The sequence below is a fragment of the Paraburkholderia sp. HC6.4b genome, assembly GCF_014200875.1.
In the GTDB taxonomy this organism is placed as follows: Bacteria; Pseudomonadota; Gammaproteobacteria; order Burkholderiales; family Burkholderiaceae; genus Paraburkholderia; species Paraburkholderia tuberum.
Window position 1 is genome coordinate 56,953 of record NZ_JACHDC010000028.1, and the last position, 56,541, is coordinate 113,493.

Sequence of the window (56,541 nt, forward strand, 5' to 3'; positions counted from 1 at the left end):
CAGAACACCGCCTCCTGGGCGATCGCGCCGACGACGCCCGGATCGAGCGACTGCGCGCCGAACAGCTGCGCCGCGGGTTCGTCGAATACCTCGGCGACTTTCTTGATCTGCGACAGCGTCCACGGACTATTGCCGCGCAGTTTGCGGTGCCCCTGAGAAAAACTCAGATCGAGGATGCGGCATAGCTCCGTGGTTTGCTGTCGCTTGCCGATTCCATGCCTGCTCATCAACTCGCGCACGCGCTCGGCAACCGCGATGGAGTCGGGTGAGTGTGTTTCGTTGGCCATGCTGGGTGAAAATCCGCCGGGTTAAAAGGTACATCTGGAGCGCGGTCGGCAGGCGCAAGCCGACCCTGCGCATGCTATGCGCATGAATCGGTCACGCGGGGACAGCAAATGTACCGTAAAAAAAATCACCATTTATGATTTTGTCAGACCGGCCGCCGAGTCCGCTGATGCAAGCGACGCCATGGCCGTGCCGGTGACTTTTGATGCATTGAGCATCAAAAGGCATTCTACCGGTGAAACGATGACGAAACCGTAGGGAATCCACGAATGAGTAGTGCGCAAGGCGACGGATCCGGCCGCTTGCCGCAAAGCCCGGCAGCTCCGCCCTTGCGGAAAAGCCAGGCGAGAGGCGCAATCAAACGTGTGTCCGGAGGGATCGGGTTTGCGCCGGCACACGCGCGGTCCGCGTTCAGCTTGCCGGCATCGTGTCGAGCCGGGCCGCCGAATTTTGAAGTCCTTTGAAAATCCGCTCGGCGACCTTGCCCGGAAAGCGCTCGGGCAACTCCGCCGAGACCCGCTCGATCACGCCAGGTGTCTGCTCGATCAGACGCTGGAGCAGCGGCTCGGCGTCGGCGCCGTACGAGCACTTCAACGCCATCGCGTTGAAGTGTCGCCGCTGCACGTCGCGAAACGCATCGTGCTTGCTGCGCGACCATAGACCCATCGCAAGCCGCGCCTTGTACCACGACCACTGGTTCGGGCCGTTGCCCTCGACCGGCCAGATCGACATCACGTCGTAAAGCGGCGTCAGACGGTACTGGCCACCGGCGAGCAGGCGGATGCTGAAGTTCTTCGCGTGGCCGTCCGGCGCGGCCAGCATCCAGAACAGGATCTGGCTCGCGAGCAGGGTCTCGATGTCCTGCCGCGCCTCGACCGATTGCTGCAGAATCCGCGCGAGGTCGAGCACGCCGGGGCCGCCCTCGTTTTCGTACTTGCGATGCGACGGCACGCCGTAGACCTGGCAGAAATCTTCCTGCGGCAGACGCAGCAGCCAGCGGCCGCTCGAATGCATCTGCCGGTCGAAGCGTTCGACGGCGAGCACGCGCTGCTTGCCGAACCTGAGCACCTCGGTGTTCGCGACCGGCAGGCCGAACGCGCGCAGAATCCGCAGACACAGCCACTCGTTTTCGACCGACGTGCTGAGATCGGCGAGCCGGTTGCCGACCAGCCCGAGCGGCAGCTTGAAGATATGCGTGGTCGGCGTCGCGCCGTGCGGCCGTTGCCATTGGCCGTCGTGCCACAGCAGCGCGGTTTTCTCCTGCGCGCCGGCGAGCGAGATGCGGAAGTCGTCAAATTCGTCGGGCGCGCCGAGCGTCGGTTTGCCGACCGTCTGCGCGAGCAGCGCCTCGATGTCGTCGTCGGAAAGCGGCGTGCCTTCGATGCGCTGGACCCCGGCCGGCGCGTCGTCTTCGGCGAGCAGCTGGACCGCGCCGACGCAGTCGCGGCCGATGGCCTGCAGCAGGTCGAATGCTTCGAGCGTTTCGGTCCGGTAGCGCTGCGCGATGCGTTTGCGGATCACGTCGCTGTCGGGCAGCAGGTTGTCGAAGTAGTTGAGCACCCGCGGCCCTTTGTGCGTCATGTTGCCGGGCGTGAACGGCAGCGACAGCGACAGCGGACGACCCGCGGGCGACGCGATCCAGGCGGCGTCGTAGGCGAACTCCATCGGGCCGCGCGCGGGCAGCCGCCAGAGCCCGACGCGCTCGCCGTTGGCCCACACCGACAATGCCTTCGAAGCGGTTTGCCGGGCCATCTCACCACTCGACGTTCGGTGCCGGCTCGGAGCTCGGCTGATTTTTGTCGCGCAACTGCAGTTGCAGGCCGTAGGCGCCGCACAGCGCGAGCAGCTGGGAGAGCGTGAGCCCGCTCGCATCGGTTTCGAGCGCGGAAATGCGGCTTTGGCTCACGCCGACGCGCGCGGCGGCCTCGGTCTGCGTGAGGCCGGCCTGGCGGCGGCTGGCCGCTAGCAACTGCGCGAGCTGGTCCGACGTGGCGATCAGGTGGAGCATGGCGGATTATCTGCGAGACGAATAAACGCAATTTATGCATGAGACGAATATTTGTCAAATATTTGCGTGACGCATAATCGACGAATATTCGTGTGACGGATAATCGGGCATTCCGGCAGGCGCCGGCTGCGCTGTCCCGGCTGCGACCAGCCGCGGTGCCGACGTCGCTCGTCATTGCGGACAATGGCTCCCACTGCGAAGATGACGCCCACATCGCCAATCCGCCCACCCATGACCACGACTTACCCGCTGCACTCGACCTTCACGCCCGCCGACCAACCGTTTCCCAGCCACGCCGACGTCGTGATCGCCGGTGCCGGCATCATGGGCTGCGCGGCCGCTTATTACCTGGCGCGGCGCGGCCTGTCGGTGGCGGTGCTCGACAAGTCGCGGATCGCCGGGCAGCAGTCATCGCGCGCGTGGGGCTTCGTGCGTCAGCAGGGTCGCGAAGCCGCGGAGGTGCCGCTGATGATGGCCAGCATTCCATTGTGGAAAGAACTCGAACGTGAGCTGAATTTCGATCTCGAATGGCGCCAGGGCGGTTGCCTGTATGTCGCCACCCATGACGAAGACTGGACATCGTTTCAGCAATGGACCGAGGTCGCGCGTCAGTATGGCCTCGATACCCGCACGCTCGACCGCAGGCAGATCGACGCCGTGGTGACCGGCATGCAGGGCCCCGCGCTCGGCGGCCTGTACACGCCAAGCGACGGTCAGGCCGAACCGCGCCGCGTCGCCGCGGCCTTCGCGGCACGGGCGGCCCAAGCCGGCGCGCTGTTTTTCGAGGGCTGCGGCGTGGTCGGCGTCGAACGCGCGGGCGGTGCGATCGCTGGTGTGGTCACCGAGCGCGGCACGATTCGTACCTCGCGTCTGATCTGCGTGGCCGGCGCGAGCAGCTGGCGGCTGTTCGGGACGCTCGGTCTCGAACTGCCGCAGCAGGCCGTGCGCGGTACCTGCATGCGCACCAATCCGTTGCCGCCGATCACGGCGTCGACCTTCTGGGGCCACGGTCTCGGCATCCGGCAGCGCGCGAACGGCGCGATCAATCTCGCCGACGACATGCAGGTCGACCTCGACATGACGCTCGGTCATTTCCGCGCGCTGAAATGGTTTTTGCCCGAACTGTGGACGCAGCGCGAGAAGTTCAGCTTCCATCTGAACGGCGCCTGTTTGCACGATCTGCGCGAACGTCTGCCGGGCGGCGTGCCCGACGCCGAACGCGTGCTCTATCCGCGCGACCCGCATCCGCAGCCGAACGCGCGCCACGCGCCGCGCGCGCTGAAAAAGCTGCGCGCACTGTTTCCGGCGTTGCGCGACGCCCAGGTGGTCGAGGCGTGGGCGGGGCTGATCGACGTGTTGCCCGACGGCATTCCGGTGATCGATGCGCCGCCGCAGGTCCCGGGCCTGACGATCGCGACCGGCTTCTGCGGTCACGGTTTCGCGATGGGGCCGATCGTCGGCAAGCTGCTGGCTGAACTCAACGATGGCGGCGAGCCGTCGCTCGATCTGTCGGCGTTCCGTTTGCAGCGTTTCTTCGACGGCACGATGAAGCGGCCGCGCAGCATGCTGTAACCCCGCGCGACCCGACCCGATACAACCCAACCCGACCGATACCACCGATGACCGAACCCGTTCTCCGCCACGCCGACGTCCCGTACTACACGCAATGGGGCAGCCCCGAGTGGGTGCGCGCCATCGTCGAACAGCAGCGCGACCCGTGCGACGATCCGCACTGGCAGCGCAGCGGTTTCGCCGACCCCGAGCGCTATCGCTTCTGGGCGCAACGCCTGTGCGGGCTGACGTGCCTCGAGTCGGCTCTCGACTACTGGAGCATCGATCACGCGCCGCGCGCCGCACTGCTCGACGACGCGCTGCGGCACGGCGTATACCGGTTGCGCGACGATGGTGGCGTCGACGGTCTGATCTACCGGCCGTTCGCCGACTGGGCGGGCCCGGCGTTCGGCCTCGATATCGAGGTGCTGCCGCAGGCGTCGCTCGAGGAGATCGCGGCGCGGCTCGACGACGATACGCTCGCGATCGTGTCGGTCAGTCCCGAGATCCGCTATCCGGAGCGGACGAACCAGCGGCGGGGCGGTCATCTGATCCTGCTGCACGGGCGGGATCGCGGCGGCGTGTGGTTTCACAACCCGTCGGGCGTCGCGCCGCACCAGTCCGACGTGTACCTGCCGTTCGCGACGATCTCGCGTTTCCATGCAGGGCGGGGGATGACGCTCAGCCGCGGCACGAGCTAGCCGGCGCGCTGGGCATGAAGCGGAGTTCGCGATTCGGCGGGCAGTAGACGTCCACACGACTGGTCAATTTTTTCGCGCTCGGTTACGGTGACGTCATGCCCACTCCATCCCCCATTGGATCGTTCCGCCCATGACCCGCCCGATCACGCAGATCTTCGACGCCGCCGCCACCGCGCGGCTGATGCCTTACGCAGCGCTTGTCGACGCGTTGAGGCGCGCTAGCATCGACTACGCGCAACGACGCATCGTGAGCCCCGAGCGGCTCGTCGTGCCGCTGAACGCCGGTGGCGTCATGCTGTCGATGCCCGCCACCGCGCCCGATCTCGCGATCCACAAGCTCGTCAATGTGTGCGCGAGCAACGGCGCGCGCCATCTGCCGACGATCCACGGTCAGGTCATGGCCTTCGATGCCGATACCGGCGAGACGCTGTTCATCCTCGATGGTCCGACAGTGACGGGGCGCCGGACCGCTGCGATGTCGATGCTCGGCATCGCGACGTTCGCCGCGGGCGCGCCGCGTGAATTCCTGCTGATCGGCACCGGCACGCAGGCGCTCAATCATCTGGAGGCGATCGGCGAACTGTTTGCCGACGCGCGCGTGTGGGTCAAGGGCAGCGCGCCCGCGCGCGCCGAAGCGTTCTGCGCGGCGCAGCGCGGCAAGGTGCGTGAGCTGCGGCCGCTCGCGGATGCGGGCGCGACGATTCCCGCTTCGGTCGACGTCGTGATCGCGTTGACCACGAGCAAACAGCCGGTCTACGACGAGACGGCGCGCGCCGAGCGGCTCGTGATCGGCGTCGGCGCTTTCACGCCGCAGATGGTCGAGATCGGCGCGACTACGATCGCGGGCAGCGCGCTGTTCGTCGACGATCAGGCTGGCGCAATGCACGAGGCCGGCGATTTCATCCAGGCCGGTGTCGATTGGGCGCGGGTGGGCGGGATCGCCGCGGTGCTCGAGCAGACGCAGCCCTTGCCGGCGGGGCCGGTGGTGTTCAAGAGCGTAGGCTGCGCGGCGTGGGATCTGGCCGCGTGCCGGGTCGCGCGTGACGCGCTGGCGCGCGGCTGACCGTCAGCGGCCCAACCGGCAAATAATCCCGCAAAATATCCCGAAAAAACGACTGTCTGGCACGCAAGGTTGGCAACTTGCGCTAACCTGCGGCAGATGCTGCCGTGCAAACTATCTCAAAACGTTGCACCATAGATGTTTGCCGGAAAAAGCGCCATAGCGGACGTGAGCCGTAGCCCGTCCGCCCGCCGCCGATTCCTGATCGACGCCTTCCCCCTAGACGCTGCGACCGTGCCATGACGACCCAACAAGCTCCTGCCACACCTGACCTGCCGCTCGACATGATCATCTTCGGCGGCACCGGCGACCTGTCGTTCCGCAAGCTGCTGCCCGCGCTGTACATGGCGCATCTGCACTGCAACCTGCCGCCCGACACCCGCATTCTGACGATCGGGCGCAAGCCCTGGTCGCGCGAGGAATACATCAGCGAATTCATGGAGCAGAAGGCCAAGCCCTTCATCGACGAAAAAGCGTTCGACGCGTCGGCGTGGGACAAATTCCTCGCGATTTTCGAATACGTGCGGATGGACGTCGATGCGGCCGAGGACTACCTGCGCCTGAAGGAAGCGTCGCGCGACGGCGTGAACCGCGTGTTCTATCTGGCGACGTCGCCGGATCTGTTCACCCATATCTGCGACAACCTGTCGTCGGCCGGGCTCGTCGATGGCAATTCGCGGGTGGTGCTCGAAAAGCCGCTCGGCCACGATCTCGCGTCCGCTCAGGAGATCAACAACGCGGTCGGCAAGCATTTCGAAGAAGCGCAGATCTACCGGATCGACCACTACCTCGGCAAGGAAACCGTGCAGAACCTGATGGTGCTGCGCTTCGGCAATCCGATTTTCGGGCCGCTGTGGCAGGCGCCGTACATCAAGAGCGTGCAGATCACAGTGGCCGAAACGGTCGGCGTGGGCAGCCGCGCGGGATTCTACGACAAGACCGGCGCGCTGCGCGACATGGTGCAGAACCACCTGCTGCAACTACTGTGCATCGTCGCGATGGAGCCGCCGGTGTCGCTCGATCCCGACGCGGTGCGCGACGAAAAGCTGAAGGTGCTGCGCTCGCTGCGGCCGATGACGCCCGAGGACATCGCGCGCGACACGGTGCGCGGCCAGTACACGGCGGGCGCGGTGGATGGCGAGGCGGTCAAGGGCTACCTCGAGGAAGACAACGTGCCGGCGGGCAGCCGCGCCGAAACCTTTGTCGCGTTGCGCGCGCGGATCAACAACTGGCGCTGGGCCAACGTGCCGTTCTTCCTGCGCACCGGCAAGCGGATGCAGAAGAAGCTGTCGGAGATCGTCATCGAATTCTCCGATCTGCCGTTCTCGATCATCCCGAGCGGCGGACGAACCTACGGCAATCGTCTGGTGATCCAGTTGCAACCCGAAGAGTCGATCCAGTTGCAGGTGCTCGCGAAAGAGCCGGGCAGCGGCATGCACATGCTGCCGGTGAGCCTGAACCTCGACCTGCAGCAGGCGTTCACCGAGCGTCGCGCGGAAGCCTATGAGCGGCTTCTGATCGACGTGATCCGCGGACGTCTGACGCACTTCATGCGCCGCGACGAACTCGAAGCGGCATGGGCGTGGGCCGAGCCGATTCTCGAAGGCTGGGCGAAGTCGGGCGAGCGGCCGCGCTCATACTCGGCGGGCACGTTCGGACCGGCGGCATCGACCGCGTTGATGACGCGGGAGAACGCCGTGTGGGCGGAGGAATCGCAGTAACGGGCTTTTGACAGCGCGCTATTCGAAGCGGCTCGCGACGTTGCAGTGGCGTCGCGAGCCGCTTTTGCGTGTGCTGTCGTTGCCGCGCTGATCATTCGTCATTCATACGGCTTGCGCCTATGATGGTTTCCTTGTCCGCGTCACTCAGCGGCATTCCAAACGGGGCATCGATGGGGCGAATTCTCGTGGCATTGATCTGGGCGGCAAGCGTGGCAATCACACTCGATCTCACGGCTTGCGCCAGCAGCAGTCTCGATGCCCGGAGCGATCCGCCGAAGGTGATCATCGACAGCGACTACAACACGCTCGGCGATGACGGCCAGCTCGGGGTGATGGCCGCGCAATTGCAGGCGCAGGGCTCGCTGAAAGTGCTCGGCATTACCGTGGTGTCGGGCAATCAGTGGCTGAAGCAAGGTGTTGCCGATGCGCTGAAATCGGTCGAACGACTCGGCGTCGAACAACAGATCGGCGTCTATGCGGGCGCCAACTACGCACTGACGCACGACTTCAAAACGATCCAGCGGGAACTGAAGGAATTCCCCGGCGGCGATGGCTATGTTGGCGCATGGAGCAAGCCCGAGCCGAACTCGGCTAGCGACCTCGTCGCGCCGCCGGACGGCTTCGCGACGCACACGAAGGTGCAGAGCCAGAGCGCGATCGACTTCATCGCCGAATCGGTCAAGCGGTACCCGGGCGAGGTGACGATCCTCGCGATCGGCCCGCTGACCAACATCGCGTTGGCCACGCGCGAGCATCCCGAGATCGTGCCGCTGATCAAGCAGATCATTTACATGGGCGGCGCGATCGACGTGCGGGGCAATACCACGCCCACCGCCGAATTCAACTGGTGGTTCGATCCCGCAGCGGCGAAAGCGGTGCTGCGTCTGCCGATCAAACAGACGGTGATTCCGCTCGACGTGACGGATACCGTGAAAATGGACAAGGCACTGTACGATCGCGTCGCGCACGATCCGGCGAAGCAGACCATCATCACGCAACTGTTCAGGACGCTGAACGGCTACGGATACGACGGCAAGAACGGCTTCGAGACCAATCCGAACTACACGACGAACATCTGGGACACGCTGACGCTCGCTTATCTGATGCATCCGTCGTTCGCGACGCAGACCGTCGAGGAGTGGGTGGAGGTGGATACGGGCTTCGGCGCCAACGATGGCAAGGCAAAGGGCTACACGAGTTCGCCGCCGCCGGGGTTGCAGAAGATGACGGTCGTCAAACGATTTGATAATCCGGCGTTTTTTAATTTCTATGTCGATCTGTTGACGCGGCCGGTGCCGGTGCGGCCGTTGGACTAGTCAACGCGCGAGCGCCGCGCGCCCGCACCCGCTTCACGCGGGATGCAGGCCGCGCAGCAACTGACGCACGCGCGACAGATCCTGCTCGACGTGCCCGGCTTTCTCGAACAGTTCCGCGAGCCAATCGACGAACGCGCGCACGCGCGGCGACACGCGGCGGTTCTTCACATACGCGACCGAGACCGGCATCGGCACGGGTTTCCATTGCGGCAGCACTTCATGCAGCAAGCCCGAATCGAGGTAAGGCTGCGCGGCGATGCGCGCGGGCTGGATCATGCCGAGGCCTTGCAGTCCGCAGGTCAGGTACGCCTGTTCGTCGCTGACTTGTACGAAGCCGTTGAGCTTGACCTTGCGCGCTTCACCGCTCACTTCGAAATCGAAGTCGCATTCGCGGCCGCTATGCGGCGACACGCAGTTGACCGCGACGTGCGCGCGCAGATCGTCGAGATCGGCGGGCGTGCCGTGGCGGGCCAGGTAGGCCGGACTCGCGCAGGTGACCTGATCGAGCGTGCCGAGTTGCCGCGCGACGAGATTGGAATCGGGCAATTCACCGAGCTGGATGCTGCAGTCGATTGCTTCGGAGACCAGATCGACGGTGCGGTTGCTGACGCCGATCGCGAGGTCGAGGTTCGGGTAACGGGTGTGGAAGTCGTCTAGCGACGGCAGCACGATTGCACTCGCTACCGCGCTGGGCATTTCGATGCGGAGGCGGCCGGTGAGGTTGTCGGTCGAATTACGGAGGCTGGCTTCCATTTCGTCGATGTCGGCCAGGATTTGCGCGCAGCGTTCGTAGTAGGCCGCGCCTTCTGGCGTGATGCTCAGGCGGCGCGTCGTACGGACTAACAGCGCTGTGCCCAGCAGGGCTTCCAGGTTCTGGACGATCGTCGTCGCCGTTGCACGCGGAATGTTTAATGACTCCGCTGCGCGGGTGAAACTGTTGGTGTCCACAATTCGGATGAATGTGCGCATTGCAGTTATTCTGTCGATCACTGGGATGCTCCAAATGGTTTTCTGTTTTTTTGCCTGCGGCGGATTTGTCTTTGTTCTTAGGGCGTTGGCCTTTCCTTGATTTCTTGTCGGTCTATTGGCGTTGCCCCTGTGCGGGGCGGCACCTACTTTCTTTGCTGCTGCAAAGAAAGTAGGCAAAGAAGACAGCTCAAACCGCTAATTCTTAAGCGGGCACCGTGCTCCACGAATGGCAGTGGTGCATCTGGAATCCGTGCCCCCGCACATTCCACGGCAGTGACAAAGCCGTCATCCATCCCGCTCCGCACTACGTGCGTCGCGGACGGGTATGCAAGGAAAACCAGACTGTTTTTTTAGGTTGGTGAGGCCATCGGCTGCGCCTCGGCGACGCGCCGAAACAACCAATGGTTTGAGAACAGCGCTTCGGCGCGCGCAGCGCCGCCGGAGGAATGACGGCCTTGTCACTAACGCGGAGTGTGCGGGAACACAGATTCCAGATGCACCACTACCCGCGGTATACAGAGGGACCCGCTTAAGAGTTAGCGGTTTAAAGCTGTCTTCTTTGCCTACTTTCTTTGCAGCAGCAAAGAAAGTAGGTGCCGCCCCGCACAGGGGCAACGCCAATAGACCGACAAGAAATCAAGGAAAGGCCAACGCCCTAAGAACACAGAAAAAAGTGCGAAGGCAAAAAAACACAACAACAAAACAGAACCCCGCGCCGCAGGCGCAAAAAAACCACCCGCTGCGCGGCCAAAAAAGTTGCTATTACTTCCGCATCGAATCCATATCAACCACAAACCGATACTTCACATCGCTCTTGAGCATGCGCTCATAAGCTTCATTAATCTTCTGCATCGGAATCATTTCAATATCAGAAGTAATGCCATGCTCGCCACAGAAATCGAGCATCTCCTGCGTCTCGGCAATACCGCCAATCAGCGAACCAGCAAGGCGCCGCCGCTTGAAGATCAGATTGAACACCTGCGGCGACGGATGATCGTGCTCCGGAGCACCCACCAACGTCATCGTCGCGTCACGCTTGAGCAGATTCAAAAACGGATTCAGATCATGCTGCGCAGCCACCGTATTGAGAATGAAATCGAAGCTATTCACATGCGCTTCCATCTCCTGCGGATTCTTCGAAACCACGACTTCATGCGCGCCAAGCCGCTTCGCATCCTCGATCTTCGACGGCGAAGTCGTAAACAGCACGACCTGCGCGCCCATCGCCCGAGCCAGCTTCACACCCATATGGCCGAGTCCACCGAGGCCGACAATCCCGACCTTCTTGCCCGGGCCCACGCCCCACGTGCGTAGCGGCGAATACGTGGTGATGCCCGCGCACAGCAGCGGCGCGACACCCGCGGCGTCGAGATTCCGCGGCACGCGCAGCGTGAAAGCCTCATCGACGACCAGTTGCGTCGAATAGCCACCGTAAGTGACCTGTCCGTCGACGCGATCGACACCGTTATACGTGCCCACCCAACCGTTCTCGCAATACTGCTCGAGACCTTCCGCGCAGCTCGAACAGGTGCGGCACGAATCGACCAGACAGCCGACCGCGACCAGTTCACCGACCTTGTACTTCGTCACGTTCGGACCAACCGCGGTCACACGGCCTACGATCTCGTGGCCCGGCACGACCGGGTAGATCGTGTTCTTCCATTCGTTGCGCGCCTGATGCAGGTCGGAATGGCACACGCCGCAGTACAGCACTTCCATCTGCACGTCATGGGCGCGCGGTGCGCGGCGCTGGATTTCAAATGGGGCGAGCGGCGCGGTGGCGTCGGTCGCTGCATAGGCATACGTCGTGCTCATGGATGGCTCCAGCAAAGAGGGTGATGGCGCAACATGCGACGCGCCGACGATGCGCAACACGGGGTTGCGGATGCGGCGGGCCGCAGCATGAACCGGGATCGGGGCGCGAGCGTTGGGGGCCGCCATTGGCAAGCAGTCGGCGCATGGCGGTCGATGACCGCGCACGCTGCGCGCGTCGAAAAAGGCGATCCGGCAGGGTTCCCATCTTAGGGACCCGGCGCCGCCCGGGGAATACCTGATCGTCTTGAAGGTTTGCCTAAAACTCTGGAGGGGCAGCGCGACAGGCTGTTTGATGCTAAATTTCAAGCATTATTCTCCTGGCCGTCGCCATATCGTCATGTCCACTCAAGCTGTCGGTTCCATTCCGGAAGACTCCGCGCAACGCCGCTTGCTCGAACTGTTCAACCTGCTCGCGCCGAATGCCGGCATGACGCGCTCGAGCCTCGAAGGCGTCAGCCTGCTGCGCGCGAATCGTCCTATGCCGCGCATGCCGGTCATGTACGAGCCGAGCATCGTGATCGTCTGTCAGGGGCGCAAGCGCGGCTATCTCGGCGATCAGGTGTTCCAGTACGACGCACAGCAGTACCTGGTGCTGTCGGTGCCGTTGCCGTTCGAATGCGAGACCGAGGCAAGCGAACAGGAGCCGTTTCTCGGCATGTCGGTGCGCGTCGATCTGACGATGGTCGCCGAACTGCTGATGGCGCTCAACGAAACCCAGGGCCTCGCGCAATACGAACCGGCCGGCATGTATTCGACGCCGCTCGATGCCGCACTGAGCAGCGCGGTGCAGCGTCTGCTGGAGGCGCTCGCGTCGCCGCTCGACGCGCAAATCCTGGCGCCTGGCATCGTCCGGGAAATCTGTTATCGCGTGTTGACCGGCGAGCAGGGCGGCGCGATTCGCGCGGCGCTCACGCATCAGAATCACTTTGGCCGCATCGCGAAAGCGCTGCGGCGCATTCATGCGGACTACCACGCGTCGCTCGATGTCGATACGCTCGCGGCCGAGGCCGGCATGAGCCTCGCGGTGTTTCATGCGCAATTCAAGGCGGTCACCGCGACCTCGCCGATGCAGTACGTGAAGACCACGCGTCTGCATCACGCGCGTCTGTTGATGGTGCAGGATGGCTTGAATGCGGGCGCGGCCGCCGTGCGGGTCGGTTACGAAAGCGCGTCGCAGTTCAGCCGCGAGTTCAAGCGGCTGTTCGGCCTGAGTCCCGTCGACGAGGTCAAGCGCATGCGCGTCGCTCACGATGCGCCGCCGCCGCGCGCGCACAAGCCGGTGCCGCGTTATGTGACCGCGGTCTAAAGCCCGCTGAACCAGTTGTAGCCCTGATCTTCCCAGTAGCCGCCCGGGTTCGTGTTGGTCACGAAGATCGCGGCGATGTGCTTCGGGTTCTTGAAGCCGAGCTTGGTCGGCACGCGCAGCTTCAGCGGATAGCCGTATCTGGCCGGCAGCGGCGCGTTGCGGAAATCGAGCGTCAATTGCGTTTGCGGATGCAGCGCGCTCGCCATGTCGAGGCTCGAGTAATAGCGGTCCGCGCATTTGAAACCGACGTAGCGCGCGCTCAGATCGGCACCGATCAGTTCGAGAAACGTGCGAAACGGCACGCCGCTCCATTGTCCGATCGCGCTCCATCCTTCGATGCACACGTGACGCGTGATCTGCGAGACCTGCGGCAACCTGCGCAGCTGCTCGAGACTCCAGCCGCGTTTATCCGCGACGAGCCCCGATACTTCGAGCCGATAGGTCGAGCCGTCGATATCGGGCGCGTCGAACTCGGGATAGAACGCGTTGAACGGAAACGGATCGGTGATATCGCGCGCCGAATAGGTCGGCGCGAGTTTGTTGCGATTGAACAGCCACGCCTGCACGCGGTCGTTCCAGCGCGACATCGCCCATAGCACCTTGTCGACGGAATCGTTGTCCTGCAGGTTGCAGCCGGACAGCATCGCGAGCGCGCCGATCGATAGCGAGGAGCGCAGAAACAAGCGGCGTTGCAACTGCTCGATCCGCGGCCGGTGCTCGGCAAGCACGATGCGTGAGCGGCGCGCGTCTTCTGTATTGGCGTGCGTATCGTTCGCCATGTCGGTTCGTTGCGGGGCGCTCATGCGCGAGTCCTCTGGGAGGCTTGATCGATGCGCTGCGCGTTGCGCCGGGCGCGTCCGGTGACCATCGGCGGCAACGTGCGCGGCACCAGCAGCACCAGCAGCAGATGCACGACGACAAAGCCGACCACGCCGGCCATCGCGACGAAATGCACGCGGCGCGCAAAATCGAAGCCGCCGAACAGCGCGGTTAGCCACGACAATTGCACCGGCTTCCAGATCGATAGTCCCGATGCGACCAGCAGCACGCCGAGCAGCAGTACCAGCAGATACAACGCGCGCTGCACGGCGTTGTATCTACCGGTCTCGTGCGGCAGTCTGAGGCGCAACGCCAGCGCCGCATCGCGCGCCAGCTCGCGGACACGCACCGGCACCAGCTTGCGACGCAAATGGCCGCTCGCGACGCCATGCGCGAGATACAGCAGGCCGTTCGCGCACAGCAGCCACATCGCCGCGAAGTGCCATGCGATCGAGCCGCCGAGCCATCCGCCGACCGTCGCCCACACGGGGAACCGGAACGGAAAGATCGGCGACGCGTTATAAATCGCCCAGCCGCTCATCACCATGCAGACCATCGCGAACGCATTGATCCAGTGCGTCACGCGAACGACGAGGGGATGAACGACCAGAAATGCTTGCGAGTCGGGCATAGTCTTCAAAGACGAGGGGGAGGAAGACGAACGACGCGCCGCTTTACATCGGCGGCGTCACGCCATGCTCGCCGGCCGAAATGAAATTCGCCGCCATCGCGCCGTCCGCTTCCTTGTGCGCGAACAGCACGACCTTCGTGCCGGGCGTGAGCAACGCGCGGCTGCCCGGCTCCAGACTGACGATGGGCACGTCCTGCGGAATCACGATCTTCTTCTCGCCATCCTTGTACTTGATGGTAATCGTGCGGCCGTTGCTGACCAAGAGCGAGCCGACCGTGCCGTTCGTCATCGTGCTGTTCGCGCCGAGATCCCACGGCCGATGACCTTCGCCCGAACCGCGCATGCTCGGCGGGAATACATGCACTTCGAGCGCCTTCAACGTGCCGTCGGGCTGCGGAATCGCGGCGGTGCCGACGTAGCTGTCCGGCTTGATGTCGCTGACGTTGGCGAGCGTGACGCCGCGAATCGGCGTGTCGGCGGCGAGCTTCACGTCGACGTCCTGACCATCGCGCGTGTGGACTTTGAGCAGATCGCCCGACAGCGACGTCACCGTGCCGCGCACGCCGGTCGGCGCGGCGGTCTGGGCCGAAGCCGCGAACGTCGTCGCGAGCAACACGGCGGCGAGTGCGGGGACGGCGAGGGCGCGCAGCGTTCGTGCGCGGGCGATCTTCATGCGGGTCTTCATGAGGCAACTCCAGGAAGGGATGCAGCGTGGTGGACGGTGCGTTCAGACTAGCCGTCGCATCGGCTCGTCAGAGTGACGGGAGGATGACAAAAACGTCATCAAGGGTCGATGGCGGCCACGTAGAATGGCCGCCGGGAGCGCTGCGGTTGTTCTCGAGCGCTGTCATCAGGCTTTTTTGCGCGTGCGAGCGCGGCCTTTACGGTCGAATCGCGCGAGAGGAGCAGCGAGCATCATGAGCATTCTGGTCATCGAAGACGATCCGAAAACCGGCGACTATCTGAAGAAGGGCCTGCGCGAGCATGGCTACGCGGTCGACCTCGCGCGCACCGGCACGGACGGCCTGCATCTGGCGCTCGAGCATGAATACGAACTGGTCGTTCTCGACGTGATGCTGCCCGGCATCGACGGTTGGGAAATCATGCGGGCGTTGCGTGCGCGGCGCGATCTGCGGGTGATTTTCCTGACCGCGCGCGATCAGGTCAGCGACCGCATTCGCGGTCTCGAACTCGGCGCCGACGACTACCTGGTCAAACCGTTTTCGTTTACCGAGCTGGTGCTGCGCGTTCGCACGCTGTTGCGCCGTGGCGTGATCCGCGAGAGCGACGTGTTCGAAGTCGCCGACCTCAAGCTCGACGTATTGCGCCGCCGGGTCACGCGCGAGGGCGTCGACATTGCGCTGACCAACAAGGAGTTCATGCTGCTGCATCTGCTGGTGCGCCGCGAGGGCGAAGCGCTGTCACGCTCGCAGATCGCATCGGAGGTGTGGGACATGAACTTCGATAGCGACACCAACGTGGTCGACGTGGCGATCAAGCGCTTGCGCGCGAAGGTCGATCACCCGTTCGGGAAGAAGCTGATTCACACGGTGCGCAGCATTGGCTACACGTTCGGCGACGGCGCATGAAACTCTGGAGCGAACGCTCGCTGATCGCGCGCACCACGTTGCTGTTCGCGCTGATCGCCTGCGCGGTGATCGGCTCGCTCGGCGCGTATTTCTATCATTCCGCCGAAGTCTCGCTGCAACGCCGCGCCGACGTCGTGCTGAGCGGCCGTGTCGAGCATTTCAGCCGCATCGTGCACGACCTTTATTCGGTCAGCGAATTAAAAAAGCGCCCGCTGCTGTTCGAGACGATGCTCGGCGCGGAAGAGGACGTGCTGATCTTCCGGCGGCCGGGCGAAGCGCCGTTCGTCGACGTGAATCCGGGCAGGTTCGCGGTGCCTGATCTACCGGCCGGCCCGGCGGGCAATCCGCCGGGTGCCGCCGACATGCGTCAGACGCGCCTCTCCGACGGCGTGCCGGTGCATTGGGCGTTTGCGACCGCGACAGCGCGCGAGGATGGCGCCGAAGTCGAGGTGATCGCAGGCCATCCGATGACGAACGAAATGCGCATGCTGGCCGAATACCGCAACCGCATCGTGCTGGCGACGCTGAGCGGCATGCTGGCCGCGACGCTGCTCGCTTACGGCGTGCTGCGCCGCGCGCTGCGACCGGTTCGCGAGATCGCCACGCGGGCCGCGCAAATCAGTCCGACGAACCTGGCGGTCCGGCTCGACGACGAAGCGGCGCCGGTGGAACTGCGTCAACTCACACACGCGTTCAACGCGATGCTCGATCGTCTCGCCGACGGCTATCAACGCCTGCAGCAGTTTTCCGCCGATCTCGCGCACGAGATTCGCACGCCGGTCGGCGCGCTGGTCGGCCAAACCCAGGTGGCGCTCGCCCAGCCGCGCGAAGCCGACGAATATCAGCAACTGCTCGAATCGAATCTCGAGGAGTTGAATCGCCTGAGCCATATCGCGGAGAACATCCTGTTTCTCGCGCATGCGGATCATGCGGCGTTGTCGATCGAGCGGCAGCCGGTCGATCTGCATGGCGAGCTCATCAGGATCGCCGACTATTTCGAAGGCCTGGCCGACGAACGCGGGATGCGTTTCGAAGTCGACGCGGCGGGCGTCGCGTCTGCCAATCCGATGCTGTGCCGCCGCGCCATTAACAATCTGGTCGTCAACGCGGTGCGTTACGGCGCGGGCGACACGATCGTGCGCCTGCGCGGCGCGCAGGACGAAGCAGGCGCGCTGGTGACGGTCGAAAACGAGGGCGAGCCGATTCCCGCCGTGCAACTCGACCGGCTGTTCGACCGCTTCTATCGCGGCGACGCGGCGCGCAGCGCGCTCACCGAATCGAACGGACTCGGGCTCGCGATCGTGAAGGCGATCATGCATCTGCATGGCGGCGGCGCGCGTGTGGTGTGTCCGCGACCGGGCGTCGTGCGCTTCGAGCTGCGCTTTCCGGGTGCGTGACTTGCTAGCGGGGTAGGTCCGGCGCAGCCTCAGCCGACGCCGCCTATACTTTTCAAAGCGCTTTGAAAGGACCGTTCGCTGCCGAACTCACCAGGAGTCGCATCATGGTCAAGCTCGCTTTGTATGTCCGTCTGGAAGCCAAGCCCGGTAAGGAAAAGGAAGTCGAGGCGTTTTTGCTCGGCGGCCTGCCGCTCGTCGAGCAGGAGCCGGCCACCGCCGCGTGGTTCGGTCTGAAGCTCGGTCCGTCGACGTACGCCATTTTCGACGCGTTCGACGACGAAGCCGGCCGCGACGCGCATCTGAACGGCAAGGTCGCGGCCGCGTTGATGGAGAAGGCGGGCGAGCTGTTCGCGTCGCCGCCGAGCATCGTCAAGCTGGATGTGCTCGCGGCCAAGCTGCCGGGCTGAGGTTGAGCGTTGCGTTGGCGTGGTGAACGCCTGACGCCGGCGAGCGTTACTTCGCCGCCGCGTCCGCCCCCGGCTGCGCCCCGTAGTGCGCGCGCTTTTCCTCGTACATCAGCAGGTCGGCGCGCTGCACGCCCGCTTCCAGCCGATCGCCGCGCTGGCAGGTTGCCGCGCCCATCGAGAAGCTCAGCGGCGAGCCCGGATAGAACTGGTTGTTCATCTCGACGAGCTGGCGGATCGCGTCGATCATCGCCGCGCCGCCGCGCTCGTCGGTATCGGGCATCAGGACCGCGAACTCGTCGCCGCCGATGCGGGCCGCGTGGAACGGCGATTCCATCGCCTTCGCGAGCACTTCGCCGGCACGCCGCAGCAGCGCGTCGCCGGCCGCGTGACCGAGCTGATCGTTCACGCGCTTCAGGCCGTTCAGGTCGGCCATGATGATCGTCACGGGCCACGGTCCCTTGCGTTCGAGCCGGTTCAGCTCGTCGACGTAGAACGAGCGGTTGCGCAGCTTGGTCAGCACGTCGTGCTTGCCGAGGAATTCGAGGTAGGCCTCGGCCTTCTTGCGCGCGGTGATGTCGGTCAGCGCGACGAGTACGAGGTCCCAGTCCGGTTCGTGGCCTGGCAGCACCGAGAATTGCAGGTGTACGTGCACCTCGTTGCCGTCGAGTGAATAGTTGAGCACCTCGCGCTGCTGGAACAGCTTGTTGTCCCACAGTTCGATCAACTGCTCGCGGAAATGCGGACGCATGTCGTCGCGGAACACGTCGGCGAGGCGCGCGAGCAGCGTTTTCTTGTCCTTCGCGCCGAACATCCCGAGCGTGTGATGGTTGACGTCGAGCACATGGATTTCAGCCATGCAGCGTTCGACGAACTCAGGATGGACGTCGGTAAACACGCGGAAATCGTTGATGCCGGCCGCGCGCGCGCCGTCGAGCAGGCGTTTGACAGCACTGAAATCCTCGACCCACAGCGATACCGGCGAATGCTCGAAGAGCCCGCGCGCGTATTCCTCCGCTTGCGCGACGCGGCGCCGCGCGCCTTCGAGCTCGGTGATGTCTTCGGTCGACACCAGCACGCGGTCCCAGCGTTCCTCGTGACCGGGCAGCACCGCGCCTTTCAGCAGTACGTCGAGGCGCCGTCCACCGAGCGTGTAGTTGACCGTGTGGCTCGTGAAGTTCGACTGTCCGGCCCACAGCTGGCACAGCTCTTCGAGGTGCGTTTTCAGCATGTCGTCGCGGAACACCGAGGCGAGATTGCTCGTCAGCGTGTCGAAATCGGCGGCCTCGAATTGCGTGAGCGTCTGGCGATTGACCTTGATCACGCGGATGCGATGAGCGCATTCGGCGACGCGGCGCGGGTCTTCGGCGAAATGGGCGCGCAGATCGGTCACGCCGGCGGCTCGCCACGCGTCGAACAATGCGCGCACGCCGCTGAAATCTTCGAGCCACAGCGACACGGGCGCGAGTTCGAACATCCCGGAGTCGTCGTTGATGGGCGCGGAGCCGCTCGTGAGGGTATCCAGCATGAGGTTCTCGGGGGCGGAAGTGCGGCTATTTTAGACAGGTTGGCGCCGGCCGAAAATGAAAGACGATTGGCCTGTCGTTTTTGCGCAGATGTGATATGAAGCGCAGGCGGCGACCGAGGTCCGCTATTTCTGATCGTCGCGCGCCGCGCGCGTGCCGATGTACTCGTACTCCTCGGTATTGAGCCGCGACATGCGCAGTTCGACCGCGCTGCGGCGATACGAGTACGCGATGCGCCGGATCTCGAGCAGCGGCGCGCCGACTTCGACGCCTAGTTGTGTGCTTTCGAGCTCATTGGCGAGCGCAACGCTCACATGCTCATCGGTCTCGACCACGTTGATGCCGAAACCGTCCTGATAGAAGTTGTACAGTGTGTTCGGCCGGTTGCGCAGCTTGCTTTCCGTCAAGCCGGGAAACAGCGCTTCGGGCACGGTGATATGTTCGATCAGCACGGTCTTGCCGTGCAGCGCGAGCCCGTTGACGAACTGCAGAACGCGCGCGCCGGTGTCGATGCCGAGCGCGGCGGCCGCCTCGCGCGAGGCACGCGCCTTCCTGAACCCGATCAGCGTGACGACCGGGTAGGCCTTGTCGCCGTCGCGCCGCACGATGCGAAAGAAGCGGAAGAAGTGCCGGTCGCGCTGATGCATCGCCACGAACGTGCCGAGCCCCTGATGACGGATCAGAATGTTCTCGGCGCACAGTTCGTCGATGGCTTTGCGCAGCGTGCCGATCGACACGCCGAAGCGTTCGGCGAGGCGCTTTTCCGAAGGAATGCATTCGCCGCCTTTCCATTCGCCGGCCGCGAGCGCCGCGAGAATCGCGCTCTTGACCTCCTTGTACCGTGTGCCTCCCACTGCGGGCGCATTGATCGCGAGCGTGCTCATGAAAACCTCTGGGATACGCGAGTCGTGCCGCTCGCCGGGGTTGAACCTGCCCTGATTCTAAACGACCAGATCATCTAATCCATCTGGATGAATCGTATGTTGTCGGTGAATCGCGACAACAGCCCGGTTCTCGCCCAGTCGTCTAACACATATATATGACCTAGTTGACATTGGGTAAGTCGCCGCCTAATATCGATTCACCGCGGCGCACCTGGCTGCGCTGCCCCGGCGGCACCCTCACCGCATTCAAACTACGAATGGAGACGCTCATGAGCAATCCCACGGCAGACATCAACGACACCGCAGCGGGCGCGTCGGCGCCGCGCAGAACGATCCACATCGTGCTGCACGAGGCGAAAGACACGGTCGGCGTGGCGGTGGTCGAGGGCATCAAGGCGGGCACGGTGCTCAACGCATGGATCATGGACGACGACGAAATCGTCACCGTGCCGGCGAAGCAGGACATTCCGATCGGTCACAAGATCGCGCTGAAGGACATGGCCGTTGGCGACACGGTGTTCAAGTACGGCGTCGACATCGGCAAGGTGGTCGCGCCGATCACGGCCGGCGAGCACGCCCACGTGCACAACATCAAGACGAAGCGCTGGTAGGCCGAGCAGCGCCGCGCGCACCGCGCTCGATGGCATGATGCTGCCGTTCGGCGGCGCGAAAGGCGCGATGCTCGCGCTCGTGGTCGAACTGCTGGCCGCCGCGCTGAGCGGCGCGAACTTCGGCTACGAAGCGGGCTCGTTCCTGACCGAGGAGGGCGAGCGCTCGCGCATCGGCCACCTGTTCTGGGTGATCGACCCGGGCGCGCTGGCCGGCGACGACGCGTATCTGTCGCGTGTCGAGGCGCTGATCGAGATGATGCTGATGGATGACGACGTGCGCCTGCCCGGTTATCGCCGGGAGCAGCTTGCGCAGGCGGCATACGAGGAGGGCGTCGAAATTCCGGATGCGCTGATCGCGCAACTGGAGGGCCGCGCTTAAACGAGCGTCCCAGCGCACCCAACCGATCTCACCTGGCTGGACACGCCGTCGAAAAAAGCGCATAGCTGAAAGCGAAACCGAAACTATCGGTGCGCCAGATAGTTTTGCTCGCAAATCGCGATTTCCCTTGTGAGGCAGGTGCGAATACGATGGTCGGTATCGTATGAGCAGCGCGTATGACGCGCGCTTCGGCCCACCAGAAGCAACGACGGAGATGGCCATGGAGCACCACGCCCGCACGCAGAACGAACGGCTCGATGTCAAGACCACCACCTGCTACATGTGCGCGTGCCGCTGCGGCATCCGGGTGCATCTGCGCGACGGCGAGGTGCGCTATATCGACGGCAATCCGGAGCATCCGCTCAATCAGGGCGTCATCTGCGCGAAGGGTGCCTCCGGCATCATGAAGCAGTACTCGCCCGCGCGCCTTACGCAGCCTTTGATGCGCAAGGCCGGCGCGCAGCGCGGCAGCGCGCAGTTCGAGCCGGTCTCGTGGGACACCGCGTTCGACGTGCTCGAAAAGCGTCTCGCCGCGATTCGCTCGAGCGATCCGAAGAAGTTCGCGCTGTTCACGGGCCGCGACCAGATGCAGGCGCTGACCGGCCTGTTCGCCAAACAGTTCGGTACGCCGAACTATGCGGCGCACGGCGGCTTTTGCTCGTCGAACATGGCGGCCGGCATGATCTATACGATCGGCGGTTCGTTCTGGGAATTCGGCGGACCGGATCTCGACAGCGCGAAGCTGTTCTTCATGATCGGCACCGCGGAAGATCATCATTCGAATCCGCTGAAGATCGCGATTGCGAAGTTCAAGCGCGCGGGTGGCCGCTTCATCGCGATCAATCCGATCCGCACCGGCTATGCGGCGATCGCCGACGAATGGGTGCCGATCAAGCCGGGCACCGACGGCGCGCTGTTCATGGCGTTCCTGCACGAACTGATCGCCGCCGACGCGTGGGATCACGAGTTCGTGCAGCGCTACACGAACGCGGCGGAGCTGATCGATCTCGACGAAGCGAGCGAAAACTTCGGTTTGTTCGTGCGCGATCCCGAACGGGCCGAAGGCAATCCGCTGTTTCCGCAGAATCATCTGTGGTGGGACCCGGCCACCCAGCGCGCGGTACCGCATCATGCGAGCGGCGTGAGGCCCGCGCTCGACGGCCGTTACACGCTCGACAACGGCAAGCCGGTCACGCCGTCGTTTGCATTGCTGCGCGAGCGCGTCGCCGAGTGCACGCCCGAATGGGCGGCGGCGATCACCGGCATCGCGGCCGAGACGATCCGGCGGCTCGCCGGCGAGATGATCGAGACGGGCCGCCGGCACCGCATCACGCTGCCGATCCGCTGGACCGACGCGTGGGGCGAAACGCACGAGACGGTCACGGGCAACCCGGTCGCTTTTCATGCGATGCGCGGGCTCGCCGCGCATTCGAACGGTTTTCAGTCGATCCGCGCGCTCGCCGTGCTGATGTCGCTCCTGGGCACGATCGACCGGCCCGGCGGCTTTCGTCACAAGTCGCCGTTTCCGCGCGCGGTGCCGCCATCGGCGAAACCACCGAACGACCCCGCCGCGGTGAAGCCCAATACACCGCTTGCGACGGGCCCGCTAGGCTGGCCCGCCGCGCCCGAGGATCTGTTCATCGACGAACACGGCGCTCCGGTGCGCATCGACCGGGCGTTCTCGTGGGAATATCCGCTCGCGGTGCACGGCGTCATGCACAGCGTGATCACCAACGCGTGGCGCGGCGATCCGTATCCCATCGACACGCTGATGATTTTCATGGCCAACATGGCGTGGAATTCGTCGATGAACACGATGAAGGTGCGCGAGATGCTCGCCGACAAACACGCGAACGGCGACTACAAGATTCCGTTTCTCGTCGTGTGCGACGCGTTCCAGTCGGAGATGACCGCGTTCGCCGATCTGATCCTGCCGGACACGACTTACCTCGAACGTTACGACGCGATGTCGATGCTCGACCGGCCGATCTCCGAGTTCGACGGCCCCGTCGATTCGGTGCGTGTACCGGTCGTGCCGCCGACCGGCGAATGCAAGCCGTTCCAGGAAGTGCTGATCGAACTGGCGTCGCGCCTGAGGTTTCCGGCGTTCACCAATGCGGATGGCGGCCGGCGCTTTCGCGACTATCCGGACTTCATCGTCAATCACACCACGTCGCCCGATTCCGGCGTCGGCTTTCTGATCGGCTGGCGCGGCAAGGATGGCGACAAGGCGCTCGTCGGCGAGCCGAATCCGAATCAATGGGAGCAGTACGCGAAGAACAACTGCGTATTCCATTACCGCTTGCCCGAGACCTTGCAGTACATGCGCAACTGCAACGGACCATATCTCGACTGGGCGGTCAAAAACGGTTTCCGCAAATTCAGCGAACCGATTCTGATCCAGCTTTACTCGGACGTGATGCAGAAGTTCAGGCTCGCCGCGCAAGGACGCACGAGCGGCCGGCAGCCGCCCGACCGTCTGCGCGCGCGCGTCGACAGGTACTTCGATCCGCTGCCGTTCTGGTACGCACCGCTCGAAAGCGCGGCGACGGATCTCGCGCGATTCCCGCTCGCCGCGGTCACCCAGCGGCCGATGGCGATGTATCACTCGTGGGATTCGCAGAACGCGTGGCTGCGGCAGATTCATGGGGAAAACTACCTTTATGTGAATCCGAAAACGGCGAGCGCGAACGGCATCGCCGACGGCAGCTGGATCTACGTCGAATCGCAATGGGGCCGCGTTCGCTGTATGGCGCGCTACAGCGAGACCGTCGAACCGGGCACCGTATGGACGTGGAACGCGATCGGCAAAGCGGCGGGCGCATGGAATCTCGGTCCGGACGCGAACGAATCGCAGCGCGGCTTCCTGCTCAATCACCTGATCACCGACGAACTGCCGGGCTGCGACGAGGCACCCGCGCGCATGTCGAACTCCGATCCGGTGACGGGCCAGGCCGCCTGGTACGACGTGCGCGTGCGCATCTATCCGGCCGAAGCCGACGCGCGGCACACGCTGCCGCAGTTCGAGGCGATGCCCGAATTGCCCGGCGCGGTTGCACAGAAGAGTGTGGTGTCGCGCATCGTCCAGACCTATTTCGCGGGACGCGGAGAATTCGCGGCTCGCCTGCGCGGGACGTTGCGCCGCGCCGAACATAACGGCGACGACCGCTAAAGCCACGACAAGGAGCTTGCAATGACCCAGATGGCGCTGGTGATCGATCTGAACGTATGCGTGGGATGCCAGGCGTGCGTGACGAGCTGCAAGGAGTGGAACACGTCAGGCGAATCGGGCAGCCTCGCCGATTTCAATCCGTACGACGCGGACCCGTCCGGCACGTTCTTCAACCGCGTGCAGAGTTTCGAAGCGGGCAGTTTCCCCGATACGGAGATGATCCATTTCCCGAAGTCGTGCCTGCATTGCGAGGACCCGCCGTGCGTGCCGGTGTGTCCCACGGGCGCGAGCTACAAGCGCAAGGAAGACGGTCTCGTGCTGGTCGATTTCGATCGCTGCATCGGCTGCAAGTATTGCGCGTGGGCGTGCCCGTACGGCGCGCGCGAACTCGACGAAGCGCGCAAGGAGATGACCAAGTGCACGCTGTGCGTCGATCGCATTCATGACGAGCATCTGTCCGAGCGCGATCGCAAGCCGGCCTGCGTGCTCGCATGTCCGACATCCGCGCGGCTGTTCGGCGATATCCACGATCCGGAGTCGGTCGTGTCGCAAGCGATCCGCGAGCGCGGCGGCTATCAGTTGATGCCGGAGTGGGGCACGCGCCCCGCGAATCACTATTTGCCGCGCGTGCCGATCGCGTCCGCGAGTTGCGGCGGCGACGGGTGCTCGTGCAAATCGTCAGGAACGACCACCGGCGATGCCACGCACACGTCGGGCTCGCCCGACTCGCAGCTCGAGGGGCAGCTCGCGCATGGCGAAGTGCATCTCGCGTCGATCGCGAAGCGCATTTGAACGACAACGAGGCCATACGATGAATCCGGCTTTTTCCGTAGTCTTCCTGACCACGCTGAGCGGCGCGGCGCAGGGGCTGTTGATCGCGCTCGTCGGCGTCGAGAGTGCGGCGTGCCTGGGCGTCGTTGCGCAACCCGCCGCCACCGCGTTCTACGTGAGCGGCGCGGCGCTCGCGGTGCTGCTGGGCGGTCTTGGTCTGATCGCGTCGTTCTTCCATCTGGGCCATCCGGAACGCGCGTGGCGCGCGATCGCGATGTGGCGCACCTCGTGGCTGTCGCGCGAATGCCTGTGCCTGCCGGCGTTTCTGGCGTGCGCGTTCCTGTACGGCGTCGCGCACTGGCTCGGCTCGCCGTGGTCGCTCGCGCTCGGCTGGCTCGGCGTGCTCGCGAGCGCCGCGCTGTTCGTCTGTTCCGCGATGATCTATGCGTGCCTGCGCTTTCTGCAGGAGTGGGCGACGCCGCTGACGCTGGTGAACTTCGTGCTGCTCGGCTGCGCATCGGGCTTGACGCTCGCGACCGCACTGAGCGCATGGTTCGCGCCCGCGCTGACGGCGGGACTGGCGGTCTGCGCGTGCCTGCTGACGCTCGCCGGTTGCGCGAGCCGCTACGCGTCGCTCATGCGCAATGCGCGCTTGCGGCCGAAATCGACGGTGCAGAGCGCAACGGGCATCCGCAATCCGAAGCTCGTGCAGGTGTCACGAGGCTTCACCGCCGGTGCGTTCAATTTGCGCGAGTTCTTTCACGGCAAATCGGCGCGGACGTTGCGTGGCGTCAAATGGGGCTTTCTCGTGGGTGCGTTCGTCGTGCCGGTCGTGTTGATCGTGCTGGGCGCGGGGCTGCGTTCGCCTGGCGGGTCGTTCGGCTTGCTGGCCGCGGCTTGTCTCGTGCAGTATGCGGGGCTCGTGGCGGAGCGCTGGTTTTTCTTCGCCGAGGCGAAGCATCCGCAGAATCTTTACTACGCGAGGGTGGGGTGAGGCATAGCCTTCAACGAGCGCGTTCGGCCTGGGTGCCAGCGCGCTCGTCGCCTCACACTACCCGCACGCCCCCACCTCCCCACACGCGGTGCAAAAATCGCAGCCGTCCTTGCGAATCACCGCATTCGCGCCGCACGAAGCGCATTTGCGTCCGAGCATCGTGTGCAGTCCTTGCGTGCCGTTCGGCTGCAGCAAGGTGTCGGCGCTATCCGCTGGATTCGGACGGATGCCGAAATCGGCGGACAGCGCCATGTCGGTTTTCATGTGCCCGCGCGGCAAACGCGCGAGCATCCGCGACGCGACCTGATTGCCCTCGGCGTCGAGAAAGCCGCGTCGATACAGGATTTGCTGGATCGCGAACGCGAGCGCCGCCACTTCGGAATCGTGCCAGCGCGGCGCGCGATGACCGTCGAGACGCTGCACGTCGCCAAGCCGCACCTGTCCGCGATCCCATGACACCTTGCGCATATCCTGCAGATTGCGCGCGACGAAGCCGCCGCGCGCGGCCAGCGACAGCGAACGCATCGTCGCGGTGATCCACTGCTGCGACTCGTCGCGCTGACCGGTCGGAATGAAGAACTCGATCGGCCGCTCGATCGTCACGTCCTCGCCGCCGAGCCGCCCCGTCACCTCGATGAAGGACGCCGCGACGTACAGCGACTTCTTGCCCGCCTGGGTCAGATACTCGACCTTCTCGATGATCGCCGGCAACTCGCCTCTGGGCCGATGATCGATCGCGATACGCAGCGGGTCCTGGTCCATCTCGGCGAGCGTGTCGTCGGCCTGCGCGGGCGTCACGCTCAGCACCGCGCCGAGCGTGTCGTTGGGGCGATAGGTGGCAAGGCCCTTCAGCCCGCTTTTCCATGCATCGAAGTAGAGGCTTTCGAACGCGTCGAACGGATAGTCGGCTGGCACGTTGACGGTCTTCGAGATCGACGTGTCGACGTATGGCTGGACCGCCGCCATCATGTCGAGATGGTCGCGCGCCGACATCTGCAGCGCGCTGACGAAATAGTCGGGTAGCCGGCTCACGTCGCCGCCGAGTTCGCGATAGAGCCGGTACGCGTAGTCCTCGACGTCGAACGATTCGCGGCCGCCGTCGGCCATCACTTTCACGCGCGTATAAGTCCACGAGAACGCCGGCTCGATGCCGTTCGACGCGTTGTCGGCGAACGCGAGGCTCACGGTGCCGGTCGGCGCGATCGACAGCAGGTGGCTGTTGCGAATGCCGTCGCGGCGGATCGCCTGCTGAATGTCATCGGGCAGGCGCGACGCGAACGTGCCGGCTTCCAGATAGCGCGCGGCGTCGAACAGCTCGAACGCGCCGCGCTCCTTCGCGAGTTCGACCGATGCGCGATACGCCTCGTCACGCATCAGCCGCGCGATGCGCACCGCGAAATCGCGGCCTTCCTGCGAGTTGTAGCGCAGGCCCATCATCACGAGCGTATCGCCGAGGCCGGTGAAGCCGACGCCGATGCGCCGCTTCGCGCGCGATTCGTCGTATTGCTGCGGCAGCGGCCACAGCGTGACGTCGAGCACGTCGTCGAGAAAACGCACCTGCGTGCGGGTGCGCCGCGCGAGGCCGTCCCAGTCGAACGACGGCTGGCGGCCCTGCAACTGCGCAAACGGATCGACGACGAAGCGCGTCAGATTGAGCGGCCCCAGATTGCAGCAGCCGTACGCGGGCAGCGGCTGCTCGCCGCACGGATTGGTGGCGCGGATCGTTTCGACGGCGCGCAGATTGTTGTCCTCGTTCATCCGTGAGATGAACACGATGCCGGGCTCGGCGACGTCGTACGTCGAGCGCATGATGCGGTCCCAGATCGCGCGCGCCGGGTGTTCGCTGTAGACCCACAGGCCGTCTTCGCGCTGCCGCACGTCGCCGGCCGCGCGCAGCGCCGGCGACGGCTCGGCGCGATGGACCAGTTGCCACGGCTCGTCGTTTTCGACCGCGCGCATGAACTCGTCGGTGACGCTGACCGACACGTTGAAGTTGTTCCAGCGTCCCTTCGAATGCTTGGCCTCGATGAATTCGAGCAGGTCGGGGTGGTCGCAGTCGAGCACCGCCATCTGCGCGCCGCGCCGCGAGCCCGCGCTTTCGACGGTACGGCACGACGCGTCGAACACGTCCATGTAGCTGCACGGACCCGAGGCGGCTGAACTCGTGGTGTGAACGCGCGCGCCCTTCGGCCGGATCGCGGAGAAGTTGTAGCCGACGCCGCCGCCGCGCCGCATCGTTTCGGCCGCCTGCAGCAGCGCCACGTAGATGCCGGGCAAGCCCTGTTCATCGACGCCCTGGATCGAATCGCCAACCGGCTGCACGAAGCAGTTGATCAGCGTCGCGGCGATACCGCTGCCCGCCGCGCTCATGATGCGGCCCGCGCCGAGCGCGCCGTGGCGCATGTTGTCGACGAACTGTTCCTCGACCGACGCGCGCATCTCGGGCTGCTCGGCCTCGGCGACGCCGCGCGCGACGCGGCGATATACATCGTCGGCCGATTGCTCGTCGCCTTTCGCATACTTTTCGAGCAGCACGTCGAGAGAGAACTGCTGCGGCGGGATTAGCAAAGCGGGAGGAGCGGAGGAGGCGGGAGGCGTGGAAGCGGCGTTGGCCGCGCGGGTTTGCGGCGTGTCTTCTGCCATGATCGGCCCTCAAACGGCGTCGCGGCGGGCGCGGCGCGGTGGTGGAAGGCGCGCGGCCGGCACCGGATAGCGAGCCGGCGGTCGGGCGGGCGCAACGAGTCCACCTTAACGCACGAGGCGCGGGGCGGCAACCGGCAGCGGGGCCGGCGCGGCGCCGCATCTTGCGATGCCGCGGCCGCCGGGCACGCGCGCGCTAAGGGCACGTGGGCAGTAGGGAGATCGCCCCCGGAACAACGGGTTGAAAACCGCGCTTAGTGCGCGGGACTCGGGAACGTTCCGTGCGTCAGGCCGCTTCAAGCAGCGGTTCGAGGATTTCCGCGCAGATCATGGCGGACGCATTCGACGGCGCCGGGCGCTCGGCCGGCTTGAACACCGGGTCACCGCGACGGATCTTGCGGCGCGACACCGCGCAGGTGCCGGAAGAATGCGCCGAGCGACGGCGCCAGCGCTGCTCACCGTAGTGGCAGCGGCCCGGCTCGACCCAGCGGATCACCAGCGTCGTGTCGGAGCTCTCGAGAATTTCGATGCGTACGCCATTGCTACCGTCGAGGGGGATGGACTCCAGGGTCATCATCGGCTCCGTGTTGTGGAGTGCCGAATGTAGTCCCGCTCGCGCCGGATAGCTATTGTGTCACCGTTGAAACACCGTTCCGGAATTAGCAATAATCAGACTTGACATTAGCGATTTGCCGAAACCACAGGCGTTGCAAGCATTTTTTATGTGATTTTTTAATAAGGCATATTTTTGCAACGCTGTGTTGCCTGTGGCGCGACGGGGAGGGCGGCCGGGAAAGAGGCGGCAACGCTTCCTTTAAGATGTCGAATGTCGGGCGGCGAACTGAGCCGTCAGTGTAGCGGGTTTGAATTTTTCAGGTCGGCTCGCGCGCACACCGTTCAAAAACACAAGAGTTCACATGATTCCACGCCCTCCCGCCGTCCCCCCCAACTCTCCCGAAGCGTCGTCCGTCGCCGCCGAGCGCCTGAAAAAGCAGAAGGCCGCATCGATCGTGCTCTATATCGGTCTCGCGCTGCTCGCATTGTGGGTGGTGCGCGATTTCATCGTGGTGGTGGCGTGGGCCGGGGTCGTCGCGATCGCGCTGTGGCCGCTGCTGCACAAGGTGGCGGGCAGCCACTGGTTCAAGGGGCGCGCGACCTTGCTCGCGACGGTCTTCACGCTGGTGATCGCCGTGCTCGTGCTGCTGCCGGTCGGGCTCGGCATCGCCCAGGCGCTGCGCGAGGCGCACGATCTGAACGACTGGTTCCGCAGCGTGCAGGAGAACGGCATCGCGCTGCCGGACTTCATCAACCGTCTGCCGTTCGGCGTGCAGCAGATCACTTCCTGGTGGCAGGCCAATCTTGCTCAGCCGCTGCGCGACTCGGCCGCGATGAAAGGCTTGCACAGCAATACGGTGATGACGCTCGGCCGGCATTTCGGCGCGCGCGCCGCGCATGCGGCAATGGTGTTTGCGTTCATGCTGGTCACGCTGTTCGTGATTTTTCAGGCGGGGCCGCGGCTGTCCGGCTCGCTGCTGAAGGCCGCGCGACGCGGTTTCGGCGATAGCGGCGCGGACCTCGTCGCGCATATGGGTACCGCGGTGCGCGGCACCGTGTCGGGGTTGATCGTGGTCGGCGTCGGCGAAGGCCTGTTGCTTGGCGTCGCCTACTTCGTGACCGGGCTGCCGCATGCGGCGCTGCTCGGCTTCGTCACGGCGATCGCCGCGATGCTGCCGTTCTGCGCGCCGATCGTGTTCGGTCTTGCGGCGCTGTGGCTGCTCGTGCAGGGCTCGATGGTTGCGGCGGCCGGGCTGCTGGTATTCGGCGCGGTCGTCGTGTTCGTCGCCGAGCACTTCGTGCGGCCCGTGCTGATCGGCAACTCGACGCGCTTGCCGTTTCTGCTCGTGCTGTTCGGCATTCTCGGCGGCGCGGAGACGTTCGGGCTGCTGGGGATTTTCATCGGCCCCGCGTTGATGACGGTGCTGATGGTGCTGTGGACCGATCTCGTGGAGTAGCGCGGGCGTCGAGGGACGCGGGGGCCGGGCGGCCGTGCGCCTCGCGTGCCGCGCCGGCTCAAGGGCGCTGATTCGACGGATGCTCCTGCGCCGGCGGCTTCACGCAGCCGAGCGTGTATTTGAGCGCGGCGGGCAACAGCGCGCTCCACACGTCCCACGTGTGGCCGCCGTCGATGATGCGCAGCGCCGCCGGATTGCCCGCGAGCCGCAGATGCGTGTACAGCAGCGAGGCGTCGGCCTGGATGTCGAGGTCGTCGTCGCCGGATGCGATGAACATCGGCAGGCGATATGCTTGGCTCATGTAGCGGTCCCACTGCGCCGGATAGTTGAGCTCGTGCCACACGCGCGGATCGAACTGGCGCTCGCCGAACACGCCGACCCGCCGTGCCGCCGACGCGCGCGGCGGCTCGTTCGCGTAGATCGCCGGACTGAGCAGCAGCGCGCCGCAAAACATCCCGGGCTGCGTCAGCGCGTAGCGCAGCGCGCCGAAGCCGCCCATCGACACGCCGCCGATCATCCGGCCGCCGCGCTGCGTCGCGACCGCGTAGTGCGTTTCGATCTCGGGCAGCAGATCGTCGAAGAACGCGCTCTCCATCTTTTCCTTGCGGTCGACGTACCAGTCCGTGCCGCCTTGCGGCATCACGATGACGACCGGGGCAATCTCCTTGCGCTCGATCAGCGTGTCCGCGGCGTTCTGCAAATGACCTTGCGTGAGCCAGTCGTTGGCGTCGCCGTTATTGCCGTGCAGCAGGTAGAGCACCGGCAGGCGCGGACCGTCCGCGCGATAGCCGCCCGGCAGGTAGATCGTGTAGTTCCAGTCGCGGCCGAGCGCATCGGAATGGAAGCTGCGGCTCGCGACCGTGCTCGCGAACGCGGGCGCGCCGACGGCGAAGGCAAGCAGTGCGAGGGCGAAACTGAGGAATCGACGCATGTCAGTAGGGAAGGCCGGCGGGCGCGGGACTCGCGCGCGGCCGTCATGCTATCAGCATTGACGCCAGATTTGAGATGGAAAGTGGCGCAGAGAAGGACGGCGCTTTATGCGCGCAAAGTTCTTCGGGCGCCAAGGGGACGTCAAGTGCCCCGAAAATCGCGACGCGTCAGGGACGCGCTCGAAGGGCGCTCGAAACGTTGCCGAAAAGTTCTTCAGCCCGACGTCCGCAGCCGCCCGTCCACGAGCCGCCCGACGACCCGCTTCAGCGGTTCCACGGCCAACGCGACGGCAAACAGCGCGCCGACCGCGGCCGCATCGGCGAGCAGTCCGAGCGGATAGTTCAGGGAACCATCGGTCGCCGCGTAGAGCAGCGAGTCGATCACCAGCGAAATCACCGCGCCGGCAATGAAGCACAGCAAACCCTGACGCCCGATCACGCCGACCCACGGCAGCCGCCGCGCGACCTTCTTCGCCCAGCCGAGCTCGACCAGATTGGCGACGAGCCATGCGATCGCGAGGAAGTTCCCCGCGCGCAGGTAGGACAGGTTCTGCTTGAGGCTCGCGGCAAGTGGCGCATGCAGCACAACGAGCTTGTAGTACGCGGCGCCCACGACCACCGCGAACGCCAGCACGCTGACGAGCCACCCGGATCGATGCGCGCTGGTGCGCTGATACACCGGCTGGCAGCGCGCGAGCACGCCGAGCACGAACATCAGTTGCCACGCGAACGGGTTGAAGTCCCAGTGCATGTCGGGCGCGGCGGGAAGGTACTGGCTGACCGCCGGTGCGCCGGCCCACAGCGCGACGCTGCCGGCGACCAGCAGCCAAGGCTTGCTGCGCGCGAGCGGCAGGATCGCGGGCACCAGCAGCGCGAAGAACGCGTACATCGGCAGCACGGACGCGAGGTACGGCTGGCGGCGTAGCAGCACGATGTCGCGCAGCGCGGCAAGCGGCGTGTCGATCAGGTCGTCGAGATCGGTCGTGGCGAGATTCGGCCCGTCGATGCTGAATGCGGTTAGCACCGCGCTGACCAGCAGCATCAGCCCGGCAGTGACGAGAAACGCGCGATAGATCTCGAACGAGCGGCGCAGGAAGCGGCCGCGCGCGATCGTCTCATTGCGCCGCTCGGCGAGCGTCGCATAGGCGGTGGCGGTCGCGAAGCCGCCGAGGAACACGAATACTTCTGCGGCATCGCACAGCGCGTACGCGTGCAGCGTCACGCGCGACAGAATGCTGCCGCCGATGTGATCGACGACGATGATCAGCAGAACCAGTCCGCGGAAAAAGTCGAGCTCGATCAGGCGGGAAGATGACTTGGCCATTGTTTGCGTCAAAAGCAGCCCCGTGCGACGGCGCGCTGATCCAGCGCGGCGGGCGTCTCACAAGGCTTTTTAATATGGGATTGGGTGCTGCGGCGGTGAGGTGATCCGTGCTGGCGTCGCCTGTGGCCCATCTCGCCACGCTCGACCGGTATCGCAAGGCGGCCGTGTCAGCGGGCTGTGAAGATGACCTTGGCTGTGACGCCGAGTTCCGTTGCATCGCAGCAAGGCGCAGGATTATATTTCTTTTCATGACAATGACGCAGCGAGACGGGCAGCAGCGGCTGCTGTTTACCTGAAGCGACGTTACGAAAAAAGAGGCAGCAACACGCAGTGGAGAATTAGCAACATTCTCGATGCTTGGCGCATCCACTCATGGACGCCCGGACGATGTCATGTGAGGATTTCCGGAAAAGCGCAGCCATTGGAGCAGTCTTCAGAACTGCTGGAAAAGTGACGAGAATAAAGAGCAAAGAGAACAAAGCGGCCGGATCGAGTTGTCCTATCACTCGCGGTGCAGGGAGATCATCATGAACAAGCAAGTGTTCGCGCTGGCTGTCTCCATTGCTGCGTCTGCCGTTCTTGCCGCGCCTGCCGCCGCGCAGACTAGCGTCACGCTGTACGGCGTGATCGACGAAGGCATCAACTACACGAACAATGTCGGCCACGGCCATGTTTATGAACTCGCCAGCGGTCTTGCGCAGGGAAGCCGCTGGGGCCTGAAGGGCTCCGAAGATCTCGGCGGCGGCCTGAAGGCGATCTTCCAGCTCGAGAATGGTTTCGATCTGAATTCCGGGCGGCTCGGGCAGGGCGGCCGCCTGTTCGGCCGGCAGGCTTTCGTCGGACTCAGTTCAGAGGCGTACGGCACGCTGACGTTCGGCCGGCAATACGACTCGGTCGTCGATTATCTCGCGCAGACCACGGCCAACGGCAACTGGGGCGGCGAGCTGTTCTCGCATCCGTACGACAACGACAACACCGACAACACGTTCCGCCTCGATAACACCGTCAAGTACACGACCCCGTCGATCTCGGGCTTCCAGTTCGGCGGCACCTACAGCTTCAGCAACGACACGAACTTCGCCAACAATCGCGCCTACAGCTTCGGCGGCCAGTACACGTATGGCGGGCTGCTGGTCGCGGCCGCCTATCTGCAGGCCGACAATCCGGGCAACGGCTCGAACGGGGCGATCACCGCGAACGACGCCGGCTTCGTCGCGACGCGCCTGCGCGTGTTCGGCGGCGGCATCACCTATACGTTCGGACCGGCGACGGCGGGCTTCGTCTATAGCAACTCGAACTACCTGGAGCCGACCGCAAACGGCTATCTCGGCATCGAGCCGCTGGTGCCGCTCGTGCCCGTCACACCGCCGGGCGTGCTGCTGAATTCGCTCAAGTATCAGAACTTCGAGATCAACGGCAAATATCAGATTTCGCCGGTGCTGTTCGTCGGCGCGCAGTACGTGTACACGATGGAAACCTACGACGCATCGAACGGCGGCGTGAAGCCGCGCATCCATACGTTCGGCCTGATGGCCGACTACAACCTGTCCAAACGCACCGACCTCTATCTGCAGGGCGCCTATCAACAGGTCACCGGCGATTCCACGCTATCGATCCTCGATTTCGCATTCATCCCCGGCACGCAGTCGCCGTCGTCGACGTCGAAGCAGGTCGTCGTGCGCGCGGCGATCCGGCATAAGTTCTAGTTCGCTGCCCTTCAAACGCAGATCGGCCAGCCTTCGGATTTCGAAGGCTGGCTTTTTTGCGCCCTCCGACGCGACGCATGGCTATTCAAGTTCCCCTCGCGCCTGCCGATAAGTCGAATGTCAACAAGTCTGAACGCGCCGCGGCGAAGCGGTGATGTGTGCGTCGTTGGCGTCCCAATACACGTGCGGTCGTAACGCGGAAATACGGCTCGTAACGTCTGTATCAGAGTGTGTGGGGCAGGGCGTTTTTATTAAACGACACTTTAGAATTCCGCGAGAAATTCAATCGGCAAGCAGGCAGGAAATGAGCGCCATACGAGGCGGCTTCGCCGTGCCGTCGGGAAGGCCGCGCGGCCGAAGATCGCGCACCTCGTCCGCGGCATCGGGCTATCCGGCTTGCGCATTCATACAGCAGGAGTCGAACAGGATGAGAAAGCGTTTCGACAGAACGTTATTGGCCAGTCTCGCTGGCGCGTGGGTCGCGCTGGCCGTCAGCGGTTGTGCGAACGTCGGGCAGCCGAATGCGCAGAACGGTGCGGCAACCAGCGCCAACGCGGCGTCCGGCGTGCCGGCGGCGAATGCGACGGGAGCGGCGTCCGGCGACCCGGCGGCAGCCGCGCCGCTGTCGATCGACGCCAGCGATAACGCGCCGCTGAAAAAATCGCCGCCGCTCGTGTATCGGGTCAGGCGCGGCGACACGCTCGCGCGGGTTGCGCAGCATCATCACATCAGCGTCAAGCAGTTGCAGGCATGGAACGGGTTGAAGGTGTCGGCGCGGCTGAAGCCGGGGCAGGTGCTGCACGTTGCGTCGCCGGAAACGGTGCGCGCGGTGAAGGCGGCCAATGCGGCGGCCGCCGCGAAGGCGGCGGCGCAATCCGCAGCGCAGCGTGCGTCACAAGCGACAGCGCAAACGTCGGCGCAAGCTTCGACACAGTCCGCCGCGCCGGCTGCGGATGCCACCGCAGTGCGCGAAGTCACGCAGGAAACCCGCCGGCACGCGAGCAGCGTGACGCTCGCATGGCCTGCCGCGGGCGGCGTCGTCGAAGCGTTCCAGCCCGGCGAAACACGCGGCATCGAAATCGGCGGCAACGCGGGCGATCCAGTGCGAGCCGCCGCCGACGGCAAGGTGATGTACGCGGGCACCGGACTGAACAGCTACGGCAGTCTGATCATCGTCCAGCACAACAAGGATTTTCTGACCGCGTATTCGCACAACCGCAAGCTGATGGTCAAGATGGGCGACATCGTCCGCAAGGGACAGCAGATCGCGGAGATGGGCGACGAGAACAACTCGCGTGTGTCGGTGGGGTTCGAAGTGCGGCGCGACGGCAAGCCGGTCGATCCGCTGCCTTATCTACCGCAGGGGCGCGGCTGAGCTTCCACGTTCCCGCAAAAGCTCACCTTGAATTTATTCAGCTAAACCAGGTAATTTGATCGACCGCGCATTCCGGCGGTCGACGAATCGTTGCAAAAGTACCTTCATGTCAGAGCATTCCGCTCGATCTGCGCAAGAATACCGACGATCAACCATGCGGCCTCGACCCGCAGCCGTTTATGAACGGTGAGGCAATGCAGGAGCCGGCAGGCAGCGCACGCGCCGCCGCCGTGCCTGGTGCGAATCGCCGTTACGTTGTTTGCCCTCCGCGCAGCAGCCGCGATACCTCACCGTGGTAATGCAGGATCGCGGGATCGGCCTGCAAGAGCGGCAGATAACGCGGCAGGAAGTGATTGTGCGGTTGATCGGGCGAGAACAGGCCGACCACGGCCTCGGCGGTCGCGAGACGGTCGCCGGCCTCGGCTTCCGCGTCGTCGAGAACTTCGTCGACGCTCGCGATCACCGTCGACAGCGGCGTCAGCCAACGAAACCCCGAGCCGTTGATCAGCACCTGCAGGAATGCCGCCGGCGTTACCGGGCCGAACTCCTTTTCGTACGCGGCGCGTTCGTGATCGAGAATCGCCTTGTGCAGCGCAAGCAATGGTCGGCGAATGTCCGTGAGGAATTGAGTGCATTGCGGGTCGTTCATCGGCGGCTCCAGCGGCTGAGGTGATTCGACGGAATCGTGCGTCGCAACACCACGCAGTGCGATGCAGCGGGTCGCGCGATCACGCTAACGGATCGATCCGTCGATGGTAACGCATCGCTCCAGCCCACACATGCGATCCACCGCGCACAGCATGCGATGTGCCGCCTGACACCGCCAAAGCGAACTTCTTTCGACACGACTACAATCGGCCGGTTTTCTTGCGACACCCGCCCGCTCACAGGCCGCATTTCATGGCTTATTAGCGCGACACGCCGAACAAAACCGGTGCATGTCAGCGGTCTGGTGCGGTGTCGCGATCTAAACCGCGTGACCACAACAACGTCCCCACCCGGAGCCGCTCATGACAACGCTCAATATCAACGGCGAAACCCATACCGTCGATGCCCCGCCCGACATGCCCCTGCTGTGGGTGCTGCGTGATCTCGTCGGGCTGACCGGCACCAAGTTCGGCTGCGGCATCGCGCAATGCGGCGCATGCACCGTGCATCTCGATGGCGTCGCGGTGCGCTCGTGCGTGTTCCCGGCGGCGGCGGTCGGCGACCGCAAGATCGTCACGATCGAAGCGCTCGGCGCCACGCCCACGGGCCAGAAAGTGCAGCAGGCCTGGCGTGAGCTCGACGTCGTGCAATGCGGCTACTGTCAGTCGGGGCAGGTGATGTCGGCGGCGTCGCTGCTCGCGCGCAATCCCAATCCGAGCGACGCCGACATCGACGCCGCGATGGCGGGCAACATCTGCCGCTGCGGAACCTATCACCGCGTGCGCGCGGCGATCAAGCACGCCGCGAAGGGGGCCTGACATGTCCCAGGGATTGCTCGATGCGCAGAACGGCGCGCAGCCGGCTGACACCGACACGCGGCATGCGCGCGGCATCTCGCGGCGCGGCTTCCTCAAATTCGGCGTGACGGTCGGCGCCGCGGCCGGCGGCGGTCTGCTGCTCGGCTTCAGCATGCCGGCCGCGAGCCAGGATCAGAAGGCGGGCAAGAGCGTGATCGGCGGCGATGCGAACGAGGCGCCGCAAAACGGCGTGTTCGCGCCGAACGCGTTCATCCAGATCGACAACGCTGGCAAGGTCACGCTCGTGATACCGAAGGTCGAGATGGGTCAGGGCGTCTATACGTCGATTCCGATGCTGATCGCCGAGGAACTCGAAGTACCGCTCGGCACGGTCACGCTCGATCATGCGCCGCCCAACGAAAAGCTCTTCATGGACCCGCTGCTCGGCGGCCAGTTGACCGGCGGCTCGACGTCGATCCGCTTCGCGTGGGAGCCGATGCGCCGCGCGGGCGCGACTGCGCGCGTGATGCTGATCAACGCGGCCGCGCAGCAGTGGCAGGTCGATCCGGCGAGTTGCCATGCGCAGGCCGGTCAGGTGATCCACCCGGCCAGTAATCGCAGCGCGAGCTATGGTCAGCTCGCGCAGGCCGCCTCCGCGCTGCCCGCGCCGCAGAACGTGCCGTTGAAAGACCCGAAGGACTTCAAGCTGATCGGCACGCCGGCGAAGCGTCTCGATTCGCCGGAGAAAGTCGACGGTACCGCGCAGTTCGGCCTCGACGTGCGCTTGCCTGAGATGGTTTACGCGGCGATCGCGAACTGTCCGGTGTTCGGCGGCACGCTCGCGAGCGTCGACGATACACATGCGAAGACGATCCCCGGCGTGCGCGAGGTCATCAAGCTCGACAACGCGGTCGCGGTGATCGGCGCTCACACGTGGGCCGCGAAGCGCGGCCTGCAGGCGCTCGACATCAAGTGGAACGAGGGCGCGGGCGCGCAGGTATCGATGAAGCGCATCGTCGACGATCTCGCGGCGGCCTCGCAACATGGCGGCGCGGTGGCGCGCAAGGACGGCGACGTCGGCCGCGCGTTCGGCGATGCGAAGTCGCGCGTCGACGCGGTCTACCAGCAGCCGTTCCTCGCGCACGCGACGATGGAGCCGGTCAACGCCACGGTCCACGTGCGCGGCGACGCCTGCGAAATCTGGCTCGGCTCGCAGGTGCCGACGCGTGTCGTCGATGCGGCGGTCGCGGTCACGGGCTTGCCCGCCGACAAGATCATCGTGCACAACCATCTGATCGGCGGCGGCTTCGGACGGCGGCTCGAAACCGACATGGTCACGCAGGCCGTGAAGGTCGGCAAACAGGTGTCGACGCCGGTCAAGGTGCTGTGGACGCGCGAGGAGGACATCCAGCACGACATGTACCGACCGTACTACTACGACACGATCTCCGCCGGGCTCGACGCGAACGGCAAACCGATCGCGTGGCAGCATCGCATCGCCGGGTCGTCGATCATGGCGCGCTTCGCGCCGCCCGCGTTCAAGAACGGGCTCGACCCCGACGCGGTGGAGGTCGCCGCCGATCTGCCGTACGACCTGCCGAACCAGCTGGTCGACTACGTGCGCGTGGAACCGCACGCGGTGCCCACCGCGTTCTGGCGCGGCGTCGGGCCGACGCGCGGCACGTTCGTCGTCGAGAGTTTCATCGATGAACTCGCCGCGCACGCGAAGATCGATCCGGTGCAGTACCGGCGCGATCTGCTCGGCAAATCGCCGCGCGCGTTGAACGTACTCAACCTGGCCGCGCAAGCGGGCAACTGGGGCAGCGCGCTGCCCAAGGGGCAAGGGCGCGGCATCTCGGTGATGCACGCGTTCGGCAGCTTCTTCGCGATCGTCGTCGAGGTCGCGCTCGAGCAGGGCGAAGTGACGGTCAAGCGCGTCAACTGCGCGGTCGATTGCGGGATGTTCGTCAACCCGAACACGATCGAAGCGCAGGTGCAGGGCGGCATCATCTTCGGCATCACGGCGGCGCTTTATAGCGAGATCACGATCAAGGACGGTCGCGTCGAGCAGAACAACTTCACCGACTACCGGATGCTGCGCATCAACCAGACGCCGCCGATCGACGTGCATATCGTGAAGAGCGGCGAGGCGCCCGGCGGCATCGGCGAACCCGGCACCGCGGCGCTCGCGCCCGCGCTGACCAACGCGATCTATGCGGCCACCGGCACGCGGCTGCGGCAATTGCCGGTTGGCCGCCAACTGCACAACGCCTGACGCGAAAGGAGCCCGACATGAAAAAAATGCTGAAGGGTCTTGGCGCGGCGCTATGCGTCGCATTGCCGTTTATCGCCCAGGCGCCTGCTGATGCCGCAACTGCGTCAGCCACCGGCGCAGCCGATCAAACGCTCGTGCAACGCGGCGCTTACCTCGCTCAACTCGGCGATTGCGCCGCTTGCCACACCGCGCCGAAAGGCAAGCCGTTCGCCGGCGGCCTGCCGATGAACACGCCGATGGGCCGCATCTACGTGACCAATATCACGCCCGACGCACGGACCGGCATCGGCGGTTACACGGAAGCCGACTTCGCGCGGGCGCTGCGTGAGGGCGTCGCGAAAGACGGCCACAACCTGTATCCGGCGATGCCGTATCCGTCCTACGCGAAGGTCGACGACGACGACGTGAAGGCGCTGTACGCGTTCTTCATGCACGGCGTCGCGCCAGTGCAGCAGGCGAATCGCGAGTCCGACATCAAGTGGCCGTTGAACATGCGCTGGCCGCTGATGTTCTGGAACATGGCGTTTCTCGAGAAGGGTGCGTATCGCGACAAGCCGGGCAAGGACGTCGCGTGGAATCGCGGCGCGTATCTGGTGCAAGGGCTCGGACATTGCGGGTCGTGTCACACGCCGCGCGGTGTTGCGTTCCAGGAAAGTGCGCTCGACGAAAGCGGCAGCGCATTCCTGAGCGGCGCGCTGCTCGACGGCTGGTTCGCGTCGAACCTCACGGGCGAGCACAACACCGGGCTCGGCCGCTGGAGCGACGAGGATCTGCGCACGTTCCTGAAGACCGGCGCGAATCGCCATGCATCGGCGTTCGGCGCGATGACGAGCGTGATCAACAACAGCACGCAAGCGATGAGCGATCAGGACGTCGCGGCAGTCTCGACGTATCTGAAGTCGCTGCCGCCGGTCGGCGGCACCGGCGCGGCGGCCTATACGTACGATCCGCAGGCGACGAAGGTGTCGCTCGATCGCCCCGCGAACGATGCCGGCGCACGCGTCTATACGGCGTATTGCATGCATTGCCACGGCGTCGACGGGCACGGCTTCGCGCCGATGCTCGCGCCTCTCGCCGGCAATCCGAACGTGCTCGCGAAGGACGCGTCGTCGCTGATCAACGTCACGTTGAACGGCACCGGCGATCTCGTGATCGACGGCGTGCCGTCGCCGTTTCCGATGCCCGGCTTCGCCGCGGTGCTCGACGATCAGCAGATCGCCGATGTGCTGAGCTTCGTGCGGGCTGGCTGGAACAACGGCGCGCCGGCGGTCGGTGCGGCGGAGGTGGCGAAGTTGCGGCAGTCGACGCAGGCGGGGCGTTGATCGGTCGCTAAGTGCGGCGCAGAAGCGCGCTTGCCGACCTCGCGCCGTTTCAGGTTGTGGGCCAACCGACGGCAGCTATCATAGTGGGGCGGCCACACCGTGCCTTCGTCGATGGACTCGCCGTCGGCCAATGCCGACATTTGCACCACGACCGATACAGGCGCATTGGTCCTATGGGAGTCCCCGTCGTGTTCGAACGGCTCTCGGAATTGGCCACGACCTTCGTCCGCCGTGCGGCGTCGAAGTCTCTGCGCGAAGCTCATGGACTTCCGACATGACCCTATCCAGTCAAGCCCGAAACGTGTCGGTCACTCCGTCGGCTTCTCGCCTGTCGACGCTCAGTCACATACAGATCGCGTCGCTGTGGTTTGCGCTCTTTACCCAATGGATGACGGTCGTTCCGGTGCTCGTGCCGGCACAGGTCGCCGAGATGCTCGGACGCGATACCGCGTTGAAGGAAGGCGTGGCCGGCTCCGTCATTGCGTCCGGCGCATTCATTGCGATGATCGTGGCGCCACTGGCCGGCGCGCTTTCGGATCGCTGCTCTGCAAAACATGGACGTCGGCGACCGTTTCTCGTCACCGGCGTGTTCGGCATTGCGGTTGCACTGGTATGGCTTGCTTCATTCAACGGCGGGGGCAGCGTGGGGATGTATACACTCGCGTTCCTGCATCTCCAGTTCTGGTGGAACTGGGCGGCGGGGCCGTACGCCGGGCTGGTGCCCGATGTCGTGCCAAAACAGGAAACCAACCGCGCGAGCGCGTGGCTCAACGTGATGACCGTGCTCGGCACGATCACTGGCAACGTGGTGCTCGTTGCCCTCTATTCTCCGGGCCACCTGTATCCTACGGTTGCCGCGTTCATTGCGATCATGTTGCTCTGCCTTTGGCTGACGATTCGCGGCTCGCGCGAGCCGACACCTGTCAGATCCCGAGAACGGTTCGAGCTCGTCACGTTCATGCGCTCGTTCTATCTCGACCCACGCCTGCACCGAAACTTTTACTGGGTGCTGGTAACCCGTCTGTTCGGCAACATGGGAATCTGGTCGATCTTCGCCTTCATGTTGTACTACCTGCAGGACGTGATCGGCATTCGTCATCCGACCAGTCTCCTGAATGGGCTGCTTGGCGTCGGCGTGGTGCTAGCGATCCCGGCCAGCCTGCTGGGCGCACGGCTCGCCGACCGGCACGGCGTCGTTCCCGTTGTCCGCCTGACCAGCTGGATCATGGCCGGAGCTGCGATTGGCTTTGTCCTGCTGGCGTTGCATCCAAACCTGTTGCTGGTGATCACAGTCGGGCTGGTTTTCTGCGCCGCTTACGGAACCTATCAAGCCGTCGACTGGGCACTCGCGCTGCAAGTGTTGCCCGACGATGCGTCCAGCGGCAAGGACATGGGCATCTGGCAAGTGTCGATGGTGCTACCGCAGATCCTCGGCCCTGCCGCGACCGGGTGGATGCTGTCATGGGTCAAGGCGTTTGCCGGTGCCGGACCCGCCTATGTCGTCGCGTTCGTCGTCGCAGCAGGGTGGTTCGTGCTCGCGGCGTGGTTCGTCTCGCGCATCAAGATTGCTTCCCGGCAGCACGTATCCGTGACTTGAACTACAGAGCGCGAATCACCTCACCGATGCTGTCCCACCTTCTGCCGCTTTTCGAGCACGCGAGCATACCAGGTCAGCGGAAAACACATCGCGAAGTAGATCATCGCGACCATGCCGTAGATCGGAAACGGCCGGAACGCGGCATTCGTGATCATCGTGCCGGTCTTCGTCAGTTCGGCGAAGCCGATGATCGACGCGAGCGCGGTGCTCTTGACCACCTGCACGAGAAAACCGACACTCGGCGCGACCGCGATCTTCAGCGCCTGCGGCCACACGATGTAGCGCAACTGCTGGCCGAACGTCATGCCGAGGCTCGCACCCGCGGCCCACTGACCGCGCGGCACCGCTTCGACGCAGCCGCGCCAGATGTCGACCAGATACGCGCTCGTATAGAGCGTCAGCGTGACGGTCGCGGCGGCCCACGGCGACACGTCGATGCCGATGAGCGGCAAGCCGAAGAAGGCGAGAAAAAGCTGCATCAAGAGCGGCGTGCCCTGAAACACCTCGACGTACAGCACGACGATGCGGCGCAGCCACGCGATCGGCGACACGCGCATCGCGAGCAGCACGAGCCCGACGATCCCGCCGCCGACGAACGCGATCAGCGACAGCAGCACGGTCCAGCGCGCGGCGAGCAGCAGGTTGCGGGCGATGTCCCACAGCGTGAATTCGACCATGATCAGCGCTCCGTCGGCAGGGTGCGCGCGCCGCGCCACATCAGGCGACTGCGCCAGTTGCGCGGCAAGCCGTCGTTGCCGCTACTACTGCGGTTGTTACCTCGCGCCGCGCGGCCCGCGAACAGCCCGCGGCCGAAGCGGTTCAACAGCTGCCGCAACACGATCGACATCAGCAGATAGGCAGCCGTGATGATCACGTAGCTCTCGAACGAGCGGAAGTTGCGAGACTGGATGAAGTTCGCCGCATAGGTCAGGTCGGGCACCGAGATCTGCGACACGACGGCCGAGCCGAGCATCACGATCAGCACCTGGCCGAGCAGCGCGGGAAACACGTTGGCGAGCGCCTGCGGCAGCACGACGTAGCGGAACACCTGGCGCCCATGCAGGCCGAGCGCCTGGGCGGCCTGCACCTGGCCGCGCGAAATCGAATCGATGCCGGCGCGCACGATCTCGATCGCGTACGCGCCGAGATTGACGGTCATCGCAAGAATCGCGGCCTGTATCTCGTCGATATGAATGCCGAGGCTCGGCAGGCCGAAAAACACGAAGAACAACTGCACCAGAAACGGCGTGTTGCGGATCAGCTCGACGTAGCTCGCGACCAGCCAGCGCGCCCACTTCGGCCCGGCCGCCGCGATGCTCGCGCCGGCGATCCCCACCATCCCGCCCGCCAGGGTCGACACGGCCGTGAGGCCGAGCGTCACGGCGGCGCCGCGCGCGAGCATCCCCGCATAGAGGCCGAAGCCGCTGAAATCGAACGCGTAAGTCATGGCCTCGTGCCCATCGTAGGATCAGATCGCGGCGCGGCCTTCACGGCGCCACGCCACAGGTTTCAAAAATCGGCCGGCAGCGGCGCGCGCAGCCACTTCTGCGAAATCGCGTTCATCGTGCCGTCCTTGCGGGCCTTGGCAATCGTTTCGTCGACCTTCGCCTTCAGGCGCGGCTCGTTCTTGTTCAGACCGACGTGATCGGGCGAGCTGAACAGCGCGAACTTCTGCTCCGGATCGTTCGCCGGATGCCGCGCGAGAATCGTCGCGCCGACGTCGTTGCCGACCACCATCAACTGTACCTGACCAGAAAGAAACGCCGAAATAGCGCCGTTCGGATCGTCGAAACGTTTGATGTTCGCCGACGGCGGGGCGATCTTCGTCACGCTCAGGTCTTCGAGCGTGCCGCGCGCGACCGAGATCGACTTGCCGCCGAGGTCGGCGGCGGTCTTCACCGGCAGCGACTTCGGGCCGAACACCGCGAGGTAGTACGGCGCGTAGGGTTGCGAGAAGTCGATCACTTTTTCGCGCTCGGGCGTCTGGCCGACCGACAGCAACATGTCGGCCTTGTGGTCGGCGAGAAAGGCCATGCGGTTGTCGCCGGTGACCGGCACCAGTTCGACCTTCGCGTTGAGCGCCTTGCCGATCAGATTGGCGACGTCGATGTCGTAGCCGACCGGTTTCATGTCCGGACCGATCGAGCCGAACGGCGGATAGTCCTCGAATACGCCGATGCGCACGGTGCCCGACTTCGCGATGTCGTCGAGCGCGTCGGCATGCGCGGCCGACGGCAGTGCGCACAGCGCGCCGAGCGCGGTCATCGCGAGCGTCGCGGCGAGCGTCGCGAACACGCGGCGGGTCGATTGGAGAGCGGGGCGCTGGTTCATGATGGGTTCCTCTGTCGTAATACGGTAGTTATTCAAGCAAGGCCGTGTGATGGGTTCGGGTATCAGGCGGCGCGCGCGGCGATCAGCTTGCACGCGTGCGGCGGCAGCTCGGCGAGCACCGGCATGCCGAGCGCGAGCCCGGGCGTTTCGCGCGGCGTGGTTGCGGCGGTCAGCGTGAAGCCCACGCAATCGATCGTCGCTTCGAGCGAGGCGCCGACGTCGCGAATGAACGTGACGGTACCAGGCAGCCGGTTCGGGTTCGGTGCTTCCGTGGCCGCCTTCACGCAGATGTCCTCGGGGCGAATCAGCAGGCGGATCGCGTCGCCGGCCGCACCCGGCTGCCGCGCATCGGCGAGCGGCGCGCCCGGGTGCGGCGTCACCGCGATGCGCCGTCCGCCCGGCAGGCTCACGACGCCCGCGCCGTCGTACCGCACCGGCAGAATGTTGCCGAGCCCGATGAAGTCGGCGACGAACTCGCTGACCGGATCGCGGTAGATGTCGAGCGGCTTGCCGACCTGCGCGATGCGGCCTTTCTCCATCACGACGATCTCGTCGGCCATCGTCATCGCTTCGCGCTGGTCGTGCGTGACCATGATCGTCGTGATGCCGAGGCGTTGCTGCAGCAGGCGGATTTCGACCTGCATCGCTTCGCGCAGCTTCGCGTCGAGCGCGGACAGCGGTTCGTCGAGCAGCAGCAGTTGCGGCTCCGAAGCGATCGCGCGCGCGATCGCGACGCGTTGGCGCTGACCGCCCGACAGTTGCGTGACCGGCCGGTTCGCCATGTGCGGCAGCTGGATCAGCTCGAGCAGTTCGGCGACGCGGCGCGTTTGCCGTTCTTTCGCGACCTTGCGCAGCTTCAGCGGATACGCGACGTTCTGCGCGACCGTCATATGCGGAAACAGCGCGAGCGACTGGAACACCATGCCGAAGTCGCGCCGATTGGCCGGCAGTCGCGTGATGTCGCGGCCGGCGAAATGGATGCTGCCCTCGGTCGGCGTTTCGAGGCCTGCGATCATCCGCAGCAGCGTGGTCTTGCCGCAGCCGGACGGGCCGAGAAAGCACACGAGCTTGCCGTCGGGCACGCTCAGGTCGACGTCGTCGACGGCATGCACGGCGCCGAAGCGCCGCGTGACGGCCTGCAAGGTCAGAGGGGTCATCGGAGGCTCCAGCAAGGTGGCGGGTTCACAGCGCGACGCCTTCGTCGCCGATCAGCTTTTCGAGCAGCCAGATCAGGGCGAAGTCGATCGCGACGATGACCACCGCGAAACAGAACACGGTCGGATCGAGCGACGACACCGTGCGGCTATAGAGCCATACCGGCAGCGTCATCGTGTCGATGCTGTACAGGAAGAACGTCACCGTGAACTCGTTGAACGACACGATGAAGGCGAACAGCATGCCGGCGAGAATGCCGGGGCGCATCAGCGGCAGCACCACGTCGATGAGTGCGCGGCCGGGGCTCGCGCCCATCACGAGCGCGGCTTCCTCGAACTCGGGGCCGATCGACGCGACCGACGCCGCGCAGTTCTTCACCGTGAACGGCAGCGCCAGGATCACATGCGCGATGATCAGCCGGCCGACGCCAAGCTCGACCGGCAGCACGTTGAACACCAGCAGCAGCGACAGGCCGAGCATCACGAGCGGATAGACGAGCGGCAGCGCGACCAGTTGCTCGACCACCGGCTTGCCGTGAAAACGGTAGCGCGACAGCGCGTACGCGGCGGGCATGGAGACCAGCGTCGCGATCAGCATCGTCGATAGCGCGACGACGAGACTCGTGCTCAGCGCGGCGCCCATCGACAGCGTATCGGTCGCGTCCGGTGACACGAAGCTGTGCCACGCCGCGCGGTACCAGTGCAGGCTGTACGCGTGAGGCGGGAATTCGAGCGTGTCGGCCGCGCTGAACGACATCGCGATCATCGTCAGGATCGGCAGCGCGGCGAGAAACAGCACCACGCCCGCGACGAGTGCGGTCGCGCGGCCGAGCTGGCCGGGCATCGTCTGCGGCAGGCGCGGGAAGCGCGGGAAGCGCGGCGAACGAGGTTCGGTGCGAGGCAGGCGCGAGGTCGGCAGCGGCGTGCTCATGCGTGAGGCTCCCCGGTCAGACGTTGGGTGCGGCGCACGAGCCGTTGCGACAGCGCCATCACAGCGAGCGTCGCGATCATCAGCACTACGCCGGAAGCGGAGGCGGCCGGCCAGTTCAAGAGCGGCGCGACCTGATCGTGCACCAGCACCGCGAGCATCGGCACACGCCGGCCGCCGAGCAGCAGCGGCACCGCGAACGCGCTCGCGTTGTACGCGAACACCAGCAGCGCGCCCGACACGAGGCCCGGCATCGCGAGCGGCAGCAGCACGTGACGCAGCGTTTGCCAGCGCGTCGCGCCGAGCGTCGCGGCGGCTTCCTCGTACGAGATCGACACCGCGCGCATCGCGCTGGACAGCGGCAGCACGGCGAGCGGAAACGCGGTCTGGATCAGCCCCAGCAGCACGCCATGCTCGCGATACAGCCACATCACCGGACGCTCGACGAGTCCGCTCGCGAGCAGCGCGTGATTGAGCAGACCCGCCGGGCCGAGGATCACGAGCCAGCCATAGCCTTGCAGCAGCAGATTGACGAGCAGCGGCAGCAGCACACCCGCGAGCAGCAGCCGGCGCGCGAGCCGCGATGTCGTGCGCGCCATCGCGAGCGCGACCGGAATCGCGAGCACGACCGCGCACAGCATGCTCTGGAACGCGAGCCGCAGCGTCAGCCACAACGATTTCAGGAAGTAGCCGTCGAGCAGGTCCGCGTAGTTCTGCAGCGTGAAGCTGCGCCATTCATTGCCGGACGTGCCGAAGCTCATGCGCAGCACGACCAGTGCGGCCGCGCCGAGTATCGCCAGAAACAGCAGGATCGGCGCAAGTAGCAGCCACGGGCGCGCTTTCGCGAGCGTCGTTGCGCCAGCAGCGCGGTCGGTCACGGCCGTCGCAACAACTGCGGAAGCGGAGGCGCCGCCGCCGGGCGCTGGGCCCGGCGCGGCTTCGTCCGGCATCATCGCGGCACGCCGCGGGAAGCGCGCGAGCATCGTGGTTACGCCGAGAAGATTTCGGTGTAGCGCTTGATCCATGCCGGCTGCACGGCGGCGAGCGCCTTGTCGTCATGCAGCACGGCTTTCTCGGCGATCTGCTGCGGGCTCGGCACGAACGCGCGGCTCTCGGCCGGAATCATCGCTTTCGAGTTGACCGGGCCGTTCAGCACATCGGCCGCCATGCGGCCTTGCACGCCGGCATCGAGCGAGTGATTGATGAACGCGTGGATCAGGTCGGTATCGCCCGGATGCGCTTTCGGAATCACCGTGAACATCAGTTGCGTCGCGAAGCCTTCCTTCATGCCGTAGGTCACGCCCATCTTGTATTCGGGCTTGCGGATCTGATCCGGGAAAAACGCGGGCGAGTAGATGCCGCCGATGTCGAGCGAGCCCGTGCGGAACAGGTCGGCCACCTGGTTCGGGTTCTCGCCGAGCGTCATCACGCGGTCTTTGAGCTGCGCGAGCTTCTTGAAGCCGGGCTCGATGTTCTGCTGCGAGCCGCCGTTCATCTTCGCGGCGATGATCGCGAGATCGACCGCTTCGGCCCACTCGGGCGGCGGCAGGAATACGCGGCCGGCGTATTTCGGGTCCCACAGCGCCTCGTACGACGAAGGCGGCGTCTTGACCGTCGCGGTGTTGTAGATGAGGCCGTCGGACCACAGCAGATAGCCGACGCCGAAGCCGTTCGCGCCGGTGCGGTATGGCGGCGCGACTTCTTTCAGGTTCGGCAGGCGGTCGAGGTCGGGCTTCATCAGCAGGCCCGCGTCGGCGAGGCCGGAGGCGCCGACGCCGGCGAGCGTGATCACGTCATAGGTGGGGCGCTCGCCCGCTGCCTTGACTTTGGCGACCATGCCGGAGGTGCCGTCGGCGCGATCGGCGATGACCTTCGCGCCGGTCTTCGCCGTGAAGGTCGCGGCGATGTTGCGCAGCGCGGCCGTGCCGGTATCGTCCGACCACGTCAGGATGCGCAGCGTCTTGCCGCTGAAGTTGTGATCCTGTGCGCGCAGATTGAGGAACGGCATCGGCAGCGCGGATGCCGCGAGCGCCGTACCGATCGTCTTGATGGCCTGCCTTCTACCCCGTTTGATCTGCTGCATGGCGGTCTCCTGTGTTGAACGCCCGTTGCCCATGATTCGCCGTGACCGCTGCCGGATCTACCGTGCGTGGATGCACTGTAGGTTTGCCAAAATCACGCAACAATCGAAATATGCGCATGGATCGCATGACGTACGCTCATGGCTCGCCGCCAGCGAACGCGGTGGCGAGCGATTTGGCGACGCCCCGGGAAGCTACGGGCGATGGCTTATGCGGGTTAACGTCCAGATCTGCCCGAGGAATCCCAGCGTGCGTCGAGGTATGAGGAAAGCTCGGTTCTGGTGCGATTGCTGAAGGCTTCTTTGCACCGCGCCGGTGCGACATTCCTCGGTACGGGCGTTTTTCACGCATGCCATGAGTCGAACGCATGCGGGTTTGCCTGCGCGCCCACTCGTGCGCGCATAGCCGATCGCGTATGCTGTGGGCTTGACGGGCAGGGCGGCGAGGGGCGCTGCCGCAGCCACGCAATGATTTTTTCTGATCCTGGACATCCGATGCGACGCCTACCGCCGCTCAACGCGCTGCAGATTTTCGAAACCGTCGCGCGCCATCGCAGCTTCACGCGTGCCGCCGATCATCTGTGCCTGACGCAAGGCGCGGTCAGCCGGCAGATCATCGCGCTCGAGGAGTACTACAAGTTTCCGCTGTTCAAGCGTCACGCAAAGGGGCTGACGCTGACCGCCGAGGGCGAAATGCTGCTGCCGGCGGTCAAGGAGAGCTTCGCGCGGATCGAGGAAATGTCGCTGCGCTTGACGAGGCAGCGCACCGATCTCGCGCTCAAGGTGCCGACCTGCGTGATGCGCTGGATGCTGCCGAAGATCATGCGCTTCCAGTCCGACTATCCCGATCTGCACGTGCAGATCACGACCACCTGGCAGCACGACGTCGATTTCCAGAGCGAGCCGTTCGACGCGGCGATCATCTATGGTTCGTCGCCCGGTGCGGACGTGCAGGCGGTGTCGCTGTTCGAGGAGCGTCTGACGCCGGTCTGCACGCCCGAGCTGCTGAAGGACAAGCCGCTCGCGCAGGTCGCCGATCTCGGGCGCCACACGCTGCTGCATCCGACGCGCGATCACCGCGACTGGAAGATGTGGCTCGCGAAAGTCGCGGAAGCCGATTCGGCGGGCGCCGCGACGATCGACGCGGAGCTCGGCCCGAGCTTCGATACGCTCGACATGGCGACCAACGCCGCCGCGCAGGGTTTCGGTGTCGCGATCAGCGACCTCGCGCTAATCGACGAGGACGTCGCCGCCCGGCGCCTCGTGCGGCCGTTCGATACCGTGCTGAAGACCGGCTGGCGCTATTACTTCGTGTATCCGGACTCAGTCGCGCAACAGCAGAAGCTGAATCTGTTCCGCGACTGGATCGCCGAGCATTGGGAAGAGTGAGGTTGCCGTCCGCCCGTGCCGGATAAGGCATCGCGTCACGGCGCGAACGACAGAAACAGATAAGCCGCGAACAGCGACAGATGCACGGCGCCTTGCAGAATCGTCGTGCGCCCGGTGCTGAGCGTCAGCGTCGCGACCACCAGCGTGAGCGCGAGCAGCACCATGTCCTTGCCATCGATGCCGAGCACGATGGGCTGACCGATGTACAGGAACACGCCGGCGACGGTGGGAATGGTCAGGCCGATACTCGCCAGTGATGAGCCGAGCGCGAGGTTCAGGCTGGTCTGCAGACGGTCGGCGCGCGCCGCGCGCAGCGCCGCGAGTCCTTCCGGCAACAGCACCAGCGACGCAATCACGATGCCGACCACCGCCGGCGGCGCGCCCGCGCTCAGCACCGCGGACTCGACCACCGGCGACAGCACTTTCGCGAGCAGCACGACCGCGACGAGGCTCACGAGCAGCAGCACGCCGCTGATGGCGGCGAGGCGCGCGCCGGGCGGCTCGGCATGGACGTCTTCGTCGGGCACGCCGGCGAGGAAGTAGTCGCGATGGCGCACCGTCTGCACGAACACGAACACGCAGTACAGCACCAGCGACGACACGCCGGCAAACGCGAGCTGCGACGGCGACAGGACAGGCCCGGGGCTGGTGGTCGTGAAATTCGGCATCACGAGCGTCAGTACCGACAGCGATGCGAGCACCGCCAGCGCGGCCGCCGCGCCGCGGCTCTGGAAGTCCTGTTCCAGATGGCGGATGCCGCCCACCAGCAGACACAGCCCGACGAGCCCGTTGCAGACGATCATCACGGCCGCGAATACCGTATCGCGCGCGAGGCCGGCTTTCTCGGGACCGGACGTCAGCATCACCGAGACGATCAGCGCCACCTCGATCACCGTGACGGCGACCGCGAGCACCAGCGTGCCAAACGGCTCGCCGACGCGATGCGCGACCACTTCGGCATGATGCACGGCGGCAAACACGGCCGCGCATAGCGACATGCCGGCCAGTGCGAGCAGCAGCGTGTTGCCCGGCATCGCGTAGGCGGCGGCGAGCACGATCCAGCTAACGATCGGCGCGACGAGGGTCCAACGAGGCAAGACGGTCGCGGACGAAGTCATGCGGCCTTCCTTTCGGTGCGTGTGTGAACTTGAAGTAATATCTTAACAAGTGACGTTAAGCTATTAAATTATCGGGGATAACTCGTTACGAGAAGCCGTCGCCACGCGGTCGGGTCGTCATCGCGACGCGCGTAGCGCATTGAAAATATCGCGGTTTCGGGGGCGCGGGGAATCGCCGCGTCGGATGGTGCGATGGCCGCACCGTGAGGCAATGATGTCGAGCGCTGCATCGGAGGGGGAATTGGCGTCGCGGCGGAGCTTTCCGCCGTCGACGCCAGCTTGCTGCTGTTACCGCAACTTCTTCGGCCGTTCGACCGGATTACTGGCCCATCGCGCGGATCGACAGTGCGCTCTTCACCGACGTCACGCCTGCCACGCCTTGAGCGGCGTTCGTCGCGAGTTCGATCTGAGCCTGTTCCGGCACCGAGCCTTCCAGCGTGACGGCGCCTTCGCGTGCGCGCACGGTGATGTTGCCGACGGTCAGGCCCTTCGTACGTGCGAGCGTCGCGCGGACCTTCTTCTGCAGCGCGCGATTAGCCGCGCGAGTCTGCTTGGCGGTCGGTGCCATTGCCGCCGGCGCTGCGGTCGCGGCCGCCTCGCTGCTTTGCGCGTACGCGTTGAGGGAAGCGAGAACGACCAGTGCGCCGCCGATCATCTTGATTGCCGAGAATGCTTTCATTCAACCATCTCCTGTTGTCGTAGAACGTCGATCCCCGGATGGGGTCGATTTTTTTACACCAGCGGGTACGGCGGGATTCAATGCCAATGGAACAGGTACAGCAGTCTGCGAACGCTTTCAGCCGACACGCAGTTTCAGCGAGCCGCGAAGCGCGCGCCGAAACATGCAAACGGCCGTGTGACCGGCCGGATGAACACAATACAACAATTGGTGCCATGTTGACTTCCATGGCGCAGAAAATGAGGCTTCGGTACAACGAATTTGTCGAGCGTAACCGGTCGATGACGTGGGAGTGGGGCGACTGCGCGCTTGTCGCGAGGCCGTAGGTTTCAGCACCGATTTCAGCACCGACTCAAGGACACCCAGCGCATGCGAAACGAAGCTCTTCCGATCCGACCGTTGCGCCGCGAGGATCTGCCGATCGATACCGTGGAACTCGCGCGCTTCATGGTCGGCAAATATCTCGTGCACGATCTGCCCGAAGGACGCCTGAGCGGACGCATCGTCGAGACCGAGGCGTATCCGCTCGGCGACTCGACGAGCCATGCGTTCATCGGACGTCGTCCGTACAACGGGTCGATGTTCCTCGCGCGCGGTCATGCTTATGTGCGGCTCACCTACGGCGTGTCTTACATGCTCAACATGTCGTCCGAAGCGGAGGAGGTCGGCGCCGGCATCCTGCTGCGCGCGATCGAACCGCTCGAAGGACTCGCGCTGATGGAAGCGCGCCGTCCCGGCGTGCCGCTGCGCGATCTCGCGCGCGGACCCGGCCGGCTGACGGTGGCGTTCGGCATCGGCCAGGCGCTCGACGGCCGCGATTTGTGTACGGGGCGGGGGCTATGGATCGGCGTGATCGAGACTGGCGACGCGCCGATCGGCGTGACGACGCGCATCGGCCTGTCGCGCGAGATGCACCGTCCGTTGCGATTTTTCGAGCCGGGCAGCGCGTTCGTCAGCGGCCCGCGCAAGCTACTGACGATTCCGCATTCGGGCGCATGACGTCGCAGCTACGCGCGTACATCGATTCAGACGTTTCGGCGTGCGTGCGGGCGAATTTTTTCTTCGATCAGACGTATTTCGGAAACATCAGACGCAAAGGTGACGATCCGGGCAATTGTTACCCCGAAGATCATGCTAACGGAGGCGGTTCCACGATATTTTCCGAGATCGTTGCGAACTGAGCAATTTTCTATCTCGAAATTAAGGGTTTTCCCTTGGCAGTGCGGTGACTAGACTCAAGTCATTCGCTGGACACCGAGGTGTCGGCGATGCAGATAAAACCACATTGGAGGGAAGTCACCATGAAATCGCTGATCAAGGCAGTTGCCATTGCGGCCCTTGTCGCCGCGCCAGTCGTATCGTTCGCGCAGTCGAGCCAGCAGCCGGTCACCCGCGCGGAAGTCCGCAGCGAACTGATCCAGCTGGAGCACGCGGGCTACAACCCGGCGACCTCGAGCGACCCGAAATATCCGGCCGACATCCAGGCCGCCGAGCAGCGCGTGCAGGCGCAAAATCCGACCGTCGCGCAAACCCAGCCGAGCGCTGATACCAGCGGTTACGGCGCGCCGATGAGCGGATCGACCCAGGCGGGCGGCATGAAGCAGCCGATGAGCGGCCCGAAGAGCGTCTATTTCGGTAACTAATTTCGGTAACTAATTTCGGTAACTAATTTCGGTAACTAAGCAGGCAGCAGAATCTGTGTGCGCGTCGTTTGACGGCGCACACAGCGTTTCATACCCGGTACTGTTTCAAACGAGCGCGCCGCACTCATGCGCCCGAGAGCGTGTGATCCGCGCGCGTAGCGTTCCTCTTTCCGAAGGAACCTCCGCTGCCGCAAGGTAGCTTGGCCCAAGCTCTTAGAGGTTTGGGCTTTTTTTGCGTCTGGTCCCGCGCGGATGATCGATGCGGTGTCGCTCAGCGAAAACCGTGCTGCCTGTCAGAGCCGTTCGCCGTGAATATAGAACTCGAGTTGCTGAATCGTGAACTGCTGTTCCGCGATGATGTCCTTCACGAGGTCGCCAATCGACACCATGCCGACCAGCCTCTCGTTGTCGATGACAGGCAGGTGACGCATGCGCCGCTCGGTCATCAGCGCCATGCAGTCTTCGGTCGTCTGGTCCGGACGAACGAAGCGCACCGCCTTGCTCATGATGTCGCGCACCGGCGTCGCCTTCGACGACCGGTCCATCAGCACGATCTTGCGCGCGTAGTCGCGCTCCGTGATGATGCCGGCGATGCTGTCGCCGTCCGTCACCACCAGCGCGCCGATGCTTTTCTCGGCCATCAACCGGATCGCCTCGTAGACGGAATCGTCGGCGCCGATCGTGTAGACGTCGGAGGGGTTCGGTTTCGTTTTAAGAAGCTGTGCAACGCTTGTCATGGAGCGGCTCCGTTTCGCAATGCAGCACGCCGAAGTGGCGCACTGTCGTGAGGGACAGGCGATACCAGTATAGGCGCGACGTGCGCCCGCGGTACACCGGGAATACCTCGGGCGCGCCGGACGATGCGCGCTGGATTGACGCGGTCCGCGCGGGCTTGTTTCGGGTCTCGGGCTCGTGTTTCGCGTGATGCGCGTGTGCCGGGTGCGGCTTGTCGCGGGGCAGCGTCCCGTGCAAGCGAAGGGGCATCCACGTGCTGCATGCGGATTAGCGGTAAACTCGCAGTCCACACCTTATCCCCGGCTCGACCGGGTTCATGCCAGCACCATTGTTCAACGCCATGCTCACGTCTCAGGATCCATCGCCCGCAGCGGACGGCGCCGTCACCGGCGAATGCGTCGTGCTCGACGCCACCGCCACGCTGCCCACGCGCTACGGCACGTTCACTTCCTATGTGTTTCGCGTGGTCGACAGCGGCGCCGAACATCTCGCGCTCGTGATGGGCGATGTCGCCAACCAGTCGTCGGTGCTGACGCGCCTGCATTCGGAATGTCTGACGGGCGACGTGCTCGGCTCCTATCGCTGCGACTGCGGCGAGCAGCTCGATCTCGCGCTGCGCTATATCGCGGCAGAGGGTTGCGGCGTACTGCTGTATCTGCGCGGCCACGAAGGACGCGGCATCGGTCTGTCCAACAAGATCCGCGCGTATGCGCTGCAGGAGCAGGGGCGCGATACCGTCGAAGCCAACCTCGATCTCGGCCTGCCCGACGATTCACGCGAATACGATTCGGCCGCGGGCATCCTGCGCACGCTGAAGGTCACGTCGGTGCGGCTGATGAGTAACAATCCCGAAAAGTTCGACACGCTGTCGAAGCACGGCATTCCGGTGTGCGAGCGTGTCGCGCTCGCGATTCCGATGCGCGAGGAAAACGAGCGGTATATCCGCACGAAGCAGCTGAAGTTCGGGCATTACTTCGACGAGAATGAGTAGCCATGTTTTCAGGCTTGTCTCGGTAAGCCCAAAGCCTTCCCAGGATATACGGCAAGTAACTGAATTTTAAGAAAAATATTAACGCTTCAGGCCCGTCGGTTGGTGTGTCGACGCGTGTCTCCGCTTACCCAAACTTGTGATGCTGGCATAGGTTTTTGTGCCGTTATGCAGAAAACCTGCGCCGAGGGAAGAATGCGCTTTGATGCACGTGCCGTGGCCAAGCTGCCGAGCGGCAAGGCACATGACGTTTGAGGGATTTCCAGGCCTACGCCTACCAGGCTTCAACGAGCCGCAAGTCATGGACGTATCGCTATAAGTCGCCGATCGACGGTCGCATGCGACAGGTGAAGCTCGTGAGTGGCCGTCGACCTCATTTGCTGCAGCGATCGCTGCGTGGCAAACGAAGCGCGTCGAACGCGATTCCGGAGCCGAACCTTCGACACTGCGGAGAACGGGAATCAGCGGCTGCGCACCCAGGCGATTACACCGTCAGACAGCGGTGCCGCGACTATCTGGAAGGGTATGTAGAAGTAAATCGGAAGACAAAGGGAGCGGTCGAGGTCGCACGTATATTCAAGGCGAAGCTGGGGCCTATAGGGGATATGCGCGTCACAGCCGTCACACGCGCCCAGGCTTTCGATTTCCTCGAGTCGTACCGGTCGACGCCGGTGCTCGCCTCGCGCCTTCGCATGGAACTGGGTAGCGCCTGGCATTACGCGCTTGATGCTGGTCGTCTTCCTGAACAACATCAGCAAGAAGTGGACGATGCCGATCCGCGACTGGAAGGCCGCACTGAACCGCTTCACGATCCAGTTCGAAGAGCGGCTGGTGCCGGGTTAAGCCTCAACCCGTTTACACAAAATTCCGGACACCCCCCGCGCTTGCCCGTCACGCATTGGTCCGCCCACGACCTTCGACGCGCAACTCGGACGCTTCTTGCAACGCTGGGATGTCCCAAC

Annotated in this window: 50 protein-coding genes and 1 pseudogene (1 of these 51 only partly in view); 26 read left to right on the top strand and 25 right to left on the bottom strand. The window is 64.7% G+C overall.

What is annotated here, in order from left to right:
• The 3 genes from HDG34_RS34055 to HDG34_RS34065 form a co-directional block, all read right to left on the bottom strand.
• Nucleotides 1-287 carry the start of a helix-turn-helix domain-containing protein gene (locus tag HDG34_RS34055; RefSeq protein ID WP_184067124.1) on the bottom strand. Its footprint begins 568 nt before the window's first position, so the window shows 287 of its 855 coding nt (coding positions 1-287); its start codon is at nt 285-287; the stop codon falls past the left edge of the window.
• Nucleotides 288-696: 409 nt separating this feature from the next.
• Entirely contained in the window at nt 697-2,037 is a 1,341-nt protein-coding gene (locus HDG34_RS34060; protein WP_184067127.1) for a type II toxin-antitoxin system HipA family toxin, read from the bottom strand.
• Between the two features lies 1 nt (nt 2,038).
• Nucleotides 2,039-2,293, bottom strand: a complete 255-nt coding sequence (locus HDG34_RS34065) for a helix-turn-helix domain-containing protein (protein ID WP_184067129.1) — start codon at nt 2,291-2,293, stop codon at nt 2,039-2,041.
• A 231-nt stretch (nt 2,294-2,524) separates the two neighbouring features.
• On the opposite strand from HDG34_RS34065, the gene HDG34_RS34070 reads away from it, so the two are divergent.
• From HDG34_RS34070 to HDG34_RS34090, 5 genes are all read left to right on the top strand, one after another.
• Entirely contained in the window at nt 2,525-3,865 is a 1,341-nt protein-coding gene (locus tag HDG34_RS34070; RefSeq protein ID WP_184067132.1) for an FAD-binding oxidoreductase, read from the top strand.
• 47 nt (nt 3,866-3,912) lie between these two features.
• Nucleotides 3,913-4,545, top strand: a complete 633-nt coding sequence (locus HDG34_RS34075) for a C39 family peptidase (RefSeq protein ID WP_184067135.1) — start codon at nt 3,913-3,915, stop codon at nt 4,543-4,545.
• 130 nt (nt 4,546-4,675) lie between these two features.
• A complete protein-coding gene (lhpI, locus tag HDG34_RS34080; protein ID WP_184067137.1) occupies nt 4,676-5,608 on the top strand; it encodes a bifunctional Delta(1)-pyrroline-2-carboxylate/Delta(1)-piperideine-2-carboxylate reductase in 933 nt (310 codons plus the stop codon).
• Between the two features lie 236 nt (nt 5,609-5,844).
• Complete coding sequence (gene zwf, locus HDG34_RS34085) at nt 5,845-7,326, top strand: glucose-6-phosphate dehydrogenase (RefSeq protein ID WP_090806032.1); 1,482 nt, start codon at nt 5,845-5,847, stop codon at nt 7,324-7,326.
• A gap of 170 nt (nt 7,327-7,496) precedes the next feature.
• Nucleotides 7,497-8,642 (top strand): nucleoside hydrolase, encoded by a 1,146-nt coding sequence (locus HDG34_RS34090; protein ID WP_184067140.1) that lies wholly within the window; start codon nt 7,497-7,499, stop codon nt 8,640-8,642.
• A gap of 33 nt (nt 8,643-8,675) precedes the next feature.
• Here HDG34_RS34090 and HDG34_RS34095 read toward each other — a convergent pair whose 3' ends face one another.
• Both HDG34_RS34095 and HDG34_RS34100 read right to left on the bottom strand, forming a co-directional pair.
• Nucleotides 8,676-9,632 (bottom strand): LysR family transcriptional regulator, encoded by a 957-nt coding sequence (locus HDG34_RS34095; protein WP_184067143.1) that lies wholly within the window; start codon nt 9,630-9,632, stop codon nt 8,676-8,678.
• 741 nt (nt 9,633-10,373) lie between these two features.
• Nucleotides 10,374-11,426 carry an NAD(P)-dependent alcohol dehydrogenase gene (locus HDG34_RS34100; RefSeq protein ID WP_184067146.1) on the bottom strand — a complete coding sequence of 351 codons (1,053 nt, stop codon included), beginning with the start codon at nt 11,424-11,426 and terminating at the stop codon, nt 10,374-10,376.
• A 337-nt stretch (nt 11,427-11,763) separates the two neighbouring features.
• Between HDG34_RS34100 and HDG34_RS34105 the strand changes: the two genes are divergently transcribed.
• Entirely contained in the window at nt 11,764-12,732 is a 969-nt protein-coding gene (locus tag HDG34_RS34105) for an AraC family transcriptional regulator (RefSeq protein WP_184067149.1), read from the top strand.
• Here HDG34_RS34105 and HDG34_RS34110 read toward each other — a convergent pair.
• The 3 genes from HDG34_RS34110 to HDG34_RS34120 are packed head-to-tail and all read right to left on the bottom strand — an operon-like array spanning nt 12,729 to nt 14,867.
• A complete protein-coding gene (locus HDG34_RS34110) occupies nt 12,729-13,535 on the bottom strand; it encodes a molybdopterin-dependent oxidoreductase (RefSeq protein ID WP_184067152.1) in 807 nt (268 codons plus the stop codon). The two genes, HDG34_RS34105 and HDG34_RS34110, sit on opposite strands and share 4 nt — an antisense overlap.
• Complete coding sequence (locus HDG34_RS34115) at nt 13,532-14,182, bottom strand: cytochrome b/b6 domain-containing protein (RefSeq protein ID WP_184067155.1); 651 nt, start codon at nt 14,180-14,182, stop codon at nt 13,532-13,534. Before HDG34_RS34115 ends, HDG34_RS34110 begins: the two co-directional genes overlap by 4 nt.
• A 43-nt stretch (nt 14,183-14,225) precedes the next feature.
• Nucleotides 14,226-14,867 carry a hypothetical protein gene (locus HDG34_RS34120; RefSeq protein ID WP_184067158.1) on the bottom strand — a complete coding sequence of 214 codons (642 nt, stop codon included), beginning with the start codon at nt 14,865-14,867 and terminating at the stop codon, nt 14,226-14,228.
• A 232-nt stretch (nt 14,868-15,099) separates the two neighbouring features.
• Between HDG34_RS34120 and HDG34_RS34125 the strand changes: the two genes are divergently transcribed.
• The 3 genes from HDG34_RS34125 to HDG34_RS34135 all read left to right on the top strand — a co-directional run bounded on the left by HDG34_RS34125 (nt 15,100) and on the right by HDG34_RS34135 (nt 17,575).
• Entirely contained in the window at nt 15,100-15,771 is a 672-nt protein-coding gene (locus HDG34_RS34125; protein WP_090806021.1) for a heavy metal response regulator transcription factor, read from the top strand.
• Nucleotides 15,768-17,168: a heavy metal sensor histidine kinase gene (locus HDG34_RS34130; protein ID WP_184067161.1), complete on the top strand. Its 1,401-nt coding sequence runs from the start codon at nt 15,768-15,770 to the stop codon at nt 17,166-17,168. Before HDG34_RS34125 ends, HDG34_RS34130 begins: the two co-directional genes overlap by 4 nt.
• A gap of 104 nt (nt 17,169-17,272) precedes the next feature.
• Nucleotides 17,273-17,575, top strand: coding sequence for a putative quinol monooxygenase (locus HDG34_RS34135; protein WP_184067164.1), 303 nt, complete (start codon nt 17,273-17,275; stop codon nt 17,573-17,575).
• 46 nt (nt 17,576-17,621) lie between these two features.
• Here the strand turns inward: HDG34_RS34135 and HDG34_RS34140 are convergent, their stop codons facing one another.
• Nucleotides 17,622-19,100: a sensor domain-containing diguanylate cyclase gene (locus HDG34_RS34140; protein ID WP_184067167.1), complete on the bottom strand. Its 1,479-nt coding sequence runs from the start codon at nt 19,098-19,100 to the stop codon at nt 17,622-17,624.
• Nucleotides 19,101-19,223: 123 nt separating this feature from the next.
• Entirely contained in the window at nt 19,224-19,982 is a 759-nt protein-coding gene (locus HDG34_RS34145) for a GntR family transcriptional regulator (protein ID WP_184067170.1), read from the bottom strand.
• 269 nt (nt 19,983-20,251) lie between these two features.
• Here HDG34_RS34145 and HDG34_RS34150 point away from each other — a divergent pair, with 269 nt between their 5' ends.
• The 5 genes and pseudogenes from HDG34_RS34150 (at nt 20,252) to HDG34_RS34170 (ending at nt 25,909) form a co-directional block, all read left to right on the top strand.
• Complete coding sequence (locus tag HDG34_RS34150; protein ID WP_221309348.1) at nt 20,252-20,593, top strand: UxaA family hydrolase; 342 nt, start codon at nt 20,252-20,254, stop codon at nt 20,591-20,593.
• A pseudogene (locus tag HDG34_RS34155) lies at nt 20,589-20,972 on the top strand (Ldh family oxidoreductase); the annotation flags it as partial. The gene HDG34_RS34150 and the pseudogene HDG34_RS34155, both read left to right, overlap by 5 nt.
• A gap of 220 nt (nt 20,973-21,192) precedes the next feature.
• Nucleotides 21,193-24,144, top strand: a complete 2,952-nt coding sequence (locus HDG34_RS34160) for a molybdopterin-dependent oxidoreductase (RefSeq protein WP_184067173.1) — start codon at nt 21,193-21,195, stop codon at nt 24,142-24,144.
• A 21-nt stretch (nt 24,145-24,165) separates the two neighbouring features.
• Nucleotides 24,166-24,936: a 4Fe-4S dicluster domain-containing protein gene (locus HDG34_RS34165; RefSeq protein WP_184049921.1), complete on the top strand. Its 771-nt coding sequence runs from the start codon at nt 24,166-24,168 to the stop codon at nt 24,934-24,936.
• 19 nt (nt 24,937-24,955) lie between these two features.
• Complete coding sequence (locus tag HDG34_RS34170) at nt 24,956-25,909, top strand: DmsC/YnfH family molybdoenzyme membrane anchor subunit (protein ID WP_184067176.1); 954 nt, start codon at nt 24,956-24,958, stop codon at nt 25,907-25,909.
• Nucleotides 25,910-25,966: 57 nt separating this feature from the next.
• Here HDG34_RS34170 and HDG34_RS34175 read toward each other — a convergent pair whose 3' ends face one another.
• Both HDG34_RS34175 and HDG34_RS34180 read right to left on the bottom strand, forming a co-directional pair.
• Nucleotides 25,967-28,552: an adenosylcobalamin-dependent ribonucleoside-diphosphate reductase gene (locus tag HDG34_RS34175; RefSeq protein ID WP_184067179.1), complete on the bottom strand. Its 2,586-nt coding sequence runs from the start codon at nt 28,550-28,552 to the stop codon at nt 25,967-25,969.
• 283 nt (nt 28,553-28,835) lie between these two features.
• Nucleotides 28,836-29,123 (bottom strand): DUF3331 domain-containing protein, encoded by a 288-nt coding sequence (locus HDG34_RS34180; RefSeq protein WP_013091570.1) that lies wholly within the window; start codon nt 29,121-29,123, stop codon nt 28,836-28,838.
• A gap of 343 nt (nt 29,124-29,466) precedes the next feature.
• On the opposite strand from HDG34_RS34180, the gene HDG34_RS34185 reads away from it, so the two are divergent.
• Nucleotides 29,467-30,561: an AI-2E family transporter gene (locus tag HDG34_RS34185; protein ID WP_184067182.1), complete on the top strand. Its 1,095-nt coding sequence runs from the start codon at nt 29,467-29,469 to the stop codon at nt 30,559-30,561.
• A 58-nt stretch (nt 30,562-30,619) separates the two neighbouring features.
• Here the strand turns inward: HDG34_RS34185 and HDG34_RS34190 are convergent, their stop codons facing one another.
• Together HDG34_RS34190 and HDG34_RS34195 are read right to left on the bottom strand one after the other, a co-directional pair.
• Nucleotides 30,620-31,492 carry an alpha/beta hydrolase family protein gene (locus HDG34_RS34190; RefSeq protein ID WP_184067185.1) on the bottom strand — a complete coding sequence of 291 codons (873 nt, stop codon included), beginning with the start codon at nt 31,490-31,492 and terminating at the stop codon, nt 30,620-30,622.
• 212 nt (nt 31,493-31,704) lie between these two features.
• Complete coding sequence (locus tag HDG34_RS34195) at nt 31,705-32,814, bottom strand: OpgC domain-containing protein (RefSeq protein WP_184067190.1); 1,110 nt, start codon at nt 32,812-32,814, stop codon at nt 31,705-31,707.
• Between the two features lie 211 nt (nt 32,815-33,025).
• Here HDG34_RS34195 and HDG34_RS34200 point away from each other — a divergent pair, with 211 nt between their 5' ends.
• The 3 genes from HDG34_RS34200 to HDG34_RS34210 all read left to right on the top strand — a co-directional run bounded on the left by HDG34_RS34200 (nt 33,026) and on the right by HDG34_RS34210 (nt 35,895).
• The gene (locus HDG34_RS34200) at nt 33,026-33,268 is read left to right on the top strand and encodes a hypothetical protein (RefSeq protein ID WP_143037192.1); all 243 of its coding nucleotides are present in this window, start codon (nt 33,026-33,028) and stop codon (nt 33,266-33,268) included.
• 73 nt (nt 33,269-33,341) lie between these two features.
• A complete protein-coding gene (locus tag HDG34_RS34205; RefSeq protein ID WP_184067193.1) occupies nt 33,342-34,520 on the top strand; it encodes a porin in 1,179 nt (392 codons plus the stop codon).
• 427 nt (nt 34,521-34,947) lie between these two features.
• On the top strand, nt 34,948-35,895 hold the full coding sequence (locus HDG34_RS34210; RefSeq protein ID WP_184067196.1) for a peptidoglycan DD-metalloendopeptidase family protein: 948 nt from the start codon (nt 34,948-34,950) through the stop codon (nt 35,893-35,895).
• 250 nt (nt 35,896-36,145) lie between these two features.
• On the opposite strand, the gene HDG34_RS34215 is transcribed toward HDG34_RS34210, so the two are convergent.
• Nucleotides 36,146-36,544, bottom strand: a complete 399-nt coding sequence (locus HDG34_RS34215; protein WP_184034018.1) for a hypothetical protein — start codon at nt 36,542-36,544, stop codon at nt 36,146-36,148.
• A 361-nt stretch (nt 36,545-36,905) separates the two neighbouring features.
• On the opposite strand from HDG34_RS34215, the gene HDG34_RS34220 reads away from it, so the two are divergent.
• The 4 genes from HDG34_RS34220 (at nt 36,906) to HDG34_RS34235 (ending at nt 42,534) form a co-directional block, all read left to right on the top strand.
• Nucleotides 36,906-37,361 (top strand): (2Fe-2S)-binding protein, encoded by a 456-nt coding sequence (locus HDG34_RS34220; RefSeq protein WP_018420878.1) that lies wholly within the window; start codon nt 36,906-36,908, stop codon nt 37,359-37,361.
• Nucleotide 37,362: 1 nt separating this feature from the next.
• Nucleotides 37,363-39,615: a xanthine dehydrogenase family protein molybdopterin-binding subunit gene (locus HDG34_RS34225; protein ID WP_184067199.1), complete on the top strand. Its 2,253-nt coding sequence runs from the start codon at nt 37,363-37,365 to the stop codon at nt 39,613-39,615.
• A gap of 17 nt (nt 39,616-39,632) precedes the next feature.
• On the top strand, nt 39,633-40,937 hold the full coding sequence (locus HDG34_RS34230) for a cytochrome c (protein WP_184067202.1): 1,305 nt from the start codon (nt 39,633-39,635) through the stop codon (nt 40,935-40,937).
• 274 nt (nt 40,938-41,211) lie between these two features.
• Nucleotides 41,212-42,534, top strand: a complete 1,323-nt coding sequence (locus tag HDG34_RS34235; RefSeq protein WP_184067246.1) for an MFS transporter — start codon at nt 41,212-41,214, stop codon at nt 42,532-42,534.
• 20 nt (nt 42,535-42,554) lie between these two features.
• Here the strand turns inward: HDG34_RS34235 and HDG34_RS34240 are convergent, their stop codons facing one another.
• From HDG34_RS34240 to HDG34_RS34270, 7 genes are all read right to left on the bottom strand, one after another.
• Entirely contained in the window at nt 42,555-43,211 is a 657-nt protein-coding gene (locus HDG34_RS34240) for an amino acid ABC transporter permease (RefSeq protein ID WP_184034006.1), read from the bottom strand.
• A gap of 2 nt (nt 43,212-43,213) precedes the next feature.
• The gene (locus tag HDG34_RS34245) at nt 43,214-43,981 is read right to left on the bottom strand and encodes an amino acid ABC transporter permease (RefSeq protein WP_184067205.1); all 768 of its coding nucleotides are present in this window, start codon (nt 43,979-43,981) and stop codon (nt 43,214-43,216) included.
• Between the two features lie 62 nt (nt 43,982-44,043).
• Complete coding sequence (locus HDG34_RS34250; protein WP_090805986.1) at nt 44,044-44,865, bottom strand: transporter substrate-binding domain-containing protein; 822 nt, start codon at nt 44,863-44,865, stop codon at nt 44,044-44,046.
• Between the two features lie 62 nt (nt 44,866-44,927).
• Nucleotides 44,928-46,022 (bottom strand): ABC transporter ATP-binding protein, encoded by a 1,095-nt coding sequence (locus HDG34_RS34255; RefSeq protein ID WP_184067208.1) that lies wholly within the window; start codon nt 46,020-46,022, stop codon nt 44,928-44,930.
• A 25-nt stretch (nt 46,023-46,047) separates the two neighbouring features.
• The gene (locus HDG34_RS34260; protein WP_184067211.1) at nt 46,048-46,950 is read right to left on the bottom strand and encodes an ABC transporter permease; all 903 of its coding nucleotides are present in this window, start codon (nt 46,948-46,950) and stop codon (nt 46,048-46,050) included.
• Complete coding sequence (locus HDG34_RS34265; RefSeq protein WP_184067248.1) at nt 46,947-47,930, bottom strand: ABC transporter permease; 984 nt, start codon at nt 47,928-47,930, stop codon at nt 46,947-46,949. Before HDG34_RS34265 ends, HDG34_RS34260 begins: the two co-directional genes overlap by 4 nt.
• 5 nt (nt 47,931-47,935) lie before the next feature.
• Nucleotides 47,936-49,030, bottom strand: coding sequence for a PotD/PotF family extracellular solute-binding protein (locus HDG34_RS34270; RefSeq protein ID WP_184067213.1), 1,095 nt, complete (start codon nt 49,028-49,030; stop codon nt 47,936-47,938).
• A 492-nt stretch (nt 49,031-49,522) separates the two neighbouring features.
• Here HDG34_RS34270 and HDG34_RS34275 point away from each other — a divergent pair, with 492 nt between their 5' ends.
• On the top strand, nt 49,523-50,416 hold the full coding sequence (locus HDG34_RS34275; RefSeq protein ID WP_090805978.1) for a LysR substrate-binding domain-containing protein: 894 nt from the start codon (nt 49,523-49,525) through the stop codon (nt 50,414-50,416).
• A 35-nt stretch (nt 50,417-50,451) separates the two neighbouring features.
• Here HDG34_RS34275 and HDG34_RS34280 read toward each other — a convergent pair whose 3' ends face one another.
• A complete protein-coding gene (locus tag HDG34_RS34280) occupies nt 50,452-51,534 on the bottom strand; it encodes a calcium:proton antiporter (RefSeq protein ID WP_184033990.1) in 1,083 nt (360 codons plus the stop codon).
• A gap of 319 nt (nt 51,535-51,853) precedes the next feature.
• A complete protein-coding gene (locus HDG34_RS34285; RefSeq protein ID WP_184067215.1) occupies nt 51,854-52,213 on the bottom strand; it encodes a BON domain-containing protein in 360 nt (119 codons plus the stop codon).
• Between the two features lie 369 nt (nt 52,214-52,582).
• Between HDG34_RS34285 and HDG34_RS34290 the strand changes: the two genes are divergently transcribed.
• A complete protein-coding gene (locus HDG34_RS34290) occupies nt 52,583-53,212 on the top strand; it encodes a DNA-3-methyladenine glycosylase (RefSeq protein ID WP_184067218.1) in 630 nt (209 codons plus the stop codon).
• A 302-nt stretch (nt 53,213-53,514) separates the two neighbouring features.
• Nucleotides 53,515-53,856, top strand: a complete 342-nt coding sequence (locus tag HDG34_RS34295; protein WP_184067221.1) for a DUF4148 domain-containing protein — start codon at nt 53,515-53,517, stop codon at nt 53,854-53,856.
• Between the two features lie 293 nt (nt 53,857-54,149).
• On the opposite strand, the gene HDG34_RS34300 is transcribed toward HDG34_RS34295, so the two are convergent.
• Nucleotides 54,150-54,593, bottom strand: a complete 444-nt coding sequence (locus tag HDG34_RS34300; protein ID WP_018420894.1) for a CBS domain-containing protein — start codon at nt 54,591-54,593, stop codon at nt 54,150-54,152.
• Between the two features lie 338 nt (nt 54,594-54,931).
• Between HDG34_RS34300 and ribA the strand changes: the two genes are divergently transcribed.
• Nucleotides 54,932-55,582 carry a GTP cyclohydrolase II gene (gene ribA / locus HDG34_RS34305; RefSeq protein ID WP_090805969.1) on the top strand — a complete coding sequence of 217 codons (651 nt, stop codon included), beginning with the start codon at nt 54,932-54,934 and terminating at the stop codon, nt 55,580-55,582.
• Nucleotides 55,583-56,541: the final 959 nt, after the last annotated feature.

Bases quoted from the DNA above. Each gene is read 5' to 3' on its own strand.
- HDG34_RS34145 (WP_184067170.1), bottom strand. From the start codon at position 19,982: ATGAGCACGCTCGCGATCAATGCGCCCGCAGTGGGAGGCACACGGTAC.
- HDG34_RS34125 (WP_090806021.1), top strand. From the start codon at position 15,100: ATGAGCATTCTGGTCATCGAAGACGATCCGAAAACCGGCGACTATCTG.
- HDG34_RS34285 (WP_184067215.1), bottom strand. From the start codon at position 52,213: ATGAAAGCATTCTCGGCAATCAAGATGATCGGCGGCGCACTGGTCGTT.
- HDG34_RS34215 (WP_184034018.1), bottom strand. From the start codon at position 36,544: ATGAACGACCCGCAATGCACTCAATTCCTCACGGACATTCGCCGACCA.
- HDG34_RS34180 (WP_013091570.1), bottom strand. From the start codon at position 29,123: ATGACCCTGGAGTCCATCCCCCTCGACGGTAGCAATGGCGTACGCATC.
- HDG34_RS34120 (WP_184067158.1), bottom strand. From the start codon at position 14,867: ATGAAGACCCGCATGAAGATCGCCCGCGCACGAACGCTGCGCGCCCTC.
- HDG34_RS34185 (WP_184067182.1), top strand. From the start codon at position 29,467: ATGATTCCACGCCCTCCCGCCGTCCCCCCCAACTCTCCCGAAGCGTCG.
- HDG34_RS34105 (WP_184067149.1), top strand. From the start codon at position 11,764: ATGTCCACTCAAGCTGTCGGTTCCATTCCGGAAGACTCCGCGCAACGC.
- HDG34_RS34255 (WP_184067208.1), bottom strand. From the start codon at position 46,022: ATGACCCCTCTGACCTTGCAGGCCGTCACGCGGCGCTTCGGCGCCGTG.
- HDG34_RS34205 (WP_184067193.1), top strand. From the start codon at position 33,342: ATGAACAAGCAAGTGTTCGCGCTGGCTGTCTCCATTGCTGCGTCTGCC.
- HDG34_RS34245 (WP_184067205.1), bottom strand. From the start codon at position 43,981: ATGACTTACGCGTTCGATTTCAGCGGCTTCGGCCTCTATGCGGGGATG.
- HDG34_RS34090 (WP_184067140.1), top strand. From the start codon at position 7,497: ATGGGGCGAATTCTCGTGGCATTGATCTGGGCGGCAAGCGTGGCAATC.
- HDG34_RS34240 (WP_184034006.1), bottom strand. From the start codon at position 43,211: ATGGTCGAATTCACGCTGTGGGACATCGCCCGCAACCTGCTGCTCGCC.
- HDG34_RS34130 (WP_184067161.1), top strand. From the start codon at position 15,768: ATGAAACTCTGGAGCGAACGCTCGCTGATCGCGCGCACCACGTTGCTG.
- HDG34_RS34115 (WP_184067155.1), bottom strand. From the start codon at position 14,182: ATGCCCGACTCGCAAGCATTTCTGGTCGTTCATCCCCTCGTCGTTCGC.
- HDG34_RS34290 (WP_184067218.1), top strand. From the start codon at position 52,583: ATGCGAAACGAAGCTCTTCCGATCCGACCGTTGCGCCGCGAGGATCTG.
- HDG34_RS34135 (WP_184067164.1), top strand. From the start codon at position 17,273: ATGGTCAAGCTCGCTTTGTATGTCCGTCTGGAAGCCAAGCCCGGTAAG.
- HDG34_RS34230 (WP_184067202.1), top strand. From the start codon at position 39,633: ATGAAAAAAATGCTGAAGGGTCTTGGCGCGGCGCTATGCGTCGCATTG.
- HDG34_RS34170 (WP_184067176.1), top strand. From the start codon at position 24,956: ATGAATCCGGCTTTTTCCGTAGTCTTCCTGACCACGCTGAGCGGCGCG.
- HDG34_RS34275 (WP_090805978.1), top strand. From the start codon at position 49,523: ATGCGACGCCTACCGCCGCTCAACGCGCTGCAGATTTTCGAAACCGTC.
- HDG34_RS34280 (WP_184033990.1), bottom strand. From the start codon at position 51,534: ATGACTTCGTCCGCGACCGTCTTGCCTCGTTGGACCCTCGTCGCGCCG.
- HDG34_RS34140 (WP_184067167.1), bottom strand. From the start codon at position 19,100: ATGCTGGATACCCTCACGAGCGGCTCCGCGCCCATCAACGACGACTCC.
- HDG34_RS34100 (WP_184067146.1), bottom strand. From the start codon at position 11,426: ATGAGCACGACGTATGCCTATGCAGCGACCGACGCCACCGCGCCGCTC.
- HDG34_RS34225 (WP_184067199.1), top strand. From the start codon at position 37,363: ATGTCCCAGGGATTGCTCGATGCGCAGAACGGCGCGCAGCCGGCTGAC.
- HDG34_RS34065 (WP_184067129.1), bottom strand. From the start codon at position 2,293: ATGCTCCACCTGATCGCCACGTCGGACCAGCTCGCGCAGTTGCTAGCG.
- HDG34_RS34150 (WP_221309348.1), top strand. From the start codon at position 20,252: ATGAGCAATCCCACGGCAGACATCAACGACACCGCAGCGGGCGCGTCG.
- HDG34_RS34250 (WP_090805986.1), bottom strand. From the start codon at position 44,865: ATGAACCAGCGCCCCGCTCTCCAATCGACCCGCCGCGTGTTCGCGACG.
- HDG34_RS34175 (WP_184067179.1), bottom strand. From the start codon at position 28,552: ATGGCAGAAGACACGCCGCAAACCCGCGCGGCCAACGCCGCTTCCACG.
- HDG34_RS34260 (WP_184067211.1), bottom strand. From the start codon at position 46,950: ATGAGCACGCCGCTGCCGACCTCGCGCCTGCCTCGCACCGAACCTCGT.
- HDG34_RS34110 (WP_184067152.1), bottom strand. From the start codon at position 13,535: ATGAGCGCCCCGCAACGAACCGACATGGCGAACGATACGCACGCCAAT.
- HDG34_RS34075 (WP_184067135.1), top strand. From the start codon at position 3,913: ATGACCGAACCCGTTCTCCGCCACGCCGACGTCCCGTACTACACGCAA.
- HDG34_RS34235 (WP_184067246.1), top strand. From the start codon at position 41,212: ATGACCCTATCCAGTCAAGCCCGAAACGTGTCGGTCACTCCGTCGGCT.
- HDG34_RS34165 (WP_184049921.1), top strand. From the start codon at position 24,166: ATGACCCAGATGGCGCTGGTGATCGATCTGAACGTATGCGTGGGATGC.
- HDG34_RS34300 (WP_018420894.1), bottom strand. From the start codon at position 54,593: ATGACAAGCGTTGCACAGCTTCTTAAAACGAAACCGAACCCCTCCGAC.
- lhpI (WP_184067137.1), top strand. From the start codon at position 4,676: ATGACCCGCCCGATCACGCAGATCTTCGACGCCGCCGCCACCGCGCGG.
- HDG34_RS34220 (WP_018420878.1), top strand. From the start codon at position 36,906: ATGACAACGCTCAATATCAACGGCGAAACCCATACCGTCGATGCCCCG.
- HDG34_RS34160 (WP_184067173.1), top strand. From the start codon at position 21,193: ATGGAGCACCACGCCCGCACGCAGAACGAACGGCTCGATGTCAAGACC.
- zwf (WP_090806032.1), top strand. From the start codon at position 5,845: ATGACGACCCAACAAGCTCCTGCCACACCTGACCTGCCGCTCGACATG.
- HDG34_RS34060 (WP_184067127.1), bottom strand. From the start codon at position 2,037: ATGGCCCGGCAAACCGCTTCGAAGGCATTGTCGGTGTGGGCCAACGGC.
- HDG34_RS34070 (WP_184067132.1), top strand. From the start codon at position 2,525: ATGACCACGACTTACCCGCTGCACTCGACCTTCACGCCCGCCGACCAA.
- ribA (WP_090805969.1), top strand. From the start codon at position 54,932: ATGCTCACGTCTCAGGATCCATCGCCCGCAGCGGACGGCGCCGTCACC.
- HDG34_RS34210 (WP_184067196.1), top strand. From the start codon at position 34,948: ATGAGAAAGCGTTTCGACAGAACGTTATTGGCCAGTCTCGCTGGCGCG.
- HDG34_RS34295 (WP_184067221.1), top strand. From the start codon at position 53,515: ATGAAATCGCTGATCAAGGCAGTTGCCATTGCGGCCCTTGTCGCCGCG.
- HDG34_RS34265 (WP_184067248.1), bottom strand. From the start codon at position 47,930: ATGCTCGCGCGCTTCCCGCGGCGTGCCGCGATGATGCCGGACGAAGCC.
- HDG34_RS34190 (WP_184067185.1), bottom strand. From the start codon at position 31,492: ATGCGTCGATTCCTCAGTTTCGCCCTCGCACTGCTTGCCTTCGCCGTC.
- HDG34_RS34270 (WP_184067213.1), bottom strand. From the start codon at position 49,030: ATGCAGCAGATCAAACGGGGTAGAAGGCAGGCCATCAAGACGATCGGT.
- HDG34_RS34195 (WP_184067190.1), bottom strand. From the start codon at position 32,814: ATGGCCAAGTCATCTTCCCGCCTGATCGAGCTCGACTTTTTCCGCGGA.